The organism is Pseudomonas sp. MPB26 (genome assembly GCF_046605355.1).
GTDB classification, from domain to species: Bacteria; Pseudomonadota; Gammaproteobacteria; order Pseudomonadales; family Pseudomonadaceae; genus Aquipseudomonas; species Aquipseudomonas cedrina.
Genome location: NZ_CP176793.1, coordinates 3,749,799 through 3,806,531, shown reverse-complemented (window position 1 = coordinate 3,806,531; position 56,733 = coordinate 3,749,799). Strand labels below are relative to the sequence as shown.

Sequence of the window (56,733 nt, the reverse complement as noted above, 5' to 3'; positions counted from 1 at the left end):
GACGGCCTGGCGGATCGCCTTGACCAGCGCTTCGGGCGGCAGGATTTTCTGCACGCTGCGGCTGATTTCAGCGGCAATGCCGATGCCTTCCAGGTCCTGATCATTCACGGCAAATGCGGCAACCCGGCCCTTGCGCACCACCTCCACTTCGCGCTCGATGGTCTGCTCGATGTCCTGCGGGTAGAGGTTGTGGCCGCGCACGATCAGCAGGTCTTTGAGGCGGCCAGTGATGTACACCTGGCCGTCGCGGATAAAGCCCAGGTCGCCGGTGCGCAGCCAGGTACGCCCGGCATGTTGCACGAAGGTCCTGGCCGTGGCTTCGGGGTTGCGCCAGTAGCCATGGGCGATGCTCGGCCCGCTGGCCCAGAGTTCGCCCACGCGGTTGTCGGCCAGTTCGCTCAGGGTGTGTGGGTCGGCGATCAGTACGGCGTGTTCGGGCTGGCTGGTACCGCAGCTCATGATCGCACTGCCCTGCCCAGGCTCGGCGCGGTTGGCGGCCAGCGCCTGTTCATCGACATGCAGCGCCGCAATGCCGTGGCCACGTTTGCCACCGGCGACAAACAGGGTCGCCTCGGCCAGACCATAGGAGGCGAAGAAATTGTTCGGGGTGAAACCGCAGGCGGTGAACTTCTCGGCGAAGCGTTCCAGGGTGTCGAGGCGGATCGGTTCGGAGCCGGAATACGCCACGCGCCAGTGGCTCAAGTCGAGGCGCTCCAAGGCCGATTCGCTGACCCGCTCGCTGCACAGGCGATAAGCGAAATCCGGGCCGCCGCTGATTGTGCCGCCGTATTCGCTGATCGCTTCGAGCCAGCGCAACGGCCGGCCGAGAAAGTAGGCCGGCGACATCAGCACACAGGGCACGCCGCTGAAGATCGGTTGCAGCAGGCCGCCGATCAGGCCCATGTCGTGGTACAGCGGCAGCCAGCTGACGATCACGTCATCCGGGTTGAGGTCGATGCCGAAGCCGCGACGGATCAGCACTTCGTTGGCCACCAGGTTGCCGTGGCTGACCTGCACGCCCTTAGGCAGCGCGGTCGAGCCGGAGGTGTATTGCAGGAAGGCGATGTCGTTGGGGTGCAGGTCGGGAGCGATCCAATCGCCAGCGCTTTTCAGATGATCGATGCTCATTATGGGCGGCGCGCCTTCGATCTGCGCCAAGCCGTCGGCAAGGCTGGCGATGGTCAGCAACAGGCGCGGCTCCGCATCGCTGATGATCGACAGTAGACGCTCCTGGTGATGACGGCGGGTCGACTCCGGCGGGTAGGCCGGCACCGCGATGACGCCAGCGTAGAGGCAGCCAAAGAACGCCGCGACGTAATCCGGGCCGCTGGGGAACAGCAACACCGCACGGTCGCCCTGGCTCGCATTGGCCTGCAAGGCGGCGGCGATGCAGCGGGCGCGTTGGTCCAGGTCGCGGTAACTGAGCACCACGCTCTGTTCGGCGGACTCGGCGAGGAAGCGCAGGGCCACCTGGTCCGGGGTCTGCGCGGCGCGGCGCTGAAGGGACTGGACCAGCGTGAGGGGAAGTTCGAAGGCGTCCATCATGGGGTTCCTGCCTGAAATCGGCTTGCGGGAAATTCGGGAATTGAAGAGGCTTTCAACCGGCGGCCAGTTGCCGTGCCGCACCGTGGCGCCAGCGGGCCAGGTGTTCGTCGGCATAGCGCCGCACGCGGCGCAGCACGGCGCTTTCGTGTTGCACGAGGAAGAAGTGGTGGCCGTCGAACATGTCCAGCGAAAAGCCGCTGGCCGCCTCAAGCTGCCAGTCGAGCAACTGGTCGGCGCGCACGCTGTCCTGCTTGCCGCCGAATACGTGGATCGGCACGTCCAGCGGCGCGCGCTCGCCATAGGTAAAGCTGCCGCACAAGAGGAAATCGGCGCGCAGGATCGGCAGCATCAATTGCATCAACTCAGGGTTGGCCAGGGCTTCTTCGGTGGTGCCTTGCAGTTCGCGCAGGCGGGCGATCAGTTGTTCGTCGGTCTTTTCGATGGCGTATTCACTGACATCGCGACGCGCCGGCCCGGCCGTGCCGGAGGCAAACAGCGCCAGCGGCGCCGGCACCTTGCGCGCCCCCAGCGCATGGGCCAGTTCGAACGCGAGCAGGCCGCCCAGGCTGTGGCCGAACAGGGCATAGGGGCCGCTCAAGTCGCGGCTGATTTCGTCCGCCAGTTGCGCGGCCAAGGCCTTGATGTCGCGCTGCAACGGCTCGTCCATGCGCATGCCACGGCCGGGCAACTCCAGCGGGCATACCTGCAACCACTTCGGCAGCGCTCGCCGCCAACGCGCGTAAACCATGGCGCTGGCGCCCGAATAGGGCAGGCAGAACAGGCGCAGTCGAGGCGGCGTACTCATCTGGCGACGACTCCAAACTGAAACACGCTGTATGCACGATAAAAACCCATTTTGCCCTCCTGCGGGTGCTGATCCTTGGCCGTTTTACTAACAGCCTGTCACCCAGAAGAACGGACGGCAGCGGCAAATAATTAGTCGTCGGGTACGCGCGAGACGTGGTTCACACCTAACAAGAAAGCATAGGATTAGTTCGTCTTCTCATTTGACAATAATTATCATTAAGCATAATTTGTTGCCCGATGTGTAGGAGGCTTCAGCAAGGACGCCCTCCCCTAACTTCTTTTGCTACAAGGTGAATTCCATGACGGAACAAGTATCCACAGGCAGGTGCGACTCACCGCTTCTCCAGGCATTCGTCGACAATCGGTTGATCCTGGTGAAGATCGCGGCACGCATTACCGGGTGCCGCTCCCGTGCCGAAGACGTAGTGCAGGACGCCTACTTCCGGCTGCAGTCGGCGCCGACGATCACGTCGTCATTCAAGGCCCAGCTCAGTTACCTGTTCCAGATCGTGCGCAACCTGGCGATCGATCATTACCGCAAGCAGGCCCTGGAGCTCAAATACTCAGGGACCGAAGAGGAAGGCTTGAATGTGGTTATCCACGGCGCTTCTCCGGAAACCTCGCACATCAATTTCAGCACCCTGGAAAACATCGCCGACGCCTTGACGGAGCTGCCCCAGCGCACCCGCTATGCGTTCGAGATGTACCGTTTGCATGGCGTGCCGCAAAAGGACATCGCCAAGGAATTGGGGGTGTCGCCAACGTTGGTGAACTTCATGATCCGGGATGCGCTGGTGCACTGCCGCAAGGTATCGGGCACTCACAGCGATACGTTCGCGCGGCGGGTTTGACATTAACGGCCGCACTGAATAATTGATCATTCCCACGCTCTGCGTGGGAACGATCACTGTCGGGGCGCAGGGGTAATGTCGATGCGATAGGGCTCGAAAATCTTCAGCATCTGGCCATTGTCCCGCAGTTGCTTGAGCAGCTCGGAAAACGCTTCGCCCGTGATCGGCGCTTTCGGGCGCAGCAATGCGTAGTGGTGATACACCTGGTCGATGCGCTCCGATACCAGGAACTGCGCGGCCATATCTGCGTTGCGCACCATGAAATCACTCAGGTACGAACGGGTCACCAAGGCGATATCGGCACGCCCACGCGCGACCATCAGCAGGTTGCTGTCATGGGAGTAGGTCAACGTGGCGTTGAACTGCTCGACCATGGACTTGGGGTCGGGGTTGAAGTGGGCGAAGGCGTAGTGATAACCGCTGAATACGGCCAGCCGCTTGCCTTTGAGGTCTGCGAAATAGCTCTGGCCGCGACCGGGCTCACGCTGGGCGACGAAAATCTCCGCGTCCTCCAGCCCCAGGTCGACGGCAGTGTGGGGAATCTCCTGCCAACCCCAGTCAGGGTTTTCGAAGATCGCCATGTCGATCCGGCCCTGCTCGAAATCGCGAAAACGCCGCGGGATAGAGGTGGGCACCAACACAAACTGGTAATCGCTTTGCAAGGCGTTCAGCGCCACAATCAGTTGTGGCAGCAGGCCGGTGTCGGCGCCCTGCTCCGGACGCACGGTGTAAGGAGGAAAATGCGCCGCGCCGACCCTTACCAGCTGCGCAGCCAAGGCCGGTATGCACCAAGCGCTGCCCAATGCCCAAAAGGTAAGTCCTGCGGCCAGCCGCCGTGGCGAAAACATCAAGGCACACACCGTTCAAAAGGCTAATGGCGATAAACTAGGCGTTTTTGTCTGGCGAGACAACTTTCTACCGGTAAATTAATAGCTTGCGTCAGGGGAGGCTTTGAGCACCATCAGCAGGGCTTCTTGCGCCAATTGTTCGAGGGTCAGGCCACCCTCGGCGCGGTACCAGGTGGTGGTCCAGGACAGCGCGCCGGTGAGAAACCGCCGGGTAATGACCACATCGCCGCGTATATAACCTGCCGCCTTGGCCTCCCCCAGCACTTGCAGCCAGATGTCTTCGTACATGTCGCGCAGGGCCAGCACCTGTGCCTGGCCTTGCGTCGACAGCGAGCGCCATTCGTACACCAGCACCGCCATGGCCTCGCCGCTGCCACCCATGATCGACTGCAATTCGCAACGAATCAGCACCAGCACACGTTCGCGTACGTCCACCGCGTCTTCAAGGCAAGCGCGCATCATCGCGGTGTTGTAGCGGATCGTTTCTTCCATTACCGCTCGCAGGATCTCGTCCTTGCTTTTGAAGTGATGAAAGATGCTACCGGACTGGATGCCCACGGCGCTGGCCAGGTCACGCACGGTGGTACGCTCGAAGCCCTTGTTGCGAAACAGGTGGGCCGCGGTTTGCAGCAGCTTGCCCCGGGCGCTGTCGGGGTCGGTCAATTGGCCGCCGTCGACCATGGTGCGCATCACCCGCAGGGCGTTGTGCTCATCCATGCCTCTCTCCTTGCTTCTACGGTCGTGTTGGCCGGCAATTTAGGCCGTGCCGGCCAACCAAGCAAGCGCTTGGCGGAACTACAGGGCCGGGCTACGCTCTATCCCCAACAGAAAGGGAAGAGTACGGGAACCTGCGCAATGCCTCATTGGCTGATTATTGACCTTGAAGCCACAACGGATGAAGGCGGCTGGCCCGTGACGGAGATGGAAGTCATCGAGATCGGCGCGAGCCTGGTCAACCGCCAGGGGCGCGAGCTGGATCATTTCCAGCGCTTTGTACGGCCGCTGCGCCGGCCGCTGCTGACGCCCTTCTGTCGGCAACTGACACACATCACCCAGGCGAACATCGATGGCGCCGCGCCGATCACCGAGGTGTGGCCGCTGTTCGAGCGCTGGCTGGGCCAGCACCGGCCGCGCCTGGAAGGCTGGGCCAGCTGGGGGGATTACGACCGCCGCCAACTGGAACTGGAGTGGCAGCGCCATGGCCTGGCCAGCGCGCTCGCCGATACGCCCCATGTGAACCTCAAGCAACGCTTCGCCAAGGCCCGGCGCCTGGACAAGCCCCTGGGGCTCAACGGCGCCCTGCAATTGGCGGGGATGCAGTTCCATGGCCAGCAACATCGGGCGCTGGAAGATGCGCGCAACACCGCGCGCCTGCTGCCGCTGATTTTGCCGGTCTAGGCAGCTCCCGACGGCTTGGGCATACTGAGCAACCTTTTCTTGCGGCTCAACTGTAGGAGCGAGCTTGCTCGCGAAGAAGGCCAACGATAACGCAGCGCTATCAGATGGCCCGTGTCGCTTATGCGTTTTTCGCGAGCAAGCTCGCTCCTACGGTAGAGTCTCAACCCCCTTTTCCGAGGAACCGCCCATGTTTAAAGTCAACGAGTACTTCGACGGCACCGTCAAGTCCATCGCTTTCGGCACCGCAAAAGGTCCGGCGACCATCGGCGTCATGGCCCCCGGCGAATACGAATTCGGCACCGACCAACGTGAAATCATGCACGTGGTCTCCGGCGCCCTGGTCGTCAAGCTGCCTGATGCCGAGTGGGAAACCTTCGCCGCCGGCAGCCAGTTCAACGTACCGGCCAACAGCAAGTTCCAGTTGAAGGTCGCCGTGGACACCGCCTACCTGTGCGAATACCGCAGCTAAGGCTTCCTGGCAGTCAAAAAAATGCCCGTCTCCCCAGAGACGGGCATTTTTTATGGCCAGTAACGCTATTCGAGTATCGTCACCGGCATCCCGATTTCCAGGCGCCCGTTGCCATCGTTGACCAGGTTCTGGCCGAACATCGCCCCCTGCTCGGTCTTGCGATAGGACTCCAGCGTGGCGAAGGGTTCGCGGTCGGCGTTGCGCTCGCCGGTCTGCGGGTCGATGGTGGTCAGGATGCAGCGCGAGCATGGCTTGACCACTCGGAATTCCACATCACCGATGCGCAGGCGTTTCCAGCCGTCTTCAGCAAAGGCGTCGCCGCCTTCGATCACCAGGTTGGGGCGAAAGCGCAGCATGTCCATCGGGCGACCGATGCGCGCGCATAAATCGTCCAGGGAAGCCTGGCCGATCAACAGCAGCGGGTAGCCATCGGCAAAGCCTACCTGGTCATCGTCCTGGCCGTATCCGGCATCAGTGGCCCGCGCGCGCTCCAGGGGCATTTGCACCAGGCGCGTCGGCTTGCCGATGAAGTCACTGACCCAGGCTGCGGCTTCGTCGCCGGCATCCGGCACGCGCAGGGTGTCGCGCCAGATGGTTACGCCACGCAACGCGGCGTCGCTGCCGGGCAGCGCCACGTCCAGCGGCGCGTACCCCGGCGAACTCAGGGTGAGTCCACCGCTGCGGTTCCACAGCGCCGACAATTGGCTCATCTTCGCCACGGCACGCTGGGTAAGGAAACGCCCGCTGGCCTCGTCCACCAGCATCCAGCGTCGATCGCCGTCCACCCCGAGCTTATCCAGGCCGACCTGCTGCAGTCTTTCGGCCTTGCCGGACTTCAAGGGGTAACGGTACAACGCGCTGAGACGAAGCATGGGCCTGCATTCCTGAGAGGACTAGGCCGCCACCCTAAGGTCAAGCGAGCACTTCGTCCAGCATCAAACGCTGACGCACTACATCCACCAGCTTGTCGGGCTGGAATTTGGACAGGAAGTTGTCGCACCCGACCTTTTTCACCATCGAGTCGTTGAAGCTGCCCGACAGCGACGTGTGCAATACCACGTAGAGTTTGCGCAGGCGCGGGTCGTTACGGATTTCGGTGGTGAGACGGTAGCCGTCCATTTCGGGCATTTCGGCATCGGTGAAGATCATCAGCAGCTTATCGGTCATCACCTCGCCGCTGTCGGCCCAGCCCTTGAGCATGTTCAAAGCCTTGAGGCCGTCGCTGGCGATGTGCATCTTCACGCCCAGTTGGCCGAGGGTGTCGCGCAGTTGCGAAAGCGCTACGTTGGAGTCATCCACCAGCAGCACCTCGCGGCCACGGGCGCGCTCCAGTACCGGGTCTTCAAGTTTTTCACGGGAAACCTTGGCGTTGTACGGCACGATCTCGGCCAGGACTTTTTCCACGTCGATGATTTCCACCAGTTGGTCGTCGACCTTGCTGATGGCGGTGAGGTAGTGCTGGCGCCCGGCGCTGGCCGGCGGCGGCAGGATGGCTTCCCAGTTCATATTGACGATGCGGTCCACGCCGCCCACCAGGAAGGCCTGCACGGAACGGTTGTATTCGGTGACGATAATGGTGCTGTTGGGCCCCGGCACCAGCGGGCGCATGCCGATGGCCTGGGACAGGTCAATCACCGGCAGGGTCTGGCCACGCAGGTTGACCACGCCGCACACGAAGGGGTGGCGCTGGGGCATCAACGTCAGCTTGGGCAATTGCAGGACTTCCTGCACCTTGAACACGTTGATGGCGAACAACTGGCGACCGGCCAGGCGAAACATGAGGATCTCCAGGCGATTCTCACCCACCAGTTGCGTGCGTTGATCTACCGTGTCGAGAATGCCGGCCATTGAAAGCTCCTGATGCGCTAAAGGGTTGTGCAGTTCACATAAGGTGGTTATCGGCGGCGAGCGCCAGACCTTGACCCCAAGTAAAATGCCACGTAAATACATTGATGTCACACTGACATCATGGTTTACTGCATTTGCCTTCTACACAGAGCGGTACAGCGTCGTTGCGCGACATTCTATTCGACGCGGAGTTCCGCCATGTAGGGGATTCCCCTATACGCAATCAGGCCCAACCTGATATTCGCAGTATCTAATAGCCATTAATGTGACGCCATTCTCAATGCATGAATGGAGTCAGGCTTTTGTTTGCCATACCAAGCCCTCGACCCGCGGGTCTTCCAGACATCCGGATGTCAACAATCGAAGGTGCGCAATCGACCCCACTCATGAGGGTCGCGCGCAGCTGTCGCCTGCACTCTCATAAACGTCCTACTGAAAAGTCAGAAGCAACCTACAGATTCCAGTCTCATTTCAGCGCTAGTTTTAAGCCATTCACCCAACGCGGCATCTCATCACCCGACCTTATGTTGCGGAGACTTGCATGATGAACAGCGCAAATGAATGGCAGACCACGCTTCCCGAGTTCTTGCTGGAAGCGCAAACGCTGCTGGCCAAATCAGAAGAGTGCTTGAGCCACCTGCAGCTGATTCGCGACGACAGCGATGCCATCGACTGCATGAAGTCGAGCCTCGCCAAACTGGCCGAGAAGGCCGACAGCCTGGCCCTGCAGGCGATCAGCGAGTTCTCCCGACATATTCAATACCTGATCGCCAACGCCGCCTGCCCCATGCAGTTGCATGATCAGGCGCTGGAGGCCTTGCACGCGTGCCTGACGTTGCTGGCGTGGCAATTGGAACTGATCGATACCCGCACGGGCGAACTGGGCATGGATGAGAGCGAGCAAGCGAAATTGATTGCAACGGTCACGCTGCAAATTCCGCAGAAAGAGTTCACTTATAAACCTGAGCAACCTGTGCACCGCGTATCTTGAACGCTTGCGGTCGGGTTTAACCCGACATTGTCTGGATAACGACAACGCCAACTCGTTTATTGGCGGGAATAGCCGCAGAAGATATCAATTAGCCACTAACCTGAATATATAACCCACCACTCTCACAACTCTGGGAATACCGCCCGGGGTATTTGCGCGGCCAATAATTTTGCAAGGCACCGCATCAGGCGACCGACGGTAATAGTGGTGGTACTATGCTCGACTCGAAGTGACTCAACTTCATAGGCATGAAGACGATCCGACTACGTATTCCAAATAAAGCCCGGTCAGCCGCCGTGACCGGTCTTCCCGCAGCGAACCCTCATTGGCTCCATCCGCTATGTACGCCAGCCTAAAGACCCTCATCGCCAGGTTCGCGTCCTGCAGCAATGCACGCTGCTGGATCATCGCCCTGTGCCTTGGCTCGCTGTTGCTGAGCCTGTGGGCCTATACCCGCTCCGCGCCGCTGCCATTACTGGTGATTGTGCTCAACCTCGCCACGCTGATGGTGGTCGGCCTGCAGCAGTGGCGTTCACGCACATCCATCAAGTTCCAGCCCCAGGAACTGGCCGACCGTTTGCTGCAGGTGCAGGAAAACGAACGCCACCGCCTCAGCCGCGAACTGCATGACGATATCGGCCAACTGCTCACCGCCGCCAAGCTGCAAAGCGAATGGCTCAAGCGTCGCCTGCCCGAAGACCTGCAAAGCCAGTGCACGGCGCTGTGCGACACCTTGAATGAAACCCTGGCCAAGGTGCGCGATGTTTCCGCAATCCTCAACCCCCGTCAGCTGGCCAGCCTGGGCCTGGAAGCCAGCCTGCGTGCGCACCTGCTCAAGACCCTGGAAAACACACCGGTGTGCTGGAGCCTGGAATGCCAGCAACGACTGAACGGCATCCCGGAAGAAATGGCCGTGGCGGCCTTTCGCATCACCCAGGAAGCGGTCACCAACGTGCTGCGCCACGCCCAGGCGCGCAACCTGCTGGTACGCCTGCAACGCCTGCCCGAGGGCTTGTCGTTGAGTATCTGCGATGACGGCCAGGGCTTCTCGCCCGCCGCCAACCCGGGCCTGGAAGGCCAACGGGGCATGGCCGGCATGGCCGAGCGGGTAGATCAGCTGGGCGGCACCTTGTCCGTCAGCAGCCAGCCAGGCAAAGGGACCCGGATCGACGCGCTCTTCCCCTGGTCGCCCCGCGCCCTCGAACGGGCCAGTTCCCCTAAGGTTTCCGAGTGAGCTGCACATTACTCCTGGTGGATGACCATGCACTGATCCGGGCCGGCGTACGCGCGCTGGTCCAGGACATTCCCGGCTACACGGTGATCGGCGAAGCCAGCGATGGCGCGCAATTGCTTGAGCAGTTCAGCACATTGCTGCCGGATATCGTGCTGCTGGACCTGTCGATGAAGCACACGGGCGGCCTGGACGCCTTGCAGCAGCTCAAGCGCGCCTACCCCAAGAGCCGCGTGCTGATCCTGTCGATGCACACCGAGCCGGAACTGATCATGTGCGCGCTGGAGTCCGGCGCCCATGGCTACTTGCTCAAGGACACCACCGCCAACGAGCTGGAACACGCGCTGCTCGCGTTGTGCAATGACGAACGCTACCTGAGCCCGGCGATCGCCCACACCGTGATAAGCCAGGCGCTGGTGCGCGGCCAGGGCCCGGCCACACCAAAGGCTCAAAGCCACAACCTCACGGCTCGGCAGTTGGAGATCCTGCGTCTGGTCGTGCGCGGCAAGTCCACGCGGGAAATCGCCCACGGCCTGGGCTTGAGCATCAAGACCGTGGAAGCCCACCGCTCGCAGATCATGAAACGCCTGCAGATCTTCGATGTGGCGGGCCTGGTGCTATTCGCGGTGCGTGAGCAGATCATCAGCCTGGACGACTAGCGGCGAACCGACTGGCAGGTGCACACGCAAGGCCTTGGGCAACACTTCGAAGTGCAGGTCGTCACCTTCCAGCGGCTCACCATCGAGGTTGATGTACAGGCCCTGCGCAACCTTGATATTCACCCATGGCAGCCGCGCACGGACGAACATGGTGTCCAGGCCCCAGCCGTTGGTCATCAATTCGCGAAGCGTACCGACCACTTCCTGGGGCGCCGGCAGGATGCTGACGTCCAGCAAGCCGTCATCCGCCATGGCACCAGGGCACAACTCATGCCCGCCGCCCGCCTGGCGACCATTGCCGATACCCAGCGCGAGCAGCTCGCCCTTCCAGTGGAAATCCGGGCCTTCCAGCTCGCCATAGGCGGCTTTCAACTCACTGAAACGCGACAGGCCGGTGAACAGATAGGCCGCGCCACCGAGGATTTTCTTCAAGTCTTCGGAGGTATTGGCGGTGACCTGGCTGCCAAAGCCGCCAGTGGCCATGTTGAGGAAGATCTGCCCGGCGACCCGGCCAAGGTCGATTGCCCGCGCCGGCACGTCCAGCAGCGCCAGCGCCGGGCCGGGCTCCAGCGGTACACCGGCGGCCTTGGCGAAATCGTTGGCGGTGCCCAACGGCATCAACACCAGGCTGGCGTCGGTCCTGGCCAGGGCCATGGCTTCGGCCACGTCGCGCAAGGTGCCGTCGCCGCCACCGGCAATGATGTGGGTGTAGCCTGCGGCCAACGCTTCGTTAACCAGCCGCCCGGCGTCGCCGCCCTCCCAGGTCACCCGTACCGCCAACTCCCCACCCTGCTCGCGCCGCGCCTGCACAGCCGCTCGCACGTCCTCGTTGAGGGCTTGCTTGCCATGGAGGATCAACAGTGCCTTGGGGGTGCTCATGGGGAAAACTCCTGGGTTCAAAGGTGCATGCAGGATGTTGACCTTTGAGGAGTAGGAAAAAGTCACTGAGCCTGGAAATTAATTGGCGGGCTAAAAATTGTCCATCGCATTGCACATGGCTATTTTCCCGGTGGGCGGGGGGTTCACGGCCACCCATTGCTTGGCGCCCGCCGGCAGTTCATGCAGCTGGAACGAGCAGTTCGCCGACATTGAGCCCTGCACCATGTAATCCGCACCGGGGCGCGGTACGAAGCTCATGGTGCTGAAGCATTGCCGGGAATACTGCAGGCGGCCCAGGTAGTGGAACGCAATCGGCTTGTTCGCCGGCACCAACAGCTCCGACGTCACCGCTGCCTTCCACGTGTAGACCGGTCCGGGCATGCCGAGTGTTTCGCCGTTATGGTCGGGGAAGCCGGATTTCACCGACGCCATCACTCCAGCGCCCGGCACATTCCAGTCCAGGCAATCACGCCCCGGCACCGCGCGCACCATGCCGTCGGTAATCACCCGGACGCGCGCGGTCTCACCCGATTGCGGCGGCGCATAGGCAGTGCTGAGGGAGCGAATATTCGCCACCTGGCCGCACCCGGTGAGCAGCACCAGCAGCGTCAGGGGAACGGCAGGTAAAACGGTCATGGGCATTCAACTCAAAAAGGACAAGGCGCCGGTCAGGGCTGACGGCAGTTCTGGCTGACCGACAACTGCGGCGCCGGCTCGTAGCTCACGCGCTGCAGCCCATCGGCGCCCTGGAACATGAAGTACTTGATGCGGCAATCCTTGAACATTTTCGAATAGCCCTCGGCCCGAAACCCCTGGCCGTCGACCTGTTTGGTCACCGCGTTGTTGCGGCTCACCACCGCGAGCACCTGCTGGTAGCTGTCACCCATGTTCACCCCGGGCTCGCCGGTGATGGCCGCCGAAGACGCGCACCCGCCCAGAGTGGCCGCCGCCAGCAGCAGTGCGCTGCCGTACAGTCCATTGCGTATCTTGCTCATCTCTTGCTTCCTTTTAGTCGAAGATTAACGGCGGCCGTCGCACACCGGGGACTCACCAATACGGCCAAGCTTGCACAGGTCCAGGCCGTCCTTGCGTTTGAAGCCTGCGTCCTTCATGCAATAAAAGCGCGTGAGTCTTTCATCGATGGGCGAACGGTCCCCCGCGCCATCCAGGTTGGTATACCCGCAGGCCCGCATGGCATCGTCGACACCCTGCTGCGAAACCCCGCTTTTTTTCCATTGGGTGAAGTCACCGGGCGGCGGCTGAAAGCCCCTGCCCGTGCAGGCGATCAGCGACAACGCGCAAACACTCAACAGCAGTTTCATCGTGGACATGGTGCTCTTCCTTATGGACGCGTTTGGCACAGGGGTATTCATCATGACTGCGGTTTGACCCTGATGAACTGCGGCCGGCCCTCGGGCGAATTGGTCCAGTACTTGGCGCACGCTTCGCCGCCATTGGCGTAGCAGTTATGCGCGGTATTTTCCGCACCGAAAACCTTCAGCCACTCCCACACGCGGTTACTGCCCTCAGGAATGTTGCCGCCGGTCCCGGGGTTGAAACCGACGAGGGGCGCGCGGGCCACCGGGTCGAAATTGTGATTCTGGTACTGCAGCCCCATATTCTCGCGTTGCTCTGCGGAGGTCACGCTGGAGCGATCCTGCAATATCTCCAGCAACGTATCGGCTTTTTGCACCCCATACGCGGCACCGAAGAAGTCCATCGCCGTATCGCTTAGCATGCCCACGTTGGCGGGATCACGTGCCAGCGATTCCATGGCGTTGCCCGTGGTCATGGTGCCCCGGCTGTGACCGTCGATGTGCAGCCCGCCCTGACCGAACTGGACCATGTATTCCTTGGTCTGCACGGTCGCGTTGGACAAGCCCCAGAAATCGTTCTCGAGATTTTTCTGGTACGCCGCAATCATCAGCTCCGAGGTGAAGTTGTTGGCCTTCTCGAAGTGGATCAGGTACTGCGGCCCGGTACCAGCCGAGCTGTGCTGCTCGGCATATTTGGCCGCACCGTCGGCGTCGTTGAAGATGCCGTTGTTGGCGATGTGCACCTTGCCGTCCGGGCCGGGCTTGAGGTGTTGTTTCTCCTCGTCGCTCAATTCGCGATAACGAATCTTCTTGTTTTCATCGCGCATCGCATTGCCGTTCTCATCCTTCATGACCTCATAGACCCTGGCCTTCTCAAGGAAAATCTTGCGATACGCCTCGTCCGCCAGCAACGAGACCTGGCGATACAGCTCACGCTTGATCTCCTGCTCGGCCTCGACCTTGCGCCCCATTTCCGCCACATCCAGACGATCCACGGCGGCGTGGGCGGCCTCGGTGTTGCGGTTGAGGTCGGCAATGGTCTCGTCGACGCTCATGCCAGCGACCACGCGCTGGCGTTCGGCGTTGGTGATGACCAGGGTGCCGGCGCTGATGGCGCTGCGGGTGTCGGTGGCCTCGGAATCGGACTCCGAGGCATTGTTCAGGCTATTGGCAAGCAGCGCCTTGGCGGTGCCGAGCTTGCCGTCGAGCATGTCCGAGCTGAGGTCGACACCGGAGGTCTTGGCACTGGCTTCGGACACGTTGCGGATGTCCGACACGGTCAGGGTGCCGGTGGTCAGACTGTTCTTGCCGTCGGCGATGGCCTTGTCGGAACTGGCGATCACGCCGCCCTTGAGGTCGGTATTGCCGCGCACATTCAGGTCGAAACCGCCGTCGCCGGCGCGGATGCCCGATTGTTCGATGACACTGGCGAAGTTGGACTTCTGCTTTGTGTTCGTGGAACTGAAGCTGGCCGTGGCGGCACCGGCACACACCGGCGGGATGCAGATGCTGATCCCGGCGCTCATGCTCTTCTGCTCGGAGGCAAAGGTGCTGGTGTCCTGCAGGCTCTCGACATTCAGGTCGCCGCCGACATCGGCCTTGACCGTGTTGCCCGAGACCACCGCGCCGCGCAGGGTCGTGTCCTTGCCGGAAATCAGGCTGACCTGATCCCCCGCTGTCACGTGGGTGTTGCTCCAGACCAGGTCGTTGCCGTCGGCATTGCCACGGCTCTGGGACGCCGAGGCGTTGAAGCTCAGGCCGTTTTTCTCGCCGCCGAACGAAATACCGATGCCGATGCTGCCGTTGATGCTCTTGTTGGTGCTGTGCTGCTCCATAGTGTTTTCGGCGCCCACCAACAGGATATTGCGGTCGGCCTTCAACAACACATCGTTGCCGGCGGTGATCTGGCTGCCCTGCACCGTCAGGTCTTTATTGCGCGTGCCGCCACTGGCAATGATCGACACGTCGTTGCCGGCGGAGACGGTCGAGCCGGCGGCGGTGTTGCCGTTCTGTTCGCTCTTGCTCTGGCTCTGATTGGTGCCCAGGGAAATGCTCAGGTTGATTCCGCCCATGGCCGCCGGATCGGCCGCGACCTGGGTGTAGGCATCGCTGGCGGACCACGCGGTGCTCAGCGCGGCCAGGGTTTTCATGCGCTTGTCGTCGGTGCGCTCGGAGGCTTGCTTCATGCGCTGCGCGGTCTGCACCGCATCCACCACCGGGCTGGTCAGGGTCAGGCTCACGCCGGTCTGCTTGAAGCGTTGTTCCTGTTGCTGCGAGCTGAGGTTGCGCGCCTCGAGGATGTTGACCTCGGAGGCCTGGATCGACACATCACCCTTGGGCGCCACGACGTTGCTGCCCACCTGGCGGTATTCGCCGCCCGCGCTGACCAGCACGTTGCCGTCGGTGGCGCCGAGGCTGCTGGCGGCTGCCGTGGTCTGCTGACTGCGGTCCTTGTTGGTCTGCTGCTGCGAGCCAATGGTGACGGCAATCGCACCGCCGCTGAACATCCCGCTCTTATTCACATCCTTGCTGTGGGATTCATCCAACTGCTCGGTGGCAGCGAGGACCTTGATGTCATTGCCCGCCGCCAGCACCGTGCCCGAGGTCGACACCACGTTGCTGCCGGTGAGGGTGATGTTGTTGCCGGCCTGCAGCACCGCCTGCTCGCCACTCAGGGTGGCGGCCTGAGCACGGGTCTGGCTGACCGTGTCACGGGTGGTGGTGGTCTTCTTGGAGAGCATGCCGTTGCTGCCGGTGACCTTGTGCGCCTCATCGGCGCTGTCAAAACGCTCGCTGGCCTCGACATTGATGTCGCGTACCGCGCTGACCACCACGGCTCCCGCCTCGCTGTTGACCACCGCACCGCGCGCCTGCACGTCGCGCCCGGCCCCCAGGCGAATATCGTCAGTGGCTTTCACCGCGCTGCCGACTTCATTGCGCCCGGCTTCCTTGCGCCAGTTGCTGCCATCCCACTGGTTGGCCTGGGTGTAGGACTCGCTCACCGTGGTCAGGTTGATGTCGTTGCCCGCCACCAGCGAGGTCTTGCCACCGACGCCGGTGTTGCTGACCTCGGCGCCTTGCAGGTTGATGTTGTTGCCGGCCGTGGCAATCAGGTTCGCCGCCGGGGCCGACACGTACAGCCCGGCCACCCGCGACAACGCGGTGCGCGTGCCCTGGTCGCTCTGGCTGTCGGTGCTGATCGAACGCACATTCAGGTCGTTGCCGGCATTGACGGCCAGGCTGCTGTTGGCGCGGATAACACCACCGATGTTATTCACGTCCCGGCTGGCATTCAGACTGACGTCGTTGCCCTGGATACGGCCACCGAGGTTGTCGAGGTTCTGCACGCTGATGTTTACGCCATCGCGCCCGGACAAACTGCCGGAGTTGACCAGGTCGCCGCGCACATCGAGGTTCAACGTGCGCCCGGCCATCAGTGCACCGGAACCGTCCACATCGCCTTCGCGAACCCGCACATACACCTGCGGCACCAGCACCTGGCGGACTTCGCCGCTGGCCAGGGTGACGTCCTTGGACACCAGCCACACGATGTCACTGGTCAGTTGGGCCATTTGCGCGGCGGTCAGTGCCACGCCCGGAATCAGCTTCCACTGATCGGCCAGGGTCACCGCACTGTCGATCATGCCGCGGTACTGCTCTTCGTCACTGGCGTAGCCGTCGACGAACCGGCGCCCGGTGAGTTGCGCCACTTGCTCGCGGATCAGCTTCTGTTCGTAGAAGCCGTCGCCCAGGCGCTGCTGGGTCGCCGCCGGGTCCAGGTTCAGGCGTTGCAGCATGTAGTCCGAAGACAGCCACTGGCGGTAATTGGCGAAACGCGGGTCGGTCTCCACCAGGTAACCGACGGTGCTCGTCGGGTGGGTGTGGAACAGGCTGCTGTCGGGCAGGTCCGGGTTAAAACCGCCGGTGCGGATCTGCTCCATACCGCTGGTGGCATTCTGCTGGGTCAGCGCCTGCACTTGGCTGATCGGCGTAACCGCGTAGGTTCGACCAGCCCCTGACAGGTCGCCGGTACCGGCGGTCTGATCGGTGACGTTGGCCAACACCAACGCACCGACCTGTGTCCCGCTGCCGTTGATCGCCGCGTAATCGGTGAACACGGTCGGGGTCAGCTTGATTTGTTGGATCAGCGGTGCCGGGGTGTAGGTAGTGACGCTGCGGCCCTGACGGTCGCGGCCTTTGCGCTGGATGCGATAAAAGTTGGTCAGGGTTCCGTTGTCGGTGGTGATGCGCTGGCCATCCACCTCGGTATTGGTCACGCTGCCGATGCTGCCGTTCAGGGCCTGCCCCGCGATGATCCGGCTCTTGTCGTTGATGACCTGATCGGCGATCAGGGTGAGGTTGCCACCGGCCAGCATCTGCGCAGGGTCAGACTGGGTGATCCGGGTTTCGGTGACTTCACGGGTGTAGTCGTAGCGGTTCCAGCGGTCTCTCACGCCCTCCGGCGTAACCAGGTGCTGCACTTCGTCGTTGTAGGTGGACACGTCGCCAGGCCCGTAGCGATTGGTCGAGCCTGATAGCTGGAACTCCTGCAATACCCCGCGCGATACCACCGCCGTCTCGGTTGCAAAGTGCTCGTTGGTGTTGCGAATCACCCTGGCGTTGGCCCCCAGATTCCCCAGGGCCTCAACGGTGGCGCTCGCGTTGTTGAGTTCCTGCGCCTGGCCGACGGCGTTACCGTTGGCGTCCAGCGCGCTGCCGATCACCAGATCGCCGGCACTGAAGATCAAGCCATGCTCGCGGTTGTTCACGTACTGACTGGCGATGTCCAGGCGGTTGCGCGCGGCAACCGTCGCAGCGGCCCCGCCTTCAAGGGTGTTGTTCAGCGTGGTGGCGGCGATGGACAGGTGATCGCCGTAGATACGTCCGGTGCCCAGGTTGTTCACGGTCGCGGCGTTGACCCGGGTGATTTCACCGTCGATCAAGCCACGGTTGTCGAGCTGCCCGCCCGCATTGACTTCCACCTGGCGCGCGCTGATAAGGCCGCTGCCGGTGTTGTCGAGGGTGTTGCTGTTCACGCGCAACAAGTTAGCGGCCTGGAAGGTGCCCTGGTTGGTCAGGCGCCCGCCGGTCTCGACGGTCAGGCCGCCGTTGGCCTGGAACAGGCCGCTGTTGACGAAGTCGCCGGCCAGCCGGAACGTCAGGTCGCCCAGGCTCAAGGCCCGGCCGCTACCACTGTAGTTGGCACTGTCCACGCCCAGCGCTTGCCCGGCGATCAGCGTGCCGCCTTCGTTGCTCACGGCCAGGGCTTTCTGCGCCAGATCGCGGTCGGCCACGGTCAGCAGACTGCCGGCGGAGACGACGCCCTGGGTGTTATCCAGGGTGCCGCGACCGGTGACGCTCATGACCGCATCGGAAACGATGGAGCCGACGCGGTTGGTGATGTTATCGGCATCGAGGGTGATGGACTGGCCCTTGATGCCCTGGTTGGCGCCCTGAGTCGAGCTATTGTCGACACTCCCGGCGGTGAGCAGCAGATGGCCGTCGGCCCGCAGCAGGCCGGCCTGGTTACTCACCGATTGTGCACCGACATCCAGGGCCTTGGCGCTGCCGATAAAGCCCTGGTCGTTGAGCAATTGCCCGGCGCGTACCGTGACCGTGTCCTGGCCAAGAATGCCGCCGTTGCTGCCCGAGTTGCGGTTGCTCAGCAACTGGCCGTGGGTGTCCAGCAACAGGCTCGACTTGGCCTGCACGATGCCGCCGTCATTGAGCAGCACACCGCTGTCGACCGTCAGCGTGTCGCTGGCGTTGAGCGTGCCCCGGTTGTTATTCAACTGCTGACCGTGGGTGTCGATCAGCAATTGCGCGCCGGTAATCACGCCGCCCGTATTGCTCAGGCCCTGGACGTTGAGGGTCAGGGCCTTGGTGGACTCCAGGCGGCCGCCCGTGTTGTCCAACGGCTGGGTGCGGCTGGTCAGCAGCAGGTCGCCCGCGACCGAACCGAGGGTGCCGCCGTTGTTGAGGATGCTGTCCGCGTTGACCGTCAAGGTCCGGGCCGCCGCGACCGTGCCGGCGCTGTTGTTCAACTGGCCGGCATTGACGTCCATCGTGCCGCCGGCGGTGATTTGCCCGCCGCGGTTTTCGAGGGTGCCGCCATTGAGGTACATCTGCGCGGCGGTCAGCAGCTTGCCGCTCTGGTTATCCAGCCGCTCATGGGCGGTGACGTGCAGGTCCTCCAGGCCACCGGATTGCACCAGGCCGGCGCTGTTGACCAGGGCATTGGCCGTGACGTCCAGGCGCCCGCCGCTGGCGAGGGTGCCACTGCTGTTATCCAGGTTGCGCGTCACGGTGACACGCATGCCGGTCTTGCCGGTCTGCACCCATTTGCCGGCGACGTTGGAAAAGTCCAACGCGTTGACGGTGATCTGCGCCGCGCCGACCTGCGCCGCATCGCTGAGCAAGGTCTGACTCGCGTCTGCGCTGAGGGCCTGCGCGGCAGTGATGCGCGCACGCCTCAGGTCAAGGTTGCCGGCGGTGCTGGTCAACGCCACGTTGCCGGCAGAGGTGATGCTGTCACTCAGATCAACCTGCGCCGCCGTGGCCGTGAGCTTCTCGGCCGCCAGGTTCTGGCCCTTGGCGCTCAAGGTTCCGGCCGAAGTAAGGGTCAGCGAGCCGGTGTCACCGAGCTTGCCGTCGCTGTCGACACCGGCGGCCAGTGCGGAACCGGCGTGGCTGCGAATCGCTGACTGCGCGCCCGTGGCCGTCACGCGGGTATTGCCCTTGGCCGACACGATGCCGCTGTTGTCGATGTCCCCAGCGGTTTGCAGGTGCAGGTCGGTCTGGGCAAACAGCGTGCCGCTGTTGTCGATGCCTTTGTCGGCCGTGGCCGTCAGTTGCGTGGCGCTGCTGATCTGGCCACGGTTCTCGATACGCCCGTCACTGCCGATCACCACTTCACCGGCACTGGCGCCGATCTGCCCGGCATTGCGCACGCCGACACCGGCACCGTTGCCCACCAGGGTAATCTTGCCGGCATACATGCCGCCCAGTTGCGCCACATCGATGGCGACCGCCGGGACGTCCGTCTGTGTGTTGTCCGTTGCCCCGGCCTTGATGCTCAGGTCCCTGGACCAGATCCCCGCGTTGACCTCGACGGTGCGCGCTATGATCTCGGTGTAGTCGGCACGGGTGCTGTCCATGCCAGCACCGTTGATGCTGACCTTGCCGCCCGAGACTTGGTAACCGCTAATCAGGCCGTTCTCGAACTGTGCGCGGCCGGTGGTCAGGGTCGCCCGGTCAGCGTTGATGAAGCCGCAACCGTCGCAGGCGATGCCCGACGGGTTGGCAATCACCACCTGGGCCTTGGAGCCGCCCACTTCGACAAACCCGCGCAATTGGCTGGGGTTGCTTGAATTGACTTCGTTGAGAATCACCCGCGCACTGCCGTTGACCAACGCACGGTTGCCTTCGATCCAGCCACCCAGCTGGGTCTGGCTGTTGGTCGCGCCGTTGTTGAGGATCACCCCGCGCTTGTCCACATCGAACTGCGAGTAGGTGTTGCGCGACACCCCTGCCCCGCTCGGCGCCGTGATGTTCACCACCGGGGCGCCGTTGCCGGCGGCACCGATGGTCGGGCGCTGGCCGGCGGGCGCCGAGCCGTCGGCCACCACCTGGGCCTGGGCGGGCGCCACCAGGGCGACCCAGCCCATGCCGACCATCAGCGCAAAACGCAGCGGCGTAAAGGTCGCCACCACGCTGCCGGCGCCCGACACAGCGCCCATGGTGCCGGGTGCCTTGCACGCGCTCTTGACGTTTTCGGCCACGACCATCATCAGGCCGCGCGCCTTGTTGAATACAATTCGATACAGATGCTTATTCATGCAAATCCTTTGCGCAGTGGCAGATCAGAGCGCGTCGCTGGGTAACGGGTGGGTGGCAAACCAGGCTTTCGCCTCCAGGTCCAGGACGGCGATCCCCTGGAAATTCATCACGCGCAAACCGCGCTCTTCGCCCCGGTGGTACAACGAACGACAGATACGCGTGGCCCACACGCGCCGACGCAACAGGCTCATCACCCGTGGGGTATGACCGAACGGCGCAACCCAGTCGTTGACCCACATACGGTCGCCGCTGTTCCAGTCTTCCGGCGGCAGGCACACCGCCGGCTCGCTCAAATAACGTGCCTCGGCCTCGGCACTGAGGTTGAGCCACGACAGGAAAAACACCGGCCGCCCGCCTTCGCTCATCAGAATGAACTGGCGCGCCTTGATGGCCGGCAGCAGCAAGGTCGGCAGGCTGTGCAACGGCGCATCGCGATGGGCGCTCGAGTGCATCCACAGCCACACCGCCGAACCCAGCACCTGCGCTTCGTCGAGGGAGGTGTCGGCCCGTTCGGGGGCGAGTACCTCAAGGCTGCCACGATGCATGCTGCGCTCCTTCAAAAGGACCAGTTGGCGCTGAAGCCACTGGTTACGTCGGCGGTCTGGAAGCCCTTGGGTTTCTCCAGGGGCTTGCCGGTATAAATGTCATAGGAAAACTGTTTGTAGCCGCCGCGTAGACCCACCACCGCCCCCGCCAGGCGCCGGCCCGAAAGGTACTGGGTGGAATGCCCGCCGACTTCGCCATAGTCCACGCCCAGATAGAGTTCCTGGCCAGTGTTGGCCAGGCTCAGGCCCAGGTCGTTGCTGAACGTCCAACCCCGTTCGGCCGAGAGGATCTGCTCGCCGTCGAAACCACGCACGGTGTAACGTCCGCCGATCGAAAACCGGTCCTGCGGGATCAGCGCCGTGCGGTTCCATTGCCCGCGCCAGCCGGCGACATAGCGCAGACGTTGGCTGGCCAGGGTAAATGGCACTTGCAATTGCGCGTTGGCAGAAATGATCTGGGAGCGAGAGGTGCCCTCGCCGGTGTCTTCTTCCGGTGCGCGCAACGCATCGCGGGCCCCGGTGCCGCGGCGATAGCCCACGCCCAAATCGAGGGTACTGACACCGATGAATTCACGGTGGTTGATCCCGGCCTGCCAGCCGGCCATGCGCCGACGCTGCAACTCGATTTCCGTGTCTTCGATAAAATTGCTGGAGGTGCGGCTCCAACCGCCGAAGGACACACTGGTCTTACGCACGGCATCGCGATAGATCACCCGCGAGACCTGGATCTCATTGGTGCGGCTACGGCCCTGGTAGGAGTAAGTCTGGTTGGCCCCGGCAATCGTCTGGTGGTAGTCGTATTCGCTGGAGGTGAGGCTCAACTGCCAATAGTCATAGGGCACCGAGTAATGCACGGTATGTCCCTTGGAGCCGCGGTCGCCGCTTTCGCCGCCGCCCAAGTCATGGTTGAAACTGATATAGAACAGGTCGTTGAGCGTCGCCAGGTTGTCCAGCGACAAGGCGACGTTGCCTTGGTATTTACCGGTTTGCTTGCTGCCGGAGTCGTCCACCGACAGGCTGACCCGTACCGGAATGGCCTGCTTCCAAGCGATCACCACGTCGCTCTCCCCAGGCTTCGCATCCTCGCCCTCGGCCGGTTTGATCTGCACATCGGCTTCGGCGGTGGGCACACGCTTGAAGTTCTCCAGTGCCTGCTCGATATCGCGCAGGTTAAGCACGTCGCCGGCGGACGCGGGCATCGCGTTCCAGTAATTGGCGCGTGAGGAGGTGCCTTCGGCGAAGCGGATTTGCTTGATGCGGCCGGGTACCAGTACCAGCGACAGGGTGCCCTGGTTCAGGTCCTGGGCTTGGGCCAGTACGCGGGTGGTGATGAAGCCCTTGGCGATAATTGCGTTCTGGATACGCTTCATCGTCAGATTTATGCCGCCGGCACCGATGCAACGCCCTTGCACCGGATCATTCGACGGGTTGGCGGCGCGCAGGGCCCACTGGAAATCTTCGGCCTGGTCGCCGGTGAGGATCACGCGGTCTATCTTGAAGCAGGGCGATTCAGTGCGCGACAACCGCAGGCTGCCGTCAGCGTCTTGCGGCGCTTGCAGACGTACATCCGGCGAAGGCTCCAACTGTTCGCGCTGCGCACGCTCACGCTGTTGCTGCAGGAGTAGTTGTTGAGCGGGCGCTACAGGCTCGGCCGCCAGCGCAGCAACGCTGGCGAGCAGACCGAACGTGATACCGGTGGCTACGCAGGAATGCAGCAAAACAGACGGCTTTGTTTTTGGTAACGCGTCGAAAGACATTTCGCATCCTTGTAAGTGAAACTTCCTACATGCGCAGGCTTGGTCACCACAAAGACGAATAAGTGCCATGAAAAACATAGCATTGTGACATGATCCGCAAAAGCAGCAGCGTTCAGCACCCTCAGGGTCGAGCGGGAAGGCTCTGGCTCAAGGGTTTGACACGTTGTTCAGCGAACCGGCGGCTGATCAACTTTTATGCAACTTACTCATCAACTGCGCCTCAGCCTGGGTCAACCCACACGACTGCGTCAGCTCATCCACCGTAGCCCCCATCCCCACCAGCTTGGCAGCCTGGGCAAACGACAAGCTCGACGGATCACGCTGCTCGATCTGCGCCAGCTTGTCCGGCAAAGGCGCAAGAATGGCGCGCAGTTCATGCACCTCGTCACCGACCTTCACCGCGCTTTGCTGGTAATGATCAACACGCTTGAGCAACTCGAGGATGCGCCGGTCTCGCACGGCGTCGCGCTCGGCCTGCTGCAATAACAATTCGCGCTGCTGGCGCACATGGCGCAGCAGGAATGCCAAGGTCCCGGCCCACAAAAGGGCCAGGACAATTACCACGGCCTCAAGGAACAATCAGATGCTCTCCAGTTCCGACCATTCTTCTTCGCTCATCATCTTGTCCAGCTCGACCAGAATCAGCAGTTCGCCGTTCTTGTTGCACACGCCCTGGATGAACTTGGCGGATTCTTCGTTACCCACGTTCGGCGCGGTTTCCACTTCCGATTGGCGCAGGTAGACCACTTCCGCCACACTGTCGACCATGATCCCGACTACTTGCTTGTCGGCTTCGATGATGACGATACGGGTGTTGTCGTTGACTTCGGTCGGTACCAGGCCGAAACGCTGGCGGGTGTCGATGACCGTCACCACGTTGCCGCGCAGGTTGATGATACCCAGCACATAGCTGGGCGCACCCGGTACCGGCGCGATCTCGGTGTAGCGCAGCACTTCCTGCACGCGCATCACGTTAATGCCATAGGACTCGTTGTCCAGTTTGAAGGTAACCCATTGCAGGATCGGATCATCCAAACCTTGTGCGGACGCTGACTTGTTCATTTCTCTGACCCCTTCAAATACCGTTCGACACGGCGTGTGTGCTTCTTTGACCGCACTCGCATGCGGCCCTTATTGTTCAATCAACTGCGTTTGGTCACCGGCATCGTCTTGACCGCCCCGCTGGCGATCAACTCGGCCAGTTCGGCGACGTCGAGCAACGCGCACATGTGTTCGATCACGGTGCCCGCCAGCCAAGGCCGTTGGCCCCGGTGGCTGCGCCACTTGATTTCATTGGGGTCCAGGCGCAACGAGCGGCTGACTTGATGCACCGCCAGCCCCCACTCGTAGCCCTGCACCGAGATCACGTATTGCAAGCCTTGGCGAAAGTCGTCGCGGTAGCGGTCGGGCATCACCCAGCGCGCGGTATCGAGCACCTTCAGGTTGCCGGCCTGGCTGGGCAGGATGCCGAGGAACCACTCCGGTTGCCCGAACAGCGGTGTCAGTTCCTGGCCTTCCAGGGAATAGATCGAGCCCAGGCACACCAGCGGCACCGCCAGGGTCAACCCGGCGACGTCGAACAGCAGGCATTCGAACGGCTCGGCCGCCCAGCTCGGGCGACCGTCGCCCGTCACCGGCGGCGGCGTGATGCTCGGCGGCAGGTGCACTTGCACCACCGGCTCGACCATTACGGGGGCCACCACGGCAGGCACGACCACGGCCGGTGTGATCGGCACCACCACCTGCGCATCGCGCGCCTGCTCTTCGAGCACCGCCAGCTGGAATTCATCCAGCGTGCTGGCAGGCTCGACGGCAGGCTCCAGCACCAGCATCGGTTCCGGCAGTTCTTCCGCGGTCGCTTCCTGCAACAAGGCATCCAGGTAGGATTCCAGTGCCAGTTGCGGCCGGGTCTTGAGTTCGGTAGGCCGGTTCATCACGCCACCTGCGCCACAAGCTGCTGCGACAGCAGATGCTTGAGCAACACGCGGTAAGCCTGCACGCCACGGCTCTTGCCGTCGAACTGCGACGGCGTAAGCCCGGCGCGGCTGGCGTCACGCAGGCGGGTGTCCACCGGGATATAGCCATTCCAGATGCTGTCCGGGTAGGCGTCGCGCAGTACCCGCAACGTTCCGAGGGAAGCCTGGGTGCGGCGGTCGAACAAGGTTGGCACGATGCTGTAGGGCAATGGCTGTTTGCGTGAACGGTTGATCATTGCCAAGGTGCTGACCATGCGCTCCAGGCCTTTGACCGCCAGGTGCTCGGTCTGCACCGGGATCACCAACTGTTGGCTCGCCGCCAAGGCGTTGACCATCAACACGCCAAGCAATGGCGGGCTGTCGATGATCGCGTAGTCGAAGTCCTGCCACAGTTGCGCCAGGGTCTTGGCGATCACCAGGCCCAGGCCGCTCTGCCCCGGCGACTGGCGCTCGAGAGTGGCCAGGGCGGTGCTGGACGGCAACAGGAAAATGCGCTCGTGGCTGGTGGGCAACAGCAGTTGCCCAGGCAGATCGGCCGGCACGCTGCCTTTGTGCAGAAACAGGTCGAAGTTGCTGTGTTCCAGCGTGTCCGGGTCGTAGCCGAAATAGCTGGTCATGGAGCCGTGAGGATCCAGGTCCACCACGACCACACGCTTGCCCGCCTCGGCCAGCAAACCGGCTAAGGCGATGGAGGTGGTGGTCTTGCCGACTCCACCTTTTTGATTGGCAACTGCCCAGACTCTCATTCGGTTGGTTCCTCCCGGCAGGCACGCGCGCGACCGAGACATTGCATAAGTTATTGAGCCGGCGACGGAGAATTGACGGCACTCTGACGAACCGGCGGCTTTACAAGGGCCGGTGCAGTTTGTGTGCCAGCCCGCTTCAAGGCCGCATCCGGTGTTGCGTTGGCGGTGCCGGTGCCGGTCAGGCTGCGGCGCACTTCCAGGTTGCGCGACACCACCAGCACGACCCGGCGGTTGCGTGAACGCCCTTCTACCGTGGCGTTATTGGCCACTGGTTGGAACTCGCCATACCCCACCGACGCCAGGCGACCCGGGTTGATACCCTGCATCGCCAACATGCGCACGATGCTCGCGGCGCGCGCCGACGACAGTTCCCAGTTGGTCGGGTACTGCGCGGTGCTGATCGGCACATTGTCGGTAAAACCTTCAACGTGGATCGGGTTCTCGAACGGCCGCAGGATCGCCGCGACCTTGTCGATGATGGTGAACGCCTGGTCACTGGGCATCGCATCGGCACTGGCGAACAGCAGGCTGGAATTGAGCTCGATCTCCACCCACAACTCGTTGCCGCGCACGGTCATCTGGTTGGAGCTGATCAAATCGCCAAACGCAGCACTGATGTCGTCGGCAATGCTTTTGAGCGGATCGCTGGTGCCCCCGACGCCGGCGGCGGTTTCGTCGCTGTCGTCGACCAGCGGCTTGGCCGGGGTCACGGTCTTGGGCCGCTCGTCGCCAATCGGGATCGGTTTGAGCGCGCGGTCAGAATCGGAAAACACCCCGATCAGCGCCTCGGAAATGACTTTGTACTTGCCTTCGTTCACCGACGAGATGGAGTACATCACCACGAAAAACGCAAACAGCAAGGTGATGAAGTCCGCATAAGACACCAGCCAGCGTTCATGGTTGACGTGTTCTTCAGGCTCGCGACGGCGACGGCTCACAAGTCATACCTCCCATCAATCCATGAAGCCCTGAAGCTTCAATTCGATGGAACGCGGGTTCTCGCCTTCGGCAATCGACAGGATGCCTTCGAGCAACATTTCGCGATAACGGGACTGGCGCATGGCAATCGACTTGAGCTTGCTGGCCACCGGCAACAACACCAGGTTGGCACTGGCCACGCCGTAGATGGTGGCGACGAACGCCACGGCAATCCCGCTGCCCAATTGCGAAGGGTCGGCCAGGTTGCCCATCACGTGGATCAGGCCCATGACCGCACCGATGATGCCGATGGTCGGCGCGTAGCCGCCCATGCTTTCATAGACTTTGGCGGCGTTGATGTCGCGGCTTTCCTGGGTGTAGAAGTCCACCTCCAGGATGCTGCGGATCGCTTCCGGCTCGGCACCGTCCACCAATAATTGCAGGCCTTTGCGCGCGTAGCTGTCCGGTTCGGCATCGGCTACGCCTTCCAGGCCCAGCAGGCCTTCCTTGCGGGCGGTGAGGCTCCAGTTGACGACGCGGTCGATGCCGCCGGCCAAATCGACACGCGGCGGAAAGATGATCCAGATAAAGATCTGCATCGCCCGCTTGAACGAACTCATCGGCGACTGCAGCAACGCCGCGCCGACGGTGCCGCCGATCACGATCAGCGCCGCCGGGCCGTTGGCCAGGGCGCCGAGGTGGCCGCCTTCGAGGTAGTTGCCGCCGATGATCGCGACAAACGCCATGATGATGCCGATCAGGCTCAATACATCCATCAGAGGCAGGCCTCCACCAGATGCTTGCCGATGTCGTCCAGGCTGTAGACGGCGTCGGCCAGGTCAGCCTTGACGATGGCCATGGGCATGCCATAGATCACGCAGCTGGCTTCGTCCTGGGCCCAGATGGCGCTGCCGCCCTGCTTGAGCAGGCGCGCGCCTTCACGGCCGTCGGCGCCCATGCCGGTGAGCACCACCGCCAGAACTTTGTCGCCGTAGGACTTGGCCGCCGAACCGAAGGTAATGTCCACGCATGGCTTGTAATTCAAGCGTTCATCGCCCGGCAGGATTTTGATCGCGCCGCGACCATCCACCATCATCTGCTTGCCGCCCGGTGCCAGCAGCGCCAGGCCGGGACGCAGGATGTCGCCATCCTCGGCTTCCTTGACGCTGATGCGGCACAGCTTGTCCAGGCGCTCGGCGAAGGCCTTGGTGAACGCGGCGGGCATATGCTGGATCAACACGATCGGCGCCGGGAAGTTGGCCGGCAGCTGGGTCAAGACGCGTTGCAGGGCCACCGGGCCGCCGGTGGATGTGCCGATGGCGACCAGCTTGTAGGCTTTGCGCTTGGGCGCGGGCGAATGCGCAGCAGGCGCGGCGGTACGCACAGGCGCGGTCGCCGCCGGCCGTGCAACCGGCGCCGGGGCAGGACGCGCATACGCGCTCGTCGAGGCCGCTGGAGCCGGCGGTGGCACTGGGGTTGCGGCGGGCGCCGGCGCGCTGAACAGGCTACGGCGGTTACTGCGCGAAATGCTGTGCACTTTCTCGCACAGCATCTGCTTGACCTTGTCGGGGTTGCGCGAGATGTCTTCGAAATTCTTCGGCAGGAAGTCCACCGCGCCGGCGTCCAGCGCATCCAGGGTCACCCGGGCGCCTTCGTGGGTCAGCGAGGAGAACATCAACACCGGGGTCGGGCAGCGTTGCATGATGTGCCGAACTGCCGTGATGCCATCCATCATCGGCATCTCGTAGTCCATGGTGATCACGTCGGGCTTCAATGCAATGGCTTGATCAATTGCCTCTTTGCCATTGGTGGCCGTACCGACCACCTGGATCGTTGGATCGGCGGAAAGAATTTCCGAGACGCGGCGGCGGAAGAAACCCGAATCGTCCACCACCAGGACCTTGACTACCATAAGCACTCCGTTAGGCGGGACGGGCAATACCGCCCTGACCCACCAGAATCAAATACGCCGAGCGGCGTAACGCTTGAGCATGCTCGGAACATCGAGAATCAGCGCGATCCGACCGTCACCGGTGATGGTCGCACCCGACATGCCCGGGGTTCCCTGCAGCATTTTGCCCAATGGCTTGATGACCACTTCTTCCTGGCCCACCAGTTGATCGACGACAAAGCCGATACGCTGGGTGCCCACGGAGAGAATCACCACATGGCCTTCGCGCTGCTCTTCATGGGCAGCCGAGGCGACCAACCAGCGCTTGAGGTAGAACAGCGGCAATGCCTTGTCACGCACGATCACCACTTCCTGGCCGTCCACCACGTTGGTGCGCGACAGGTCGAGGTGGAAGATCTCGTTGACGTTGACCAGCGGGAAAGCGAAGGCCTGGTTGCCCAGCATCACCATCAGGGTCGGCATGATCGCCAGGGTCAACGGCACCTTGATGACGATCTTCGAGCCCTGGCCCTTGGTCGAGTAGATATTGATCGAGCCGTTGAGCTGGCTGATCTTGGTCTTCACCACGTCCATGCCCACGCCACGGCCCGACACGTCGGAAATCTCGGTCTTGGTCGAGAAGCCCGGCGCGAAGATCAGGTTGTAGCACTCGGTGTCGGTCAGGCGGTCGGCGGCGTCCTTGTCCATCACGCCACGCTTGACCGCGATATTGCGCAGCACGGCCGGGTCCATGCCCTTGCCGTCATCGGTGATCGACAGCAGGATATGATCGCCTTCCTGTTCCGCCGCCAGGATCACCTTGCCGCCCCGGGACTTGCCCGAGGCTTCGCGTTCTTCCGGGGTTTCCACGCCGTGGTCGACGGCGTTGCGCACCAAGTGGACCAGCGGGTCGGCCAGGGCCTCGACCAGGTTTTTGTCGAGGTCGGTTTCTTCACCCACCAGTTCCAGGTTGATCTCTTTCTTGAGCTGACGCGCCAGGTCGCGAACCAGACGCGGGAAGCGGCCGAAGACTTTCTTGATCGGCTGCATCCGCGTTTTCATCACGGCGGTCTGCAGGTCGGCGGTGACCACGTCGAGGTTCGACACGGCCTTTTGCATGGCTTCGTCGCCGCTGCTCAGGCCCAGTCGCACCAGGCGGTTACGCACCAGTACCAGCTCGCCGACCATGTTCATGATGTCGTCCAGGCGCGCGGTATCAACGCGCACGGTGGTTTCGGCTTCAGTGGCGGGTTTGTCGGCCACCGGCGCCGCGGCGGCACGCGCCGGAGCAGGTGCGGCGCCGGGGGTTGGCGCTGGCTTGGCCACCGGCGCCGGGGCGGCCGCTTTGGCGGCAACCGGTGCAGCCGTAGCAGCCGGGGCCACTTCGCTGAACTTGCCCTTGCCGTGCAATTCATCCAGCAGCGACTCGAACTCGTGGTCCGAGATCAAGCCATCGCCGGCCGGTGCGGCACTGGCGGCGGCAGGCGCTGCGGCAGGCGCAGACGTGGCGGCAGGCGCAGACGTGGCGGCGACCTTCGGCAAGGCGTCGGCCGCGAACGTGCCCTTGCCATGCAGCTGGTCGAGCAAGGCTTCGAATTCGTCATCGGTGATGTCGGTGCTGGCTTTGGCGGCCGGCGCATCCACAGCGGTGCTGGCGGCAGCGGCAGGCGCCACGGCGTCGGCCGCAAACTGGCCTTTGCCATGCAACTGGTCGAGCAGGGATTCGAACTCCGCGTCGGAGATGTCTTCGCTGGTCGGTGCCGCTGCCGGCGCAACCGCGGCCGGTGCTTCGGCCTCGGCCTTCACCGCGCTGAGGGAGTTAAGCAGTTGCTCGAACTCGCTGTCGGTCACATCCGGCTCGGCTTGCGCCACAGGCTCGGGCGCTGCCTCAGCCACCGGCACCGCGGACAATTCGGCAGGCTCTGCATAGCGCGCCAGGGCGGCCAGCAGTTCCGGGGTGGCGGCGGTAACCGGTGCACGTTCACGCACTTGGCTGAACATGCCGTTGACCGCATCCAGTGCTTCGAGAATCACGTCCATCAATTCCGAGTCAACCTGACGCTCACCCTTGCGCAGGATGTCGAACACGTTCTCGGCGATGTGGCAGCACTCCACCAGCTCATGGAGCTGGAGGAAGCCGGCGCCCCCTTTTACAGTGTGAAAACCGCGAAAAATTGCATTGAGCAGGTTCGCATCATCCGGTCGGCTTTCCAGCTCGACCAGTTGTTCGGACAGTTGCTCTAAAATTTCGCCGGCCTCTACAAGGAAATCCTGAAGGATTTCTTCATCGGCGCCGAAGCTCATGGGTGTGCTCCTTAGAAGCCTAAACTGGATAACAGGTCATCGACATCATCTTGACCCGATACAACGTCTTCACGTTTATCGGCATGAATCTGCGGACCTTCACCCTTGGCGAGATGTTTTTGTGGATCTTTTTCCGAGAGGATCGCTTCGCGGTCATGTTCGATGCCTGCAAAGCGGTCTACCTGGCCTGCCATCAGCACTAATTTGAGCAAGTTGCTTTCCACTTCGGTGACCAATTGGGTCACACGCTTGATCACCTGGCCGGTGAGGTCCTGGTAATCCTGGGCGAGCAGAATGTCGTTGAGGTTGCTGGAAACCGTGCGGTTTTCCTGCTCGCTGCGTGACAAGAACCCTTCGACCCGACGCGCCAATTCACGGAACTCTTCAGCCCCGACTTCACGGCGCATGAAGCGGCCCCAGTCAACGCTGAGCGCCTGGGCTTCGGTGGCCATGCCATTGACCAGGGGCGTGGCGTTTTCCACCAGGTCCATGGTGCGGTTGGCCGCCGCCTCGGTCAGCCTGACCACATAGGACAGGCGTTCGGTGGCATCGGTGATCTGCGAGATTTCTTCGGCCTGGGGCATATGCGGGTCAATCTGGAAATTGACGATCGCACTGTGCAGCTCGCGCGTGAGCTTGCCCACTTCCTGGTACAGGCCGCGGTCACGGGTCTGGTTGAGCTCATGGATTAACTGCACCGCGTCGCCGAACTGGCCTTTTTCAAGGCTTTCGACCAACTGGTGAGCATGCTTTTTCAGGGTCGACTCAAAGTCGCCCTGTGACGTTTCTTTATGCTCCATAGCTCCCCCGCGATGGCATTAGCCGTGGATGCGTTCGAAGATTTTTTCGATCTTCTCTTTCAAGGCCAATGCAGTGAATGGCTTGACCACGTAACCGTTTACCCCGGCTTGGGCGGCTTCGATGATCTGCTCACGCTTGGCTTCGGCGGTCACCATCAACACGGGAAGGCTGCGCAGTTTTTCGTCGGCGCGCACGTGGCGCAGCAAGTCGATACCGGTCATGCCAGGCATGTTCCAGTCCGTTACCAGAAAGTCGATGCTCCCGCTGTTGAGGATCGGAATCGCAGTGATGCCGTCGTCCGCCTCGACCGTGTTAGTGAACCCAAGGTCACGCAACAGGTTTTTTATGATCCGCCGCATCGTTGAGAAGTCATCAACGATGAGGATTTTCATGTTCTTGTCCAATTCGACCTCCAAGCAGTCTTAAACGCGCCCAGCACCTGGACGCGCCATTTCAATCAACAGGCATTACACAAAAAGGACTGCCGGGGCCACCACGGGCCGAACCCGCGAAGGCTTGGCGCCCTCGCGGTATCGTCTGCAGCGCCCCCCACACTGCCTGTCAGCGCGCTCGCCACTCTCCCAAACGCCCCCGCAAGCGGGCTGCGCACTGGCTATGCAACTGGCTGACCCGCGATTCGCTGACCCCCAGGACCTCACCGATTTCCTTGAGGTTCAGCTCTTCGTCGTAGTACAGCGCCAACACCAGCCGCTCACGCTCCGGCAAATTGGCAATCGCGTCCGCCAACGCCCCCTGGAAGCGTTCATCCTCCAGGTCGCGCGATGGCTCCATATGAGCGCTCGCGCCGTCCTCATGCAGCCCTTCGTGTTCGCCGTCCTGCAACAGGTCGTCGAAACTGAACAGGCGGCTGCCCAAGGTATCGTTCAAAATCCCGTAATAATCGTCGAGACTCAATTGGAGTTCGGCCGCAACTTCGTGATCTTTAGCGTCGCGACCGGTTTTTGCTTCAATTGCGCGAATTGCGTCACTGACCATGCGCGTATTGCGGTGCACCGAACGCGGCGCCCAATCACCCTTGCGCACCTCGTCGAGCATCGCGCCACGGATACGGATCCCCGCATACGTCTCGAAACTGGCCCCCTTGCTCGCGTCATATTTGGTCGACACTTCGAGCAGGCCGATCATGCCGGCCTGGATCAAGTCTTCGACCTGGACGCTCGCGGGCAGGCGTGCCAACAGGTGGTAGGCAATGCGCTTGACCAAGGGCGCGTAGCGCTCGATCAACTCGCCCTGGCTGTCACGGGCGGATTTCTTGTAGGCGTTGTAGCCGTTCGCTGTCATAGCACCGGTCCTGCGCTCGTCTGATGCACCAATCGCTCGACGAAAAACTCCAGATGCCCCCGCGGGTTGGCGGGCAACGGCCAGGTATCGACCTTCTGGGCAATAGCCTTGAACGCCAAGGCGCATTTGGAACGAGGGAACGCTTCGTAGACCGCACGCTGCTTTTGCACAGCCTTGCGCACACACTCGTCGTAGGGAACTGCGCCAACGTATTGTAAGGCTACATCGAGAAAGCGATCCGTGACCTTGGTCAACTTGGCGAACAGGTTGCGCCCTTCCTGCGGGCTCTGGGCCATGTTGGCCAGGACGCGGAAGCGGTTCATGCCGTAGTCACGGTTAAGCAGTTTGATCAGGGCATAGGCGTCGGTGATCGAGGTGGGTTCATCGCAGACCACCAGCAGCACTTCCTGCGCGGCGCGCACAAAGCTGACCACGGACTCGCCGATCCCGGCGGCGGTGTCGATCACCAGCACGTCGAGGTTGTCGCCGATATCGCTGAACGCCTGGATCAGACCGGCATGCTGCGCCGGGCTCAGGTGCACCATGCTCTGGGTACCGGAGGCGGCCGGCACGATGCGGATGCCACCGGGGCCCTGCAACAGCACATCGCGCAGCTCGCAGCGGCCCTCGATCACATCGGCGAGGGTGTGCTTGGGCGTCAGCCCCAGCAAAACGTCGACATTCGCCAGCCCCAGGTCAGCATCCAGCAGCATGACGCGGCGGCCAAGCTCTGCCAGGGCCAGGGACAAATTCACTGACACGTTAGTTTTCCCGACGCCACCTTTGCCGCCGGTCACCGCGATCACCTGTACGGGATGCATGCTGCCCATTTTATTTCTTTACCTTGTCTTGCTTAGACGCAGGCTACATGGCTTGGCCGCGTGAATCGCTTGCAGACCATCGATGTAGATACAGTTCATGGTGTTCATCCTGACCTATCCCACCCGTTTTGCCGGGTTGTGGTAAAGGTCGGCGAACATATCGGCCATCGCTTCCTCGCTAGGCTCTTCTTGCATTTGCACGCTGACTGCACGGCTGACCAATTGATGACGGCGCGGCAGATGCAGATCATCCGGGATCCGCGGGCCGTCGGTCAGGTAGGCGACCGGCAATTCATGACTGATGGCCAGGCTCAGCACTTCGCCCAGGCTCGCGGTTTCATCGAGCTTGGTGAGGATGCAACCGGCCAGGCCGCAACGCTTGTAGCTGTGGTACGCAGCGGTAAGAACCTGTTTCTGGCTGGTGGTTGCAAGCACCAGGTAATTTTTCGACTTGATGCCACGCCCGGCCAGGCTTTCCAGCTGCATGCGCAGTGCCGGGTCGCTGGCTTGCAGGCCGGCGGTATCGATCAGCACCACGCGCTTGCGCAGCAGCGGGTCGAGGGCGTTGGCCAGGGACTGGCCCGGGTCGACATGGGTCACCGACACATTGAGGATGCGACCCAGGGTCTTGAGCTGTTCCTGGGCACCAATGCGGTAGCTGTCCATGCTGACCAGGGCGATATTCTGCGCGCCGTATTTGAGTACGTAACGGGCGGCCAGCTTGGCCAGGGTGGTGGTCTTGCCCATGCCGGCGGGACCGACCATGGCAATTACCCCGCCCTCTTCCAGCGGTTCGATTTCCGGCGTGGCGATCATCCGCGCCAAGTGGGCCAGCAGCATGCGCCAGGCCTGGCGAGGCTCCTGTATCTCGGTGGTCAAGGCCAGCAGGTCGCGGGACAACGGGCCGGACAGGCCGATGCGTTGCAGGCGGCGCCACAGGTTGGCCTGTTGCGGCTTGCTGCCTTGCAGTTGGGTCCAGGCCAGCGAGCCCAGCTGCACTTCGAGCAGCTCGCGCAGGCCGTTGAGTTCAAAGCGCATCGAGTCGAATGCGCGCGGGTCGACAGCAGCGGCCGGTGCAGGCGCTGCCGGACGCGACGGCTCTTTGAACGTTGGCTCGACCAAGGGCTCGGCCGCGGTCAGCGGCAGGCCGGCGAACAACTGGCGATTGGTGGTGGCATCGCTGTCACCGCGCATGCTCAGTTCGGCCTGGGCCGAGACAATGCGCGAGGCCGTCTTGCGCAGCTCGTCTTCGAGCTCCATGTTCGGCACGCGCGGCGCCAGGGCCTGGGGGGTGTAATCCAGGGCAGCCGTCAGCTCGACACCGCCGGCAATACGACGGTTACCGATAATCGCGGCGTCGGCGCCCAGCTCATCACGAACCAGTTTCATGGCCTGACGCATATCGGCGGCGAAAAAACGCTTAACTTGCATAACCCACTACCCTCAGCCGTTGGGCCCTACTGTCGCGACGATAGTCACTTGCTTGTTGTCAGGAATTTCCTGATAAGCCAAAACGTGCAAATTCGGTACTGCCAGGCGTCCAAACCGCGACAACATCGCGCGGACCGGGCCGGCCACCAGCAAGATCACCGGCTGGCCCTGCATTTCCTGGCGCTGCGCGGCGTCGATCAACGAACGCTGCAGCTTCTCAGCCATGCTTGGCTCCAGCAGAACGCCTTCTTCCTGGCCTTGACCTGCCTTCTGAATACTATTGAGCAATATTTGTTCCAACCTTGGTTCCAAGGTGATCACAGGCAGCTCGGAGTCAAGCCCTACAATGCTTTGCACGATTGCGCGCGACAATCCGACGCGCACCGCGGCCACCAGCGCGGCAGTATCTTGACTCTTGGCGGCATTGTTCGCGATGGCCTCGGCAATGCTACGAATGTCGCGCACCGGCACCTGTTCGGCCAGCAGCGCCTGCAAGACTTTGAGCAATTGCGACAGCGACAGCACGCCCGGCACCAGCTCCTCGGCGAGTTTTGGCGAAGCTTTGCCGAGCAAACCCATCAATTGCTGGACTTCCTCGTGGCCGATCAGCTCATGGGAGTGCTTGTAGAGGATCTGGTTGAGGTGCGTGGCAACCACGGTGCTGGCGTCCACCACGGTGTAACCCAGGGACTGCGCCTGGCTGCGCTGGCTGATTTCGATCCACACCGCCTCCAGGCCAAAAGCCGGATCTTTGGCGGTGATGCCGTTGAGGCTGCCGAACACCTGCCCCGGGTTGATCGCCAGCTCGCGGTCCGGGTAGATCTCGGCCTCGGCCAGGATCACGCCCATCAGGGTCAAGCGGTAGGCGCTGGGGGCCAGGTCGAGGTTGTCGCGGATATGCACGGTGGGCATCAAAAAGCCCAGGTCCTGGGACAGCTTCTTGCGCACGCCCTTGATCCGCGCGAGCAGTTGGCCGCCCTGGTTGCGGTCCACCAGCGGGATCAGGCGGTAGCCGACTTCCAGGCCGATCATGTCGATCGGGGTCACGTCATCCCAGCCCAGCTCCTTGGTTTCCTGGGCGCGGGCCGGAGATGGCAGCAGCTCCTGCTGACGCGCGACTTCCTGCAGGGCCTGGACCTTGACCGCATTCTGCTTCTTCCAGAACAGATAGGCGCCGCCACCGGCCAGGGCCGCCATACTCAGGAACGACACGTGCGGCATGCCCGGCACGATACCCATGATGGCCATGATGCCCGCCGCCACGGCCAGCGCCTTGGGCGAGGCGAACATCTGGCGGCTGATCTGCTTGCCCATGTCTTCGGAACCCGAAGCACGGGTGACCATGATGGCCGCCGCTGTGGATAACAACAGTGATGGCAATTGCGCCACTAAACCGTCACCGATAGTCAGCAAGGCGTAGACCTTGCCCGCATCGCCAAAGGTCATGCCGTGCTGGAAGATACCGACCGCGATGCCGCCGATGAGGTTGATGAACAGAATCAGCAGGCCGGCGATGGCGTCACCGCGCACGAACTTGCTGGCACCGTCCATGGAGCCGTAGAACTCGGCTTCCTGGGCCACTTCCAGACGGCGTGACTTGGCCTGGTTCTGGTCGATCAGGCCGGCGTTGAGGTCGGCGTCGATGGCCATTTGTTTGCCGGGCATGGCGTCGAGGGTGAAGCGCGCGCTCACCTCGGAAATCCGCCCGGCGCCTTTGGTCACCACCACGAAGTTGATGATCATCAGGATCGCGAACACCACGATACCGACCACGTAGTTGCCGCCGATCACCACCTCACCGAAGGCCTGGATCACCTTACCGGCGGCGGCGTGACCGTCCTGGCCGTGGAGCATCACCACACGGGTGGACGCTACGTTAAGCGCCAGGCGCAACAGGGTCGCCACCAGCAGAATCGTCGGGAATACCGCGAAATCCAGCGGCCGCAGGGCGTAGACGCACACCAGCAGCACCACGACGGACAAGGCGATGTTGAAGGTGAAGAACACGTCCAAAAGGAACGGCGGCATCGGCAACATCATCATTGCCAGCATCACCAGCAACAACAACGGCACACCCAGATTGCCTCGGGAGAGGTCAGTCAGGGTGGTACGGGCCGTGCCGAACATTTGAGAGCGATCCACCACCGGTATTCCTCGTTTCCTTGAAGCAAAGTTTTGACGCCGCGGGACGTCCTGGAGGCGGTGTTGCAAGAAGCCTTCCAACTTTTGCTCAAGAGGAATACCAGTGGGGAATTCTCTCGAGGAGGTTTAACCTACACGTCTTAGATGCTGAATTTGACCGACGGCTCCTATATCGTAAGACACCTGATCACCCATTTTAAGATCGGTCAAACCAGCGTCTCGAAGGTCTTGTTCGTCGACGGTGATATCCCCACCGCCACTGCGCGGGGTGATAATTACAAAGCCATTGTTTGAATCGACCACGCGAACGGTTCCAGTTGCCATGATGACTCTCCTTGGTTCACTTGCGTTACCGCACCCCGTGTGCAGCACTGCGCCCTTAGTCAAGCCTAGAAAAGTTGAGCGCACTACTGTCAACATTGACAGGTCGGCTGAAATTCCAGATAGACGGTAATTGGCAGAACGGTAGTCTTCGCGGCTCCAGTGTGGGAGCTGGCTTGCCTGCGATTGCGGTGCATCAGTGACGGATGCATTAGCTGACCCAGCGCTATCGCAGCATAGGTATCTACACAACTTTGCAAAGGCCGGCGAGTTCGCCTGTGGCGAGCGGGCTTGCCCCGCGTTGGGCTGCAAAGCAGCCCTAAAACCAGCCTCTGCGCAATGTCTGATACACCGCATTCTGCTTACTGGGGCTGCTTCGCAGCCCAACGCGGGACAAGCCCGCTCGCCACAACAGCCCGTTCGCTGGGTTTTCAGCGTCGAGCCAAAGTTGTGTAGATACCTATGACTATCGCAGGCAAGCCACCACCTTTGGATTTGCGTACATCCGCTGCTACCGAGGAAATTTCCGACAGTGTTTTGAGGTTGCCCCTAGGAAACTCGATCTCTAGTCTCCGTACACCGCTGCAAACGCAGTGGTCGGGCGTCGCGGCCCGGTTAACTACGGAACAAAAGCACCATCTGCCTTTCAGTAAGCGGTTTTTTATCGTCTACTGTGCGGCGCTATGGCGGCTGTGCGCGGGATACCTTCGGGTATGCCGGGTTGTTGTTCCTGGACCGGTCCGCGAACCTGCGTACAGCTGCCACCCTCCATCGCGTCGCGGCGATCAGTGGCGGCTCCACTTTCTAGGAACTTCACAATGATCAAACCTACCCCAAATCCCCCACTCGACACCAACGACGCACCCGTCGTGCTTTTGCGCGTAAAAGACGGCATCCCCACCGAAGACCTGCTGATCAACCTCACCGAAACACTGGCGTCAGCCCATGCCCTGACCTGCAACTTTGCCTTCGAACTGGACAGCTCGCGGCGCGAAGGCGCATTGGGTGTAGCGCAGTTGATCGAAGTGGCGCAGTTACTGGCCGAGCGGGTGCTGGAAGGCGTTGAGCCGTCGACTGCGATGGGCTAGACCAAACCAAACCCACCGGGTGTAAACCGATTCAACTGTGGGAGCTGGCTTGCCTGCGATAGCCATAGGTATCTACACATCTTTATGGAGGGCATGCGAGCATCTGTAGTGAGCGGGCTTGTCCCGCGCTGGGCTGCGAAGCAGCCCCAAACCAGGCGACTTGGATTTATCTGGAACTCGGCGGCGTCTTTATTGGGGCGGCTTCGCCACCCAGCGCGGGACAAGCCCGCTCACTACAAAAATGTGTAGATACCTATGCTGCGATAGCGGTGCATCAGCAACAAATGCATCAGCTGACCCACCGCTATCGCAGGCAAGCCAGCTCCCACAGGTTGACCCTGTTCGCCTTGAGACCGTGTCAGGCATTACGCACGTTCTCGGCCTGCGGGCCTTTTGGGCCTTGAGCCGTGTCGTACTCGACTCTTTGCCCCTACTCCAAACTTTTGAAACCAGGACTTTGAATGGCTGAAAAGTGGACAAACACATCCGCACTGCCATTTTCGGGCTTAATAAACCCAAACCCTTTCTCCGCGTTAAACCACTTCACCGTACCTGTTGCCATGACCGTTCTCCCGCCGTCACTTTCAAAGGTTTGCACAGGGCATGCGAATGAGTTTCAGGCGAAACGCATAAATGCCCTTGGGGCCATGGATTCTGGAAAACAGCACCCGCTCGCCCTTTCTAAACCGCAGCCCTGCCGAGCTCTTCAGATCCAACAGTACCGGCTCTCGCCCACCGTCCGGTTCGATCAAACCTTCTCCGGTGGCGCGGCTATAAGAACTGATCGTGCCCATCACCACTTCCATGATCACCCTCCTGCATCTTTTGATTACCTGCGCGCAGTGTCTGGCGTTATGGAACCGCAAGGGGCCGACACTGACTACTGTCAAAGTTGACAGGTAGCGGGAGTTTAAGACGAATGGCACGGTGGCAATCCGCGGTTCACTTCATGCATCCGGTGACTTTTTGCGCTTGCGCGGTTTTCGCGGCTTGGGAGGGGCTGGCGGGAGGTCACTGCATTGCGTGCCGGTCGACTGAACGGCAACCTCTTTGCCATCGCGCTCCCGGGCGATAAAGCCGATGCCTTTGACCGCATCAGACCAACTAACCGTGCGCCTATCCATCACCGCCTCCCGAGGCGCGCAGGGCTGCGCGCCTCATCGCTCTATCAAATCGTGCAGGCGGCGTATTGCCTACTGTCAACCTTGACAGGTAGACGCACAACAGCAGGAGCGCGACCGTCAGGAATCGCGACGCAAATCCGGCGGAATCGGCAGGTCCTTGAGCGGGTCCGGGCGCTTGCCCTTGCCCGCGCGGTACTGGCGAATCTGATAGACATAGGCCAACACCTGGGCCACGGCCAGGTACAGCCCGGCGGGGATTTCCTGGTCGAGGTCGGTGGAGTAGAAGATCGAGCGCGCCAACTCCGGCGACTCCAACAGCAGGATGTCGTTGGCCACAGCGATTTCACGAATCTTCAACGCGGTAAAGTCACTGCCCTTGGCCAGCAGCATCGGCGCGCCGCCCTTCTCCGGGTCGTACTTGAGCGCCACGGCGTAGTGCGTCGGGTTGGTGATGACCACATCGGCGTCAGGCACCGCCGCCATCATCTTGCGCTGGGACATTTCGCGCTGCAGTTGGCGAATACGCTGCTTGACCTCGGGCCGGCCTTCCTGGTCCTTGTGTTCGTCGCGCACTTCCTGCTTGGTCATCAGCAGTTTCTTATGGCTTTCCCACAGCTGGATCGGCGCATCCACCGCCGCGATGATGATCAGCCCGGCGGCCATCCACAGCGCGCTCCAGCCCACCACTTGCACGCTGTGGATGATCGCCGACTCCAGCGGCTCGTGGGCGATCAGCAGCAGGTCGTCGATGTCGGACGACAACACCACCAGCGCCACAAACAGGATCAGGATAAATTTGGCCAAAGCCTTGAGCAGTTCCACCAGGGCCTTGGCGGAAAACATGCGCTTGAGCCCGGCGCCGGGGTTCATGCGGCTGAATTTGGGCGCCATGCTGCCGGCGGCAAACAGCCAGCCGCCGAGAGCGACCGGACCGATCAGCGCGGCCAGCAGCAAGGTGATCAGGATCGGCTGTACCGCCAGCAGCGCGATCTTGCCCGAGTGCAGCAGGTACTGGCCCATGGCGTCGGGGTTGAGCAGCACTTCGCGGGGCAAAGCGAAGTTGTGCTTCATCAACTCCATCAAGTCCAGCGCCAGGCCGCCGCCGTAGATCAGCAAGGCGCCGGAGCCGGCCATCATGGTGGCAACGGTGTTCAGCTCTTTGGAGCGCGCAATTTCGCCCTTTTCCCTGGAGTCCTTTTTGCGTTTCTCCGTGGGGTCTTCTGTCTTGTCCTGACCACTCTCGCTCTCGGCCATGGCTCAGCGCGCCCGTGCCAGATCACGTAAGAACTGCAGGGCGTCAGTCGCCAGCGGTTGATACTGATTGAGAATGTCAGCCAGGCCGACCCAGAAAATCCACATGCCCAACACCAGGGTCAGCGGGAAACCGATGGAAAAGATGTTCAACTGCGGAGCCGCGCGGGTCATCACGCCAAAGGCGATGTTGATCACCAGCAGCGCAGTGATCGCCGGCAGCACCAGCAACAGTGAAGCGCCGAATACCCAGCCCAGGCGCCCGACGATTTCCCAGAAATGGTTGACCACCAGGCCCGACCCCACCGGCAAGGTGGTGAAGCTCTCGGTCATCACCTCGAAGGCCACCAGATGGCCGTTCATGGCCAGGAACAGCAAGGTCACCAGCATGGTCAGGAATTGTCCGATCACCGCCGCCGAGACGCCGTTGGTAGGGTCGACCATCGACGCGAAGCCCATGCCCATCTGGACCGAGATAATTTGCCCGGCGATCACAAAGGCCTGGAAAAACAGCGAAAGGGAAAAGCCCATGAGTGTGCCGATCAGGATCTGCTCGGCAATCAGCAGCAACGCGCTGAGGTCGATGGCATTGACCGGCGGCATCGGCGGCAAACCCGGCACGATCACCACGGTGATCGCCACCGCAAAGTACAGGCGCACCCGCCGGGGTACCAGGGTTGTGCCGAACACCGGCATGGCCATCAACATCGCCGTGACGCGGAACAGCGGCAGGATGAAGGCAGCCACCCACGTGCTGATCTGGGTGTCGGTCAATGCCAGCAAGGACTGCATCGGGTCAGCCGATCAACTGCGGAATACTGCCGTACAACTGCAGGATGTATTCCATGAAGGTCTGCACCAGCCACGGGCCGGCGACGATCAGCGTGACCAGCATCACCAGCAGGCGCGGCAGGAAGCTCAAGGTCTGTTCGTTGATCTGGGTCGCGGCCTGGAACATCGCCACCAACAGGCCCACCAACAGGCTGGGCACCACCAGCACGGCGACCATCACGGTGGTCAACCACAGCGCTTCGCGGAACAGGTCGACCGCTACTTCTGGGGTCATGGCCCTATACTCCGCCGAAACTGCCGGCCAGGGTGCCGATAATCAGCGCCCAGCCGTCCACCAGCACAAACAGCATGATCTTGAACGGCAGCGAGATGATCAGCGGCGAGAGCATCATCATACCCATGGCCATCAGCACGCTCGCCACCACCAGGTCGATGATCAGGAACGGGATAAAGATCATAAAGCCGATCTGGAACGCAGTCTTCAATTCGGACGTGACGAACGCCGGCACCAGGATGGTCAACGGCGCCTGGTCGGGGGTGGCAATGTCGGTCCGCTTGGACAGGCGCATGAACAGCTCGAGGTCGCTGGAGCGGGTCTGCGACAGCATGAAGTCCTTGATCGGCACCTGGGCGCGGTCGATCGCCACCTGGGCGGTGATGGTTTCCGCCAGGTACGGCTGCAGCGCTTGCTGGTTCACCTTGTCGAACACCGGTGCCATGATGAACATAGTCAGGAACAACGCCATGCCGGTAAGAATCTGGTTCGACGGCGTCTGCTGCAGGCCCAGGGCCTGACGCAGGATCGAGAACACGATGATGATCCGCGTGAAGCTGGTCATCAGCATGACAAACGCCGGGATGAAGCTCAGCGCGGTCATGATCAGCAGGATCTGCAGGCTGACCGAATACTCCTGCGCCCCCGCCGCATTGGTGCCCAGGGTGATCGCCGGGATCGACAACGGGTCGGCGCCAAACGCCAGCGGCGCGGCCAGCAACAGCATGAGCGCCAATAAAACGCGCATTACTTCTTATCCTTCTGATCCTTGCCCAGCAACTCCATCAGGCGCTGGGCGAATTCTGGCGTGGCGGCCTTGGTCTCGGCCACGTCCACCGGCGTCTTGAGCACGTGCAACGGGGTGATGCGGCCAGGGGTGATGCCCAGCAGAATCTGCTCCTCGCCCACTTGCACCAACACCAGCCGATCGCGCGGGCCGAGGGCACGGGAGCCGATCATCTCGATCACCTGGCCATTGCCCGCCCCCGCGCTCTGTACGCGGCGCATCAGCCAGGCCAGCGCGAAGATCAAGCCGACCACCAGCAGCAGGCCGAGCACCAGTTGGGTCAATTGTCCGCCGACACTGCCCACGGCAGGCGCGGCGGCAGCCTGAGCCACCGGTTCCGCTGCCCAGGCGTCCAACGGCAGCGCGACAAGAAGTGCCACCAGCAACCGTTTCATATCAGCGCAACTTCTTGATGCGTTCGCTCGGGCTGATCACGTCAGTCAGGCGGATGCCGAACTTTTCGTTGACCACGACGACTTCACCGTGGGCGATCAGCGTGCCGTTGACCAGCACGTCCAGCGGCTCGCCGGCCAGGCGATCGAGCTCGATCACCGAACCCTGGTTCAGTTGCAGCAGGTTGCGGATGTTGATTTCGGTGCTGCCGACTTCCATGGAGATCGACACCGGAATATCAAGGATCACGTCCAGGTTCGGGCCGTCGAGGGTCACCGGGTCGTTGTTCTTCGGCACGCTGCCGAATTCTTCCATGGTCAGGCGGTTGCCGGCCGGCGCGGTGGCAGCGTCGGCGGCCAGCAGCGCGTCGATGTCATCCTGGCCAACATCGCCGGTTTCTTCCAGGGCAGCCGCCCATTCGTCAGCCAGGGCCTGGTCTTCGGCGGAAGTGTTTTCGTGTTCGGTAGCCATTACATGTCCTCGGCGGAGCAAACATTCATAAATTAATTAGGGTGCATCACCGACGGTTGATCGGTTCCACCACTTGCAGCGCCAGGTTGCCCTTGTGGGAACCCAACTTGACCTTGAATGACGGCACGCCGTTGGCGCGCATGATCATTTCTTCCGGCAATTCGACCGGGATGATGTCGCCCGGCTGCATGTGCAAGATATCGCGCAGGCGCAACTGGCGACGGGCAACCGTGGCGCTCAGCGGCACGTCGACATCCAGCAAGTCTTCGCGCAGGGCCTTGACCCAACGTTCGTCCTGGTCGTCCAGGTCGGACTGGAAGCCGGCGTCGAGCATTTCGCGCACCGGCTCGATCATCGAGTACGGCATGGTCACGTGCAGGTCGCCGCCGCCGCCATCGAGTTCGATGTGGAAGGTGGACACCACAATGGCTTCGCTGGGCCCGACGATGTTGGCCATGGCCGGGTTCACTTCCGAGTTGATGTACTCGAAACTGACTTCCATGATCGCCTGCCAGGCTTCCTTCAAGTCGATGAAGGCTTGCTCCAGCACCATGCGCACCACCCGCAGCTCGGTGGGGGTGAATTCGCGGCCTTCGATCTTGGCGTGACGACCGTCGCCGCCGAAGAAGTTGTCCACCAGCTTGAACACCAGCTTGGCGTCGAGGATGAACAACGCGGTGCCGCGCAGCGGCTTGATCTTGACCAGGTTGAGGCTGGTGGGCACATACAGCGAGTGCACGTACTCGCCGAACTTCATCACCTGTACGCCGCCCACCGCCACGTCCGCCGAACGGCGCAGCATGTTGAACATGCTGATGCGGGTGTAGCGGGCGAAGCGCTCGTTGATCATTTCCAGGGTCGGCATGCGTCCGCGGACGATGCGATCCTGGCTGGTCAGGTCGTAACTTTTGACGCTGCCGGGCTCGGCAGCCGTTTCGGTCTGTACCAGACCGTCGTCGACGCCATGCAACAGCGCGTCGATTTCATCCTGGGACAGCAGGTCTTGCACGGCCATGTCGTGATCCTACTGCAATACGAAGTTAGTGAAGAGCGCCTGCTCGACCACGACTTTGCCGAGTTCCTTCTGGGCCACTTCCTGCACGCTGGCGGTAACCTTTTGACGCAGCATTTCCTGGCCCACCGGCGTGGCGAGTGTGTCGAAGCCCTGGCTTGAGAACACCATCACCAGATTGTTGCGGATCACTGGCATATGCACCTTGAGGGCATCCAGGTCCGACTGGTTACGCGCCAGCAAGGTGATACTCACCTGCAGGTAGCGTTGACGGCCGTTCTGATTGAAGTTGGCGACAAACGCCGGAAGCATCGGCTCGAAGATTGCCGGTTGCTTGACGTTAGTGGCGGTTTCGGCGGCGGGCGCCGGTTTGGCGGCGCTGCTGTGCATGATGTACCAAGTGCCGCCCACCGAGGCGCCGATGGCCAGGAGCAGGCCCACGACTATCATCAGGATAAGCTTGAGCTTGCCTTTGCCCGCGGGTGGTTTTGCTGCTGCGTCGTCGCTCTTCGCCATGCCAATAATCCGTCACTATTCGGGGATTCATAGATCTACGGGAAGGCAAGAGCAAGTGTTATGCCAGAGTTGTCTGGGGGATCTGCAAGAGGACCACGAAATCCGCCACGCAACAGAACTCCTGTGGGAGCGGGCTTGCTCGCGAAAGCGGTGTGTAGTGAGCGGGCTTGTCGAATCGTCGCACCGCCCGCGCTGGGTGGCGAAGCCGCCCCAAACCAGGCGACTCGGTTCTACCTGGAGGTCGGCGGTGTCTTTATTGGGGCCGCTTCGCAGCCCAGCGCGGGCGGTGCGACGATTCGACAAGCCCGCTCACTACAAGCAGCTTTCGCGAGCAAGCCCGCTCCCACATTTGGACCGTGCAAAATTCAAATCAGGCGTAGTAGTCGACGGCGCTGGAGCCGACCACGGTGGAGGTCACCGGCGTTACCGCTTCGGCCACATCGATGGCGTTGCCGCTGTCGCCGTTATCGCCACCCCGCCCGCCGCTGCCACTCACGCCCCGGGTCTGGGCCTGTTGTTGCTGCTGTTCCTGGCCACGGGACTGGTCGGACACATTCACGTCCACTTGCCCCATGCCCTGCTGGGCAAACATTTCGCGCAAGCGGCCGGACTGGCTTTCCAGGGCTTCACGCACCACCGGGTGCGCACTCATGAAGTTGACCTGGGCCTGCTGGTCGGCGGTCATGTTGACCTTGATGTCCAGGCGGCCGAGCTCAGCCGGTTGCAGCTGGATCTCCGCCGACTTGAGGTTGGCGCTGGAGAGGTACATCACGCGATTGACGATCTCGTCGGTCCAGCCGCTCTGGTGCATGGCCAACGGTGCGTTGGCTACCGGCGGCAAGGCATTGGCGGTTTTCGGGGTGGCGGCCTGGGTCAACGCAGCCAGGCGATTGGCGAAGTCGTCGACACGGGTGTCGCTGCTGGCGCTCTTCAGATCCTTGAGGCCCTCTTCGATCAGCCCGCTGAAGGCTTTGTCGCCGCCTTCGGTGCTGTCCTTGGTGGCTTGCTGGTCGACCATGGTGGCCATGCCGGCCGCGAAATTCTGCGCGGCAGTCGGTTGATCCAGAGTCGACGGCGGCGCGGTTTTCGCTGTTGCCTGGCTGCTGGCCGACACGTGCCCACCCTGCTCCATCGCCAGGCGTACAGCCGGCATGGCGTCCAGAGGATCGGCTTGCGGATCGAAAGTCGGCTTGGCCGGCTCGGTCGCTGTGATCGGCGCTGCCACCACCGGCAGGGCCTGGTCATCCGTGGCGGCGACGGGCACCGGAGTCTCCACCGGAACCGACACGGCCACCGGAGTGACTGTGGCGATCAGCGCCGGGTCGACTACCGGGTCAACCGGGGGCAGTTGTACCAGGCTGCGGTCGACAGCTGCGTCGTCATCGCTGCTGGCACTGTCATCAGCCTTGGCCGGCGGGCTGGCAGGCAAGGTATTGCCGCTATCGGCAACCGCTGGCGTACCGGCGGCAGGCTTGTCGCTGCCCGCCACAGGCTTGGCGCTGGCGTCGGCCGGCTTGTCCCGCGTGGGTTTGGCCGCGTTGTCGTCGGTCTTGGCGGCGGGCTTGGGCCCCTGGCTGGCAAACACTTGAGCGAAGCCAGGGCCCTTGTCCCGTGGGTCCGCAGCCGCTGCCGGCGGGTTGGCGGCGGGTGCTTGAGGCTTGGCCGCAGGGGCAGCCTGAAGGAGCGAATTCGGGGCGACTGGCATAAGTAAAGGTCTCCACTGCATGGGGATCGGGGATGCAGTACGAAGACATATAGCAAGAGTCGGGCCAGGTTGATCGTTCCCATGCTCTGCGTGGGAATGCTGCCCCGGACGCTCCGCGTCCAGCGGCGGTTAAATGCCTCAAGTCTTGCGCAAGGTGACGCGGAGCGTCACGGGATGCATTCCCACGCGGAGCGTAGGAACGATCATTGGCTCAGAGCCGAAACCGCAGGCGCTCCGACTCATATAGCGGTCTGACGAAGGCAAACTCCTGATCAATCTGGTCCACCAACGCCCCCAGGTCCGCCGTGGCGCCGGCGGACTCCGCTTCAAGCCGCTGACACAATTGCTCCAGCCGCACCGCCCCGAGGTTTCCACTGCTGCCCTTGAAGCTATGCGCGATCCGCCCCAACGCCTTGGCGTCATCCCGCGCCTTGCGCAGGGCCTCAACGCGCTTCTGGGAATCATCAAGAAAGGTCTCGAGCAGCTTGGGATACTCGCTTTCCATGACTTCCTGCAAATCCGACAACACCGCCGGGTCCAGATGTATATCAACCACTTGTTCGCTCCTTGATCAAGAATCGGCGGATTATGCCAGAGCCTCCCAGGAAAATTCCACGCAGACACGACGCCCGCCCTCGGACCAGCGTACCGCGCTGCACAGCTCGCGCACCAGGCTCAGGCCCCGGCCAGACAGGCGGTCGATGTCCAGCGGCCGCGCCAGTACGTGCTCCACGTCAAAGCCCGGCCCGCTGTCTTCGACACACAGGCTCAGGCGACCGCCAGCCTCCGTGGGCAGCACCTGCACCTGCACGCGCACGTGGCCACTGCTCAATTGCGCCAGGCGCTCATTGCGCTGGCGATAGTACTCGGCGAACCCCTGGGCATCGCGCTTGAGCCGCGAATCCAGGCCCAGCACGCCATGTTCCAGCGCATTCGAATACAGCTCGGCCATCACGCTGTAGAGCGCCCCGCTCTGCTCGCGCAACCCGTGGATCTCCAGCAGCAGTTGCAGCAGATACGGCAACGGGTTGTAGCGTTTCAAGGTCTCGGCACGAAACTCGAAGTTCGCCGTCCAGTTCAGCGGGCACGACTGGCCACTGTCGGCGTACAACGGCCCGGCCGCGCGAAGCGACTGGCCGCCTTGCAAGGTGATTTCCACCATGCTCACGTCATCGCGCGCCTCACCTCGAAACGCCGCCAGGGCCTGCTCGATCTCGTCAAATAACCGATCAGGCTCGCGATTGGCGGCGAACACCTGCTGCAAGCGCTCTGCGCCAAACAGTTGATCATCAGGGCCGGCGGTGTCCAGCACGCCATCGGAGAGCAGGAACACCCGGTCGCCCAGGGCCATGGGCCAGACTTCGGTGCGATCATCAAAGGCCTCGGCCGACAGCACGCCCAGGGGCAAATGCCGCGATTCCAGCGGCGTGCGCTTGCCGCTGGCGATTTCATGCACGTAGCCTTCCGGCATGCCGCCGTTCCACACCTCCACCACGCGCCGCTGCGTGCTCAGGCACAACAGCGTGGCGCAGCAGAACATGTCCACGGGCAGGATGCGCTTGAGCTTGGCGTTCATCTCGCGCAGGGTCTGCGCCAGGCCGTAGCCCTTGGCAGTCATGCCGTAGAAGACTTCTGCCAGGGGCATGGCGCCCACTGCGGCCGGCAGGCCGTGGCCGGTGAAATCACCGAGCAGCACGTGCATGTCACCGGAAGGCGTGTAGGCCGCCAACAGCAAGTCGCCGTTGAACAGCGCATAGGGCGATTGCAGGTAGCGGATGTTCGGCGCGGCATTGATGCAGCCCGAATGCGCGACCTTGTCGAACACCGCCTTGGCCACCCGCTGCTCGTGCAGCAGGTAGTCGTGATGCTTGGCGATCAGGTCACGCTGCTCCAGGACCGTGGCCTGCAACCGACGCAAGCGGTCCATGGCATTGATCTTGGCCGCCAGGATCAGCGGGTTGTAGGGCTTGGGCAAAAAGTCATCGCCGCCGGCATCCAGGCACTCGGCCAGGTCGGCGCTTTCGCGCAACGAGGTGAGGAAAATGATAGGAACCAGCGCTTCACCGGCCAGTTGCTTGATCCATCGCGCGGCGGCGAAGCCATCCATCACCGGCATCAAGGCATCCATCAACACAAGCTGCGGACGCTCGCGGGCGAATACCTCAACGGCTTGCTCGCCGTTGGTGGCAGTGAGTACCTGATGGCCCTGGCGGCGCACGATGGTCGACAGCAGCAGCAGGTCGGCGGCGCTGTCTTCGGCGATCAGGATCGTCAGCGTCTCGAGGGGGGCCAGGACGCTCAATTGATGTCAAACAGCTTGTCGAAGTTGGAGATTGCCAGGATCTTGCGCACGTCGACGTTGCAGTTGATCACGCTGACATCCGGCTCATCGCCACCGGCGTGGTCCCTCAGCAACAGGAGCATGCCCAAGGCCGAACTGTCGATGTAGGTGGTTTCCTTCAAGTCGACGACATAGGCTTCAGGCACCTTATAGAACCGCTCGTAGGCTTCACGAAAGGCCTGGTGGCTACCGAAATCGAACCGGCCCTTGATGGCGATCGTCAACTTCTTCCCGTCCAGGGAGACTTCTGACTCGATTGACATGCGACTGCTTCCTTGTCATTGGCGATGAAGGAAGGTTTAGCAGGTGAACTGAATGTGGGCAACACGACGAAGCAAATGTGGGAGCTGGCTTGCCTGCGATTGCGCTGGGTATCTACACAACTTTCAGAGGCTGACTTCACCCCCTGTGGGAGCTGTCGAGCTTTAGCGAGGCTGCGAAAGCGGTGGGTCAGGCGAAAAAAATGCCAGCAGTGCCGCCGCCTTCGCAGCCTCGCTGGGGCTCGACAGCTCCCACATTTTGAACCGAGTTCGACATCAATATCGGTCGGCTCTAAGGCCGCCGCGCTTTGTTTTTGATCTTGATCTGGGGCGCCCCGTCAACCACGCTGGCCGTAATTCGATATTGATTTGGGGGGTAAACCGGCAGGACGCCGGTTTAGCCGCCCCGCGCCATGGATGGCGCGTGGCGGCGGCCCCCCAAATCCCGTAGGCCGCCCTCGCCACACACCGTCGAAAGTTGTGTAGATACCTATGCTGCGATTGCGGTGGGTCAGCTTGCTCATCTGGCACTGAGACATCGCTATCGCAGGCAAGCCAGCTCCCACATTTGACGGAGCCGGCAGTTAGAATTGGGACTGGCGTGGCAGCCGTTGTGACAGCTCGTCCAGCAGTTTTTGCTCGCGCTTGTCTTCCAGCGCCCTGGCTTCGTCGATATAGCGCTGCACCAGCTTGCGCAGGCCCTCGACACGGGCGAACGCCTGCTGCCAGCTTTCGCGGGCTTTATCCAGGTTGTTCTGGTGCCATGCCAGGCTCTGGCGTTGCTGGCCGACGGCCGTTTCGAGCTGGTTGAGAAAGCCCTGGTAACCCATCAGCCATTGGCCCGATACGCCTTTGGTGCCACGGTCGATCCATTGCTGCTGGTACTCACTGCGAAAACGCTCCAGGTCGCCCAGCTTGCTTTCGGCCAGGCGCACCTGGCCCTGGAAGTAGCCCAGGCGTTGCACGGCGGTTTTCTCGGCCTTCTCGGCCATGTCCACCACCGGAGCCAGGCGCGCGGCGCGGCTGTTGGCCATGGCTTAGCCGCCCGGCGCGGGCGCGAAGATCGACTGCAGGTGCGCTTCGCTTTCGCCCATGCTGATCTTGTCGTTGAGGCCCTGGCGCAGGTAGGTCACCAACTGCGGCTGCAGGGCGATGGCCAGGTCGGTCTCGCGATCACCACCGGCCACATAGGCGCCGACGCTGATCAAATCACGGCTCTGCTGGTAGCGCGACCACAGTTGCTTGAATTGTTGCGCACGGGCCATGTGCTCCGGGGTGACCACCGCAGGCATCACCCGGCTGATCGACGCTTCGATGTCGATGGCCGGGTAATGCCCTTCCTCGGCCAGCCGCCGCGAGAGCACGATGTGGCCGTCGAGCACGCCCCGCGCCGAGTCGGCAATCGGGTCCTGCTGGTCATCGCCTTCGGACAGCACGGTGTAGAACGCGGTGATCGAGCCACCGCCGGCCTCGGCGTTACCGGCGCGCTCCACCAGCTTGGGCAGTTTGGCGAACACCGACGGCGGATAACCCTTGGTCGCCGGCGGCTCGCCAATGGCCAGGGCGATTTCCCGCTGGGCCTGGGCAAAACGCGTGAGCGAGTCCATCAGCAACAGGACGTTCTTGCCCTTGTCGCGAAAATATTCGGCGATGCGCGTGCAGTACATGGCGGCGCGCAGGCGCATCAGCGGTGCATCGTCCGCCGGCGAGGCGACCACGACCGAGCGCTTGAGGCCTTCTTCGCCAAGGCTGTGCTCGATGAACTCCTTCACCTCGCGGCCCCGCTCGCCGATCAGCCCCACCACAATGATGTCGGCCTCGGTAAAGCGCGTCATCATGCCCAGCAACACCGACTTGCCCACGCCGGTACCGGCGAACAGGCCCAGACGCTGGCCGCGGCCGACCGTCAATAAACCGTTGATGCTGCGAATGCCCACATCGAGCGGCTGGCTGATGGGGTTGCGGTTGAGGGGGTTGATGGTGGGGCCGTCCATCGGTACCCAATCTTCGGCCTTCATGCCGCCCTTGCCGTCCAGCGGGCGGCCGGCGCCGTCGAGCACGCGGCCGAGCATGCTCATGCCCATCGGCAGGCGACCAGTGTCGGCCAACGGCACCACGCGGGCGCCGGGCGCGATACCGGCGATACTGCCCACCGGCATCAGGAAAATCTTGTTGCCGGAAAAGCCCATCACTTCGGCTTCGACCTGCACCGGGTGGTAACTGTCGTCGTTGATCACCATGCAGCGGCTGCCCATGGCGGCGCGCAGGCCCTCCGCTTCGAGGGTCAGGCCGACCATGCGCAACAGGCGCCCTTCGAGGATCGGTTGGCCGGGCAACTGCGTGGCGTCGGTGTAACCGCTCAAGCGCCTGGCGAAGCTGGTGCGATCAAGGCGCATCGGGGGCGTCCAGGTCCAGGCTCAGATCGGGCTCGGCCGGGTTCAATACCTGCTCGTGGGCCTGGTCCAGCAGCTTGGCCATGATCTGGCTGATGCGGGTTTCCACCGTCGCGTCGATGCGGCTGTGCTCGGTCTCGACGCGGCAGCCGCCCGGCTGCAAGGCGGCGTCTTCGACGATGCGCCAGGTTTCTTCATGGCGCTCGCGCAGGGCCTTGACCTGTTCGAAGTCCTGCGGGTTGATGTACAGCCGCACATTACCGACGCCCAGGGGCAGCAGCTTGAGGGCTTCGCGCATGACGCTTTCGATCTGGCTGGAGTCGAGCACCAGCTCACGCTGGATCACCTGGCGAGCGATGTGCTGCACCAGGCCGACCATGGCTTTTTCGATCTGGGAATCCTGCTCGGCGATGGGGTCGAACAGGCCGCCCATCAAGCGCTCAAGGCTGGCCAGCTTGACGCTCAGCGCCGCCTCGGCTTCCTGGCGCACCTTGAGGGTGGTGCTGCGAAAACCGTCTTTCTCACCGGCGGCGAAACCTTCGTTGTAGGCCTCCTGGCGGATGCTTTCCAACTCTTCCAGGGTCAGTGGCTGGACTTCGTCCAGCGGCACTTCTTCCATTTCCACCGGCGGCTCGATCACCGGTTCCGGCTCGGGCTGCGGCACATGCGGATCGAAGCTGGGCAACGACCAGATGTCAAACCCACCGACATCCCGTGCGCGAATCAAGTCGCTGGGTGCCTCATCTTTGCTCGACATCACAGGCGCCTTAAATCATTTCTTCGCCGCCCTTCCCACCGAGAACGATTTCTCCGGCTTCGGCCATACGGCGGGCAATGGTGAGGATTTCCTTCTGTGCGGTTTCCACGTCGCTGACGCGCACCGGGCCCTTGGCCTCGAGGTCGTCGCGCAACAGTTCCGAGGCACGCTTGGACATGTTCTTGAAGATCTTTTCCTTGACGCCTTCGTCCGAGCCCTTGAGGGCCAGCACCAGCACGTCGGAGGACACTTCGCGCAGCAGCGCCTGGATGCCACGGTCGTCGACATCGGAGAGGTTGTTGAACACGAACATGAGGTCTTCGATCTGGCCGGACAGGGTGTCGTCGATCTCGCGGATCGAGTCCATCAACTGGCCTTCGACCGAGCTGTCGAGGAAGTTCATGATGTCGGCCGCACGCTTGATACCGCCCAAGGTGGTACGCGAGGCGTTCGAGTTGCCGGAGAACTGCTTCTCCAGGATGGTGTTCAATTCTTTCAAGGCCGCTGGCTGCACAGTGTTCAGCGACGACACGCGCAGGATGATGTCCAGGCGCACTTTATGGTCGAAGTGGCCCAGCACCTCACCGGCCTGGTCCGGGTCCAGATACGCCACCACGATCGCCTGGATCTGCGGGTGCTCGTAGCGGATCACGTCGGCGACCGCGCGCGGCTCCATCCATTTCAGGCTGTCGAGGCCGCTGGTGTTGCCACCGAGCAGGATGCGGTCGATCAGGCCGTTGGCCTTGTCTTCGCCCAGCGCCGAGGTGAGCATCTTGCGGATGTAACTGTCGGAGCCGACGCCCAGACTGGTCTGGTCGCCGACGATCTCGACGAACTCGCTCATCACCTGCTCGACTTGCTCGCGGTGCACATTGCGCATTTGCGCCATGGCCACGCCGACGCGCTGGACCTCTTTGGGCCCCATGTGACGCAGCACTTGGGCGGCATCGGTTTCGCCCAGCGACAGCAGCAACACGGCGGCTTTGTCGACCTTGGAGAGCTTGGCAACAGCGGCTCGATCACTCATCTGCGTTAATCCACTCTTTCACGACCTGGGCCACACGGCCCGGGTCTTCTGCTACCAGACTCTTGATTGCGTTCAACTGAGCGTCATAGCCTTCGCTCGGGCTCGGCAACAGGATGCTTTGCGGGCCGCCGAGGCTGACGCGGTCGTTGGCCAGTTCGCCGTCCAGGCCGCCCATACCGCCCAACTCGACGTCGCTGCCACCAAAGGCCGCCAGTTGTTTGTTCTTGCCATTGCCGGTGATGTTGTTGAGCACCGGGCGCAGCACGCCGAACACCAGTACCAGGATGAACAACACCCCCAGCACTTGTTTGACGATGTCCCAGAACCATGGCTGCGTGTAGAACGCGGCTTCGGCGATGACTTCGCCACGCTCGGCGGAGAACGGCATGTTGATCACGCTGACGCTGTCGCCACGGCTGGCGTCAAAACCGACGGCGTCCTGCACCAGGCGGGTGAAGCGCGCCAATTCGTCGGCGCTCCACGGCGCACGGGTGACCGCGCCGTCAGCGGCATTGACCTTGACCTGGTCATCGACCACTACCGACACCGACAGGCGATTGACGCGGCCTTGCTGCTGCTTGACGTGGCTGATGGAACGGTCGAGCTCGAAGTTCTTGGTGGACTGGTTACGCTTGTCCGCCGGGTACGGTGCGAGCATCGGCTGGCCGGTGGCCGGGTCCATGATCTGCTGGCCGTTGGCGTCCAGCAAAGGCTGGCCCGCAGCAATCGCGCCGGCGGCCGCCGCGGCGCCACCGGTGGTTTGCGGGGCTGACGCTGGCGCCGGCGGCTGGTTGCTCAGGGCACCCGGCACACCTTGCGGGCCATTGCTGGCGGTGCGTTGTTCGCTGGTGGACTGCTCGCTGCGCAGCGCCGGCTGGTCCGGGTTGAACTGCTCGGACGTCGACTCGACGGCGCTGAAGTCCACATCGGCGGACACCTCAGCCTTGTAGCGGTCGTTGCCCAATACCGGTTGCAGGATGTTGTGCACACGCTGGGTGAGCATGCTTTCCATGCGGCGGCTGTAATCGAACTGCTTGCCGGCCTGGGTCAATGCCGAGTTTTCCGCCATGTCGGACAGCAGGTTGCCCTTCTGGTCGACCACGGTGATCTGCGACTTGCTCAATTCAGGCACGCTGGTGGCGACCAGGTTGATGATCGCCAGTACCTGGCCAGGCTCCAGGGAGCGACCGGAGAACAGTTCCACCAGGACCGAGGCGCTGGGCTTGCGCTCGTCGCGCACGAACACCGAGCTTTTCGGAATGGCCAGGTGCACGCGGGCACCCTTGACGTTATTCAAGCTGGAGATAGTGCGGGCCAGTTCGCCTTCCAGGCCACGACGGTAACGGGTGGCTTCCATGAACTGGCTGGTACCCAGGCCCTGGTCCTTGTCGAGGATCTCAAAACCGATGTTGGCGTCGGACGGGGTCACGCCGGCGGCCGCAAGCTTCATACGCGCACGGGCCACGTCATCGGCCTTGACCAGCAGGGCGCCGGAGTTGGGCTCCACGGTGTAGGCGATGTCGGCGGCGGCGAGGGTTTCCATGATCTGCTTGGAATCCATGCCCGCCAGGCTGCCGTACAGCGGCCGGTAATCGGGTTGCTGCGACCACAACACCACGGCAAAACCAATCGCCACGCTGGCAGCCAGGCCAACCATCAGGCCCACCTGACGCAACATGGTCATTTCCGAGAGGTTTTCCAGGAACGACAGGCCAAACAGCGGCGGCTTGCCGTCTGCCTTGGCGGGTACGTTGTCCACGACTGCTTCTGCCATGACTTAAATCTCGTCCTTAAACCGGCATCTGCATGATGTCTTGATAGGCCTGCACCAGCTTGTTACGCACCTGGGTCAAGGCCTGAAAGGACACGCTGGCTTTTTGCGAGGCGACCATCACGTCGGTGAGGTCCACGCCGCTCTTACCGATCTCGAACGCGTTGGCCAACTGGCTGGACGCTTGTTGGGTGTCACTGACTTTATTGATGGCCGAACCGAGCATGTCGGCAAAACTGCTCTGGCCCAGTTGCGGCACCTGCGCGACGGATTTCGACTGAGCCATGGCATCCATTTGCATGGAGCGCATATCCAACATCAACCGATTGAACTCAATACCTTGGCTCATGACCTTCTCTCTCCGACAACCCGCAAATTTTTGACACTACGCAACGATTACTAAGGGAGGTAGCAACAAGGGTGCCAGCTCTGGTTCAGCTCGTAAGAAAAGGCGACAAACCTTGTCGGCCCGGTTACCGGCACACCGCTAAAGAATCGCCCTGTAGTGAGCGGGCTTGTCGAATCGTCGCACCGCCCGCGCTGGGTGGCGAAGCCGCCCCAACCCAGGCGACCTTGTTCTATCTGGAACTCTGCGGTGTCTTTATTGGGGCGGCTTCGCCACCCAGCGCGGGGCAAGCCCGCTCACTACAAGATGTGTAGGGAGCTATGGCTATAGGGGTGAAGTCAGGTGGCGAACAGATACGCTTCCACATCCATCCCGGCGTCACGCATCTGCGCCAGCTTGTAGCGCAAGGTGCGCGGGCTGATGCCCAGGCGTTCGGCGGCCTCTTTGCGGCGGCCGCGCTCGGCGCGCAGGGTGTCGATGATCATCTGGAATTCGCGGCGACGCAGGTCGTCGCCCAGGGCACCGGCGGACTCCGCCTCCGCCACCAGCGGCGCGGGCGCAAGCGTTGGCAAGAGCGCCGCGCCGCTGCCCATGGCCAGGCAGAAGTCCTGGGGTTGGATCAGGCCGCCCTGTTGCAGAATCAATGCGCGCTGGATCGCGTTGTCCAGCTCGCGCACATTGCCTGGCCACGGATAGGCGATCAGGCAGGCCTGGGCCTCGGCGGACAGGCGCGCCTGGGCGTGCTTCATTTTTTTGACGTGGTTGTTCAGCAGGCGCTCGGCCAGCGGA

Annotated in this window: 55 protein-coding genes and 1 pseudogene (2 of these 56 running past the window's edge); 7 read left to right on the top strand and 49 right to left on the bottom strand. The window is 62.3% G+C overall.

Annotation, left to right across the window (positions count from 1 at the left end):
* Positions 1-1,545: the 5' end (the start) of a non-ribosomal peptide synthetase gene (locus ACLH0H_RS17700; protein WP_411378981.1), read on the bottom strand. Its footprint begins 11,337 nt before the window's first position; the window shows 1,545 of its 12,882 coding nt (coding positions 1-1,545); the start codon lies at positions 1,543-1,545; its stop codon lies off the left edge, out of view.
* A gap of 52 nt (positions 1,546-1,597) precedes the next feature.
* Positions 1,598-2,350: a thioesterase II family protein gene (locus ACLH0H_RS17695; RefSeq protein WP_411378980.1), complete on the bottom strand. Its 753-nt coding sequence runs from the start codon at positions 2,348-2,350 to the stop codon at positions 1,598-1,600.
* Positions 2,351-2,651: 301 nt separating this feature from the next.
* On the opposite strand from ACLH0H_RS17695, the gene ACLH0H_RS17690 reads away from it, so the two are divergent.
* Positions 2,652-3,203, top strand: coding sequence for an RNA polymerase factor sigma-70 (locus ACLH0H_RS17690; RefSeq protein ID WP_076953019.1), 552 nt, complete (start codon positions 2,652-2,654; stop codon positions 3,201-3,203).
* Between the two features lie 53 nt (positions 3,204-3,256).
* Here the strand turns inward: ACLH0H_RS17690 and ACLH0H_RS17685 are convergent, their stop codons facing one another.
* Complete coding sequence (locus ACLH0H_RS17685; protein ID WP_411378979.1) at positions 3,257-4,051, bottom strand: substrate-binding periplasmic protein; 795 nt, start codon at positions 4,049-4,051, stop codon at positions 3,257-3,259.
* A 78-nt stretch (positions 4,052-4,129) separates the two neighbouring features.
* The gene (locus tag ACLH0H_RS17680; RefSeq protein WP_411378978.1) at positions 4,130-4,768 is read right to left on the bottom strand and encodes a TetR/AcrR family transcriptional regulator; all 639 of its coding nucleotides are present in this window, start codon (positions 4,766-4,768) and stop codon (positions 4,130-4,132) included.
* A gap of 138 nt (positions 4,769-4,906) precedes the next feature.
* Here ACLH0H_RS17680 and ACLH0H_RS17675 point away from each other — a divergent pair, with 138 nt between their 5' ends.
* Both ACLH0H_RS17675 and ACLH0H_RS17670 read left to right on the top strand, forming a co-directional pair.
* Entirely contained in the window at positions 4,907-5,449 is a 543-nt protein-coding gene (locus ACLH0H_RS17675; RefSeq protein WP_411378977.1) for an exonuclease domain-containing protein, read from the top strand.
* Positions 5,450-5,636: 187 nt separating this feature from the next.
* Positions 5,637-5,918, top strand: coding sequence for a pyrimidine/purine nucleoside phosphorylase (locus tag ACLH0H_RS17670; protein ID WP_411378976.1), 282 nt, complete (start codon positions 5,637-5,639; stop codon positions 5,916-5,918).
* 65 nt (positions 5,919-5,983) lie between these two features.
* Here the strand turns inward: ACLH0H_RS17670 and ACLH0H_RS17665 are convergent, their stop codons facing one another.
* Together ACLH0H_RS17665 and ACLH0H_RS17660 are read right to left on the bottom strand one after the other, a co-directional pair.
* Positions 5,984-6,790 carry an MOSC domain-containing protein gene (locus ACLH0H_RS17665; RefSeq protein WP_411378975.1) on the bottom strand — a complete coding sequence of 269 codons (807 nt, stop codon included), beginning with the start codon at positions 6,788-6,790 and terminating at the stop codon, positions 5,984-5,986.
* Between the two features lie 40 nt (positions 6,791-6,830).
* Entirely contained in the window at positions 6,831-7,766 is a 936-nt protein-coding gene (locus tag ACLH0H_RS17660) for a chemotaxis protein CheV (protein ID WP_411378974.1), read from the bottom strand.
* Positions 7,767-8,307: 541 nt separating this feature from the next.
* Between ACLH0H_RS17660 and ACLH0H_RS17655 the strand changes: the two genes are divergently transcribed.
* The 3 genes from ACLH0H_RS17655 (at position 8,308) to ACLH0H_RS17645 (ending at position 10,647) form a co-directional block, all read left to right on the top strand.
* Entirely contained in the window at positions 8,308-8,757 is a 450-nt protein-coding gene (locus tag ACLH0H_RS17655; protein WP_411378973.1) for a hypothetical protein, read from the top strand.
* A gap of 340 nt (positions 8,758-9,097) precedes the next feature.
* The gene (locus ACLH0H_RS17650) at positions 9,098-9,991 is read left to right on the top strand and encodes a sensor histidine kinase (protein ID WP_411378972.1); all 894 of its coding nucleotides are present in this window, start codon (positions 9,098-9,100) and stop codon (positions 9,989-9,991) included.
* Entirely contained in the window at positions 9,988-10,647 is a 660-nt protein-coding gene (locus ACLH0H_RS17645; RefSeq protein WP_411378971.1) for a response regulator, read from the top strand. Before ACLH0H_RS17650 ends, ACLH0H_RS17645 begins: the two co-directional genes overlap by 4 nt.
* Here the strand turns inward: ACLH0H_RS17645 and yegS are convergent.
* From yegS to ACLH0H_RS17535, 22 genes are all read right to left on the bottom strand, one after another.
* Complete coding sequence (yegS, locus tag ACLH0H_RS17640; RefSeq protein ID WP_411378970.1) at positions 10,606-11,526, bottom strand: lipid kinase YegS; 921 nt, start codon at positions 11,524-11,526, stop codon at positions 10,606-10,608. The genes ACLH0H_RS17645 and yegS overlap by 42 nt on opposite strands.
* Before the next feature lie 90 nt (positions 11,527-11,616).
* Positions 11,617-12,162: a hypothetical protein gene (locus ACLH0H_RS17635; protein ID WP_411378969.1), complete on the bottom strand. Its 546-nt coding sequence runs from the start codon at positions 12,160-12,162 to the stop codon at positions 11,617-11,619.
* A 32-nt stretch (positions 12,163-12,194) separates the two neighbouring features.
* Positions 12,195-12,521: a hypothetical protein gene (locus tag ACLH0H_RS17630; protein WP_411378968.1), complete on the bottom strand. Its 327-nt coding sequence runs from the start codon at positions 12,519-12,521 to the stop codon at positions 12,195-12,197.
* Positions 12,522-12,545: 24 nt separating this feature from the next.
* A complete protein-coding gene (locus ACLH0H_RS17625; RefSeq protein ID WP_411378967.1) occupies positions 12,546-12,857 on the bottom strand; it encodes a hypothetical protein in 312 nt (103 codons plus the stop codon).
* Between the two features lie 41 nt (positions 12,858-12,898).
* A complete protein-coding gene (locus ACLH0H_RS17620) occupies positions 12,899-20,680 on the bottom strand; it encodes a hemagglutinin repeat-containing protein (protein WP_411378966.1) in 7,782 nt (2,593 codons plus the stop codon).
* 24 nt (positions 20,681-20,704) lie between these two features.
* A complete protein-coding gene (locus ACLH0H_RS17615; protein ID WP_169378048.1) occupies positions 20,705-21,226 on the bottom strand; it encodes a toxin-activating lysine-acyltransferase in 522 nt (173 codons plus the stop codon).
* An 11-nt stretch (positions 21,227-21,237) separates the two neighbouring features.
* Positions 21,238-22,983 carry a ShlB/FhaC/HecB family hemolysin secretion/activation protein gene (locus ACLH0H_RS17610; protein ID WP_411378965.1) on the bottom strand — a complete coding sequence of 582 codons (1,746 nt, stop codon included), beginning with the start codon at positions 22,981-22,983 and terminating at the stop codon, positions 21,238-21,240.
* A 186-nt stretch (positions 22,984-23,169) separates the two neighbouring features.
* Positions 23,170-23,562 (bottom strand): DUF2802 domain-containing protein, encoded by a 393-nt coding sequence (locus ACLH0H_RS17605; RefSeq protein WP_411378964.1) that lies wholly within the window; start codon positions 23,560-23,562, stop codon positions 23,170-23,172.
* Entirely contained in the window at positions 23,563-24,045 is a 483-nt protein-coding gene (locus ACLH0H_RS17600; RefSeq protein WP_010564003.1) for a chemotaxis protein CheW, read from the bottom strand. It lies immediately after the preceding gene.
* A gap of 80 nt (positions 24,046-24,125) precedes the next feature.
* A complete protein-coding gene (locus ACLH0H_RS17595; protein WP_411378963.1) occupies positions 24,126-24,917 on the bottom strand; it encodes a CheW domain-containing protein in 792 nt (263 codons plus the stop codon).
* Positions 24,917-25,705, bottom strand: coding sequence for a ParA family protein (locus ACLH0H_RS17590; protein WP_411378962.1), 789 nt, complete (start codon positions 25,703-25,705; stop codon positions 24,917-24,919). Before ACLH0H_RS17590 ends, ACLH0H_RS17595 begins: the two co-directional genes overlap by 1 nt.
* Positions 25,706-25,755: 50 nt before the next feature.
* Positions 25,756-26,643 (bottom strand): flagellar motor protein MotD, encoded by an 888-nt coding sequence (gene motD, locus ACLH0H_RS17585; RefSeq protein WP_411378961.1) that lies wholly within the window; start codon positions 26,641-26,643, stop codon positions 25,756-25,758.
* 15 nt (positions 26,644-26,658) lie between these two features.
* The gene (locus ACLH0H_RS17580) at positions 26,659-27,399 is read right to left on the bottom strand and encodes a flagellar motor protein (RefSeq protein ID WP_411378960.1); all 741 of its coding nucleotides are present in this window, start codon (positions 27,397-27,399) and stop codon (positions 26,659-26,661) included.
* Complete coding sequence (locus tag ACLH0H_RS17575) at positions 27,399-28,535, bottom strand: protein-glutamate methylesterase/protein-glutamine glutaminase (protein ID WP_411378959.1); 1,137 nt, start codon at positions 28,533-28,535, stop codon at positions 27,399-27,401. Before ACLH0H_RS17575 ends, ACLH0H_RS17580 begins: the two co-directional genes overlap by 1 nt.
* A 48-nt stretch (positions 28,536-28,583) precedes the next feature.
* The gene (locus ACLH0H_RS17570) at positions 28,584-30,818 is read right to left on the bottom strand and encodes a chemotaxis protein CheA (RefSeq protein WP_411378958.1); all 2,235 of its coding nucleotides are present in this window, start codon (positions 30,816-30,818) and stop codon (positions 28,584-28,586) included.
* Positions 30,819-30,829: 11 nt separating this feature from the next.
* Complete coding sequence (locus tag ACLH0H_RS17565) at positions 30,830-31,618, bottom strand: protein phosphatase CheZ (RefSeq protein WP_065873738.1); 789 nt, start codon at positions 31,616-31,618, stop codon at positions 30,830-30,832.
* Positions 31,619-31,636: 18 nt separating this feature from the next.
* The gene (locus ACLH0H_RS17560; protein ID WP_015885173.1) at positions 31,637-32,011 is read right to left on the bottom strand and encodes a chemotaxis response regulator CheY; all 375 of its coding nucleotides are present in this window, start codon (positions 32,009-32,011) and stop codon (positions 31,637-31,639) included.
* Positions 32,012-32,180: 169 nt separating this feature from the next.
* Entirely contained in the window at positions 32,181-32,921 is a 741-nt protein-coding gene (gene fliA, locus ACLH0H_RS17555) for an RNA polymerase sigma factor FliA (protein ID WP_015885174.1), read from the bottom strand.
* A complete protein-coding gene (gene fleN / locus ACLH0H_RS17550; RefSeq protein WP_003192912.1) occupies positions 32,918-33,751 on the bottom strand; it encodes a flagellar synthesis regulator FleN in 834 nt (277 codons plus the stop codon). The genes fliA and fleN overlap by 4 nt, the downstream gene beginning before the upstream one ends.
* Positions 33,752-33,856: 105 nt before the next feature.
* Positions 33,857-35,173 (bottom strand): flagellar biosynthesis protein FlhF, encoded by a 1,317-nt coding sequence (flhF, locus tag ACLH0H_RS17545; RefSeq protein WP_307390686.1) that lies wholly within the window; start codon positions 35,171-35,173, stop codon positions 33,857-33,859.
* Between the two features lie 12 nt (positions 35,174-35,185).
* Positions 35,186-37,300: a flagellar biosynthesis protein FlhA gene (flhA, locus tag ACLH0H_RS17540; RefSeq protein WP_178115249.1), complete on the bottom strand. Its 2,115-nt coding sequence runs from the start codon at positions 37,298-37,300 to the stop codon at positions 35,186-35,188.
* 141 nt (positions 37,301-37,441) lie between these two features.
* Positions 37,442-37,639 (bottom strand): cold-shock protein, encoded by a 198-nt coding sequence (locus tag ACLH0H_RS17535; protein WP_411378957.1) that lies wholly within the window; start codon positions 37,637-37,639, stop codon positions 37,442-37,444.
* Between the two features lie 815 nt (positions 37,640-38,454).
* On the opposite strand from ACLH0H_RS17535, the gene ACLH0H_RS17530 reads away from it, so the two are divergent.
* Entirely contained in the window at positions 38,455-38,724 is a 270-nt protein-coding gene (locus ACLH0H_RS17530) for a DUF6124 family protein (RefSeq protein WP_411378956.1), read from the top strand.
* Positions 38,725-39,082: 358 nt separating this feature from the next.
* Here the strand turns inward: ACLH0H_RS17530 and ACLH0H_RS17525 are convergent.
* The 21 genes and pseudogenes from ACLH0H_RS17525 to ACLH0H_RS17425 form a co-directional block, all read right to left on the bottom strand.
* Positions 39,083-39,286, bottom strand: a pseudogene (locus ACLH0H_RS17525) (cold-shock protein).
* Between the two features lie 22 nt (positions 39,287-39,308).
* Positions 39,309-39,530: a cold-shock protein gene (locus ACLH0H_RS17520; protein WP_411378955.1), complete on the bottom strand. Its 222-nt coding sequence runs from the start codon at positions 39,528-39,530 to the stop codon at positions 39,309-39,311.
* A 435-nt stretch (positions 39,531-39,965) separates the two neighbouring features.
* Complete coding sequence (flhB, locus tag ACLH0H_RS17515) at positions 39,966-41,102, bottom strand: flagellar biosynthesis protein FlhB (RefSeq protein WP_411378954.1); 1,137 nt, start codon at positions 41,100-41,102, stop codon at positions 39,966-39,968.
* A gap of 3 nt (positions 41,103-41,105) precedes the next feature.
* A complete protein-coding gene (gene fliR, locus ACLH0H_RS17510) occupies positions 41,106-41,891 on the bottom strand; it encodes a flagellar biosynthetic protein FliR (protein WP_076952996.1) in 786 nt (261 codons plus the stop codon).
* A 4-nt stretch (positions 41,892-41,895) separates the two neighbouring features.
* Positions 41,896-42,165 (bottom strand): flagellar biosynthesis protein FliQ, encoded by a 270-nt coding sequence (gene fliQ, locus ACLH0H_RS17505; protein ID WP_010208761.1) that lies wholly within the window; start codon positions 42,163-42,165, stop codon positions 41,896-41,898.
* A gap of 4 nt (positions 42,166-42,169) precedes the next feature.
* On the bottom strand, positions 42,170-42,913 hold the full coding sequence (gene fliP / locus ACLH0H_RS17500) for a flagellar type III secretion system pore protein FliP (protein WP_076952995.1): 744 nt from the start codon (positions 42,911-42,913) through the stop codon (positions 42,170-42,172).
* Positions 42,913-43,347 (bottom strand): flagellar biosynthetic protein FliO, encoded by a 435-nt coding sequence (fliO, locus tag ACLH0H_RS17495; protein ID WP_076952994.1) that lies wholly within the window; start codon positions 43,345-43,347, stop codon positions 42,913-42,915. The genes fliP and fliO overlap by 1 nt, the downstream gene beginning before the upstream one ends.
* Before the next feature lies 1 nt (position 43,348).
* Positions 43,349-43,816: a flagellar motor switch protein FliN gene (gene fliN, locus ACLH0H_RS17490; protein ID WP_169377174.1), complete on the bottom strand. Its 468-nt coding sequence runs from the start codon at positions 43,814-43,816 to the stop codon at positions 43,349-43,351.
* Positions 43,817-43,862: 46 nt separating this feature from the next.
* Complete coding sequence (gene fliM, locus ACLH0H_RS17485) at positions 43,863-44,831, bottom strand: flagellar motor switch protein FliM (RefSeq protein ID WP_076952992.1); 969 nt, start codon at positions 44,829-44,831, stop codon at positions 43,863-43,865.
* Positions 44,832-44,840: 9 nt separating this feature from the next.
* Positions 44,841-45,344, bottom strand: coding sequence for a flagellar basal body-associated protein FliL (fliL, locus tag ACLH0H_RS17480; RefSeq protein WP_411378953.1), 504 nt, complete (start codon positions 45,342-45,344; stop codon positions 44,841-44,843).
* 370 nt (positions 45,345-45,714) lie between these two features.
* Entirely contained in the window at positions 45,715-47,049 is a 1,335-nt protein-coding gene (locus ACLH0H_RS17475) for a flagellar hook-length control protein FliK (RefSeq protein ID WP_411378952.1), read from the bottom strand.
* Positions 47,050-47,260: 211 nt separating this feature from the next.
* Positions 47,261-47,605, bottom strand: coding sequence for an Hpt domain-containing protein (locus ACLH0H_RS17470; RefSeq protein WP_411378951.1), 345 nt, complete (start codon positions 47,603-47,605; stop codon positions 47,261-47,263).
* 30 nt (positions 47,606-47,635) lie between these two features.
* The gene (locus ACLH0H_RS17465) at positions 47,636-49,351 is read right to left on the bottom strand and encodes a SpoIIE family protein phosphatase (protein ID WP_411378950.1); all 1,716 of its coding nucleotides are present in this window, start codon (positions 49,349-49,351) and stop codon (positions 47,636-47,638) included.
* Complete coding sequence (locus ACLH0H_RS17460; RefSeq protein WP_411378949.1) at positions 49,348-49,653, bottom strand: STAS domain-containing protein; 306 nt, start codon at positions 49,651-49,653, stop codon at positions 49,348-49,350. Before ACLH0H_RS17460 ends, ACLH0H_RS17465 begins: the two co-directional genes overlap by 4 nt.
* 581 nt (positions 49,654-50,234) lie before the next feature.
* Positions 50,235-50,684, bottom strand: a complete 450-nt coding sequence (gene fliJ / locus ACLH0H_RS17455; RefSeq protein WP_411378948.1) for a flagellar export protein FliJ — start codon at positions 50,682-50,684, stop codon at positions 50,235-50,237.
* A gap of 3 nt (positions 50,685-50,687) precedes the next feature.
* Positions 50,688-52,046 carry a flagellar protein export ATPase FliI gene (gene fliI / locus ACLH0H_RS17450; protein ID WP_411378947.1) on the bottom strand — a complete coding sequence of 453 codons (1,359 nt, stop codon included), beginning with the start codon at positions 52,044-52,046 and terminating at the stop codon, positions 50,688-50,690.
* Positions 52,036-52,800, bottom strand: a complete 765-nt coding sequence (gene fliH, locus ACLH0H_RS17445; protein WP_411378946.1) for a flagellar assembly protein FliH — start codon at positions 52,798-52,800, stop codon at positions 52,036-52,038. The genes fliI and fliH overlap by 11 nt, the downstream gene beginning before the upstream one ends.
* Before the next feature lie 10 nt (positions 52,801-52,810).
* Positions 52,811-53,827, bottom strand: a complete 1,017-nt coding sequence (gene fliG / locus ACLH0H_RS17440) for a flagellar motor switch protein FliG (protein ID WP_076952983.1) — start codon at positions 53,825-53,827, stop codon at positions 52,811-52,813.
* Positions 53,820-55,601: a flagellar basal-body MS-ring/collar protein FliF gene (fliF, locus tag ACLH0H_RS17435; RefSeq protein WP_411378945.1), complete on the bottom strand. Its 1,782-nt coding sequence runs from the start codon at positions 55,599-55,601 to the stop codon at positions 53,820-53,822. The genes fliG and fliF overlap by 8 nt, the downstream gene beginning before the upstream one ends.
* Positions 55,602-55,617: 16 nt before the next feature.
* Positions 55,618-55,947 (bottom strand): flagellar hook-basal body complex protein FliE, encoded by a 330-nt coding sequence (gene fliE, locus ACLH0H_RS17430; RefSeq protein WP_411378944.1) that lies wholly within the window; start codon positions 55,945-55,947, stop codon positions 55,618-55,620.
* Positions 55,948-56,282: 335 nt separating this feature from the next.
* Positions 56,283-56,733: the 3' portion of a sigma-54-dependent transcriptional regulator gene (locus tag ACLH0H_RS17425; protein ID WP_411378943.1), read on the bottom strand. The gene runs 926 nt beyond the window's last position; the window shows 451 of its 1,377 coding nt (coding positions 927-1,377); its start codon lies off the right edge, out of view; its stop codon occupies positions 56,283-56,285.

Coding starts and splice junctions, on each gene's coding strand:
- ACLH0H_RS17695 (WP_411378980.1), bottom strand. CDS start 2,350: ATGAGTACGCCGCCTCGACTGCGCCTGTTCTGCCTGCCCTATTCGGGC.
- ACLH0H_RS17690 (WP_076953019.1), top strand. CDS start 2,652: ATGACGGAACAAGTATCCACAGGCAGGTGCGACTCACCGCTTCTCCAG.
- ACLH0H_RS17685 (WP_411378979.1), bottom strand. CDS start 4,051: ATGTTTTCGCCACGGCGGCTGGCCGCAGGACTTACCTTTTGGGCATTG.
- ACLH0H_RS17680 (WP_411378978.1), bottom strand. CDS start 4,768: ATGGATGAGCACAACGCCCTGCGGGTGATGCGCACCATGGTCGACGGC.
- ACLH0H_RS17675 (WP_411378977.1), top strand. CDS start 4,907: ATGCCTCATTGGCTGATTATTGACCTTGAAGCCACAACGGATGAAGGC.
- ACLH0H_RS17670 (WP_411378976.1), top strand. CDS start 5,637: ATGTTTAAAGTCAACGAGTACTTCGACGGCACCGTCAAGTCCATCGCT.
- ACLH0H_RS17665 (WP_411378975.1), bottom strand. CDS start 6,790: ATGCTTCGTCTCAGCGCGTTGTACCGTTACCCCTTGAAGTCCGGCAAG.
- ACLH0H_RS17660 (WP_411378974.1), bottom strand. CDS start 7,766: ATGGCCGGCATTCTCGACACGGTAGATCAACGCACGCAACTGGTGGGT.
- ACLH0H_RS17655 (WP_411378973.1), top strand. CDS start 8,308: ATGATGAACAGCGCAAATGAATGGCAGACCACGCTTCCCGAGTTCTTG.
- ACLH0H_RS17650 (WP_411378972.1), top strand. CDS start 9,098: ATGTACGCCAGCCTAAAGACCCTCATCGCCAGGTTCGCGTCCTGCAGC.
- yegS (WP_411378970.1), bottom strand. CDS start 11,526: ATGAGCACCCCCAAGGCACTGTTGATCCTCCATGGCAAGCAAGCCCTC.
- ACLH0H_RS17635 (WP_411378969.1), bottom strand. CDS start 12,162: ATGACCGTTTTACCTGCCGTTCCCCTGACGCTGCTGGTGCTGCTCACC.
- ACLH0H_RS17630 (WP_411378968.1), bottom strand. CDS start 12,521: ATGAGCAAGATACGCAATGGACTGTACGGCAGCGCACTGCTGCTGGCG.
- ACLH0H_RS17625 (WP_411378967.1), bottom strand. CDS start 12,857: ATGTCCACGATGAAACTGCTGTTGAGTGTTTGCGCGTTGTCGCTGATC.
- ACLH0H_RS17620 (WP_411378966.1), bottom strand. CDS start 20,680: ATGAATAAGCATCTGTATCGAATTGTATTCAACAAGGCGCGCGGCCTG.
- ACLH0H_RS17615 (WP_169378048.1), bottom strand. CDS start 21,226: ATGCATCGTGGCAGCCTTGAGGTACTCGCCCCCGAACGGGCCGACACC.
- ACLH0H_RS17610 (WP_411378965.1), bottom strand. CDS start 22,983: ATGTCTTTCGACGCGTTACCAAAAACAAAGCCGTCTGTTTTGCTGCAT.
- ACLH0H_RS17600 (WP_010564003.1), bottom strand. CDS start 24,045: ATGAACAAGTCAGCGTCCGCACAAGGTTTGGATGATCCGATCCTGCAA.
- ACLH0H_RS17595 (WP_411378963.1), bottom strand. CDS start 24,917: ATGAACCGGCCTACCGAACTCAAGACCCGGCCGCAACTGGCACTGGAA.
- ACLH0H_RS17590 (WP_411378962.1), bottom strand. CDS start 25,705: ATGAGAGTCTGGGCAGTTGCCAATCAAAAAGGTGGAGTCGGCAAGACC.
- ACLH0H_RS17580 (WP_411378960.1), bottom strand. CDS start 27,399: ATGGATGTATTGAGCCTGATCGGCATCATCATGGCGTTTGTCGCGATC.
- ACLH0H_RS17575 (WP_411378959.1), bottom strand. CDS start 28,535: ATGGTAGTCAAGGTCCTGGTGGTGGACGATTCGGGTTTCTTCCGCCGC.
- ACLH0H_RS17570 (WP_411378958.1), bottom strand. CDS start 30,818: ATGAGCTTCGGCGCCGATGAAGAAATCCTTCAGGATTTCCTTGTAGAG.
- ACLH0H_RS17565 (WP_065873738.1), bottom strand. CDS start 31,618: ATGGAGCATAAAGAAACGTCACAGGGCGACTTTGAGTCGACCCTGAAA.
- ACLH0H_RS17560 (WP_015885173.1), bottom strand. CDS start 32,011: ATGAAAATCCTCATCGTTGATGACTTCTCAACGATGCGGCGGATCATA.
- fliA (WP_015885174.1), bottom strand. CDS start 32,921: ATGACAGCGAACGGCTACAACGCCTACAAGAAATCCGCCCGTGACAGC.
- fleN (WP_003192912.1), bottom strand. CDS start 33,751: ATGGGCAGCATGCATCCCGTACAGGTGATCGCGGTGACCGGCGGCAAA.
- flhF (WP_307390686.1), bottom strand. CDS start 35,173: ATGCAAGTTAAGCGTTTTTTCGCCGCCGATATGCGTCAGGCCATGAAA.
- flhA (WP_178115249.1), bottom strand. CDS start 37,300: ATGTTCGGCACGGCCCGTACCACCCTGACTGACCTCTCCCGAGGCAAT.
- ACLH0H_RS17535 (WP_411378957.1), bottom strand. CDS start 37,639: ATGGCAACTGGAACCGTTCGCGTGGTCGATTCAAACAATGGCTTTGTA.
- ACLH0H_RS17530 (WP_411378956.1), top strand. CDS start 38,455: ATGATCAAACCTACCCCAAATCCCCCACTCGACACCAACGACGCACCC.
- ACLH0H_RS17520 (WP_411378955.1), bottom strand. CDS start 39,530: ATGGAAGTGGTGATGGGCACGATCAGTTCTTATAGCCGCGCCACCGGA.
- flhB (WP_411378954.1), bottom strand. CDS start 41,102: ATGGCCGAGAGCGAGAGTGGTCAGGACAAGACAGAAGACCCCACGGAG.
- fliR (WP_076952996.1), bottom strand. CDS start 41,891: ATGCAGTCCTTGCTGGCATTGACCGACACCCAGATCAGCACGTGGGTG.
- fliQ (WP_010208761.1), bottom strand. CDS start 42,165: ATGACCCCAGAAGTAGCGGTCGACCTGTTCCGCGAAGCGCTGTGGTTG.
- fliP (WP_076952995.1), bottom strand. CDS start 42,913: ATGCGCGTTTTATTGGCGCTCATGCTGTTGCTGGCCGCGCCGCTGGCG.
- fliO (WP_076952994.1), bottom strand. CDS start 43,347: ATGAAACGGTTGCTGGTGGCACTTCTTGTCGCGCTGCCGTTGGACGCC.
- fliN (WP_169377174.1), bottom strand. CDS start 43,816: ATGGCTACCGAACACGAAAACACTTCCGCCGAAGACCAGGCCCTGGCT.
- fliM (WP_076952992.1), bottom strand. CDS start 44,831: ATGGCCGTGCAAGACCTGCTGTCCCAGGATGAAATCGACGCGCTGTTG.
- fliL (WP_411378953.1), bottom strand. CDS start 45,344: ATGGCGAAGAGCGACGACGCAGCAGCAAAACCACCCGCGGGCAAAGGC.
- ACLH0H_RS17475 (WP_411378952.1), bottom strand. CDS start 47,049: ATGCCAGTCGCCCCGAATTCGCTCCTTCAGGCTGCCCCTGCGGCCAAG.
- ACLH0H_RS17460 (WP_411378949.1), bottom strand. CDS start 49,653: ATGTCAATCGAGTCAGAAGTCTCCCTGGACGGGAAGAAGTTGACGATC.
- fliJ (WP_411378948.1), bottom strand. CDS start 50,684: ATGGCCAACAGCCGCGCCGCGCGCCTGGCTCCGGTGGTGGACATGGCC.
- fliI (WP_411378947.1), bottom strand. CDS start 52,046: ATGCGCCTTGATCGCACCAGCTTCGCCAGGCGCTTGAGCGGTTACACC.
- fliH (WP_411378946.1), bottom strand. CDS start 52,800: ATGTCGAGCAAAGATGAGGCACCCAGCGACTTGATTCGCGCACGGGAT.
- fliG (WP_076952983.1), bottom strand. CDS start 53,827: ATGAGTGATCGAGCCGCTGTTGCCAAGCTCTCCAAGGTCGACAAAGCC.
- fliF (WP_411378945.1), bottom strand. CDS start 55,601: ATGGCAGAAGCAGTCGTGGACAACGTACCCGCCAAGGCAGACGGCAAG.
- fliE (WP_411378944.1), bottom strand. CDS start 55,947: ATGAGCCAAGGTATTGAGTTCAATCGGTTGATGTTGGATATGCGCTCC.